The 57,671-nt window shown below is 70.5% G+C and carries 47 protein-coding genes, 1 tRNA gene, 2 pseudogenes and 1 riboswitch (1 of these 51 running past the window's edge); of the genes and pseudogenes, 21 read left to right on the top strand and 29 right to left on the bottom strand.

All coding sequences use genetic code 11. The features are described 5' to 3' along the window. Window positions 1-19: 19 nt before the first annotated feature. Window positions 20-114: riboswitch (TPP riboswitch) on the top strand. The 3 genes from thiM (at window position 105) to IGS67_RS10500 (ending at window position 3,072) form a co-directional block, all read left to right on the top strand. Then, the gene (gene thiM / locus IGS67_RS10510; RefSeq protein WP_192280584.1) at window positions 105-914 is read left to right on the top strand and encodes a hydroxyethylthiazole kinase; all 810 of its coding nucleotides are present in this window, start codon (window positions 105-107) and stop codon (window positions 912-914) included. (Overlaps the previous riboswitch by 10 nt.) Further along, window positions 911-1,573 carry a thiamine phosphate synthase gene (thiE, locus tag IGS67_RS14000; RefSeq protein WP_192280582.1) on the top strand — a complete coding sequence of 221 codons (663 nt, stop codon included), beginning with the start codon at window positions 911-913 and terminating at the stop codon, window positions 1,571-1,573. The genes thiM and thiE overlap by 4 nt, the downstream gene beginning before the upstream one ends. Next, a complete protein-coding gene (locus IGS67_RS10500; protein WP_192280580.1) occupies window positions 1,570-3,072 on the top strand; it encodes a bifunctional hydroxymethylpyrimidine kinase/phosphomethylpyrimidine kinase in 1,503 nt (500 codons plus the stop codon). Before thiE ends, IGS67_RS10500 begins: the two co-directional genes overlap by 4 nt. A 349-nt stretch (window positions 3,073-3,421) precedes the next feature. Here IGS67_RS10500 and IGS67_RS10495 read toward each other — a convergent pair whose 3' ends face one another. Then, the gene (locus IGS67_RS10495) at window positions 3,422-4,645 is read right to left on the bottom strand and encodes an RtcB family protein (protein ID WP_192280578.1); all 1,224 of its coding nucleotides are present in this window, start codon (window positions 4,643-4,645) and stop codon (window positions 3,422-3,424) included. 354 nt (window positions 4,646-4,999) lie between these two features. On the opposite strand from IGS67_RS10495, the gene IGS67_RS10490 reads away from it, so the two are divergent. The 3 genes from IGS67_RS10490 (at window position 5,000) to IGS67_RS10480 (ending at window position 8,328) form a co-directional block, all read left to right on the top strand. Next, on the top strand, window positions 5,000-7,123 hold the full coding sequence (locus tag IGS67_RS10490; protein ID WP_192280576.1) for a heavy metal translocating P-type ATPase: 2,124 nt from the start codon (window positions 5,000-5,002) through the stop codon (window positions 7,121-7,123). A 300-nt stretch (window positions 7,124-7,423) separates the two neighbouring features. Then, window positions 7,424-7,606: a hypothetical protein gene (locus tag IGS67_RS10485; RefSeq protein WP_192280573.1), complete on the top strand. Its 183-nt coding sequence runs from the start codon at window positions 7,424-7,426 to the stop codon at window positions 7,604-7,606. Continuing rightward, the gene (locus tag IGS67_RS10480; RefSeq protein WP_328742394.1) at window positions 7,603-8,328 is read left to right on the top strand and encodes a formylglycine-generating enzyme family protein; all 726 of its coding nucleotides are present in this window, start codon (window positions 7,603-7,605) and stop codon (window positions 8,326-8,328) included. Before IGS67_RS10485 ends, IGS67_RS10480 begins: the two co-directional genes overlap by 4 nt. A 3-nt stretch (window positions 8,329-8,331) precedes the next feature. Here IGS67_RS10480 and IGS67_RS10475 read toward each other — a convergent pair whose 3' ends face one another. Continuing rightward, window positions 8,332-9,243, bottom strand: a complete 912-nt coding sequence (locus IGS67_RS10475; RefSeq protein WP_192280567.1) for an alpha/beta hydrolase — start codon at window positions 9,241-9,243, stop codon at window positions 8,332-8,334. Window positions 9,244-9,714: 471 nt separating this feature from the next. On the opposite strand from IGS67_RS10475, the gene IGS67_RS10470 reads away from it, so the two are divergent. From IGS67_RS10470 to IGS67_RS10460, 3 genes and pseudogenes are all read left to right on the top strand, one after another. After that, window positions 9,715-10,545: a TetR/AcrR family transcriptional regulator gene (locus IGS67_RS10470; RefSeq protein WP_192280564.1), complete on the top strand. Its 831-nt coding sequence runs from the start codon at window positions 9,715-9,717 to the stop codon at window positions 10,543-10,545. 138 nt (window positions 10,546-10,683) lie between these two features. Then, window positions 10,684-10,848 (top strand): annotated as a pseudogene (locus tag IGS67_RS10465) (helix-turn-helix domain-containing protein); the annotation flags it as partial. 29 nt (window positions 10,849-10,877) lie between these two features. Continuing rightward, window positions 10,878-11,219 (top strand): annotated as a pseudogene (locus IGS67_RS10460) (integrase core domain-containing protein); the annotation flags it as partial. 134 nt (window positions 11,220-11,353) lie between these two features. Here IGS67_RS10460 and IGS67_RS10455 read toward each other — a convergent pair. Beyond that, entirely contained in the window at window positions 11,354-11,821 is a 468-nt protein-coding gene (locus tag IGS67_RS10455; RefSeq protein WP_192280558.1) for a VOC family protein, read from the bottom strand. 107 nt (window positions 11,822-11,928) lie between these two features. Between IGS67_RS10455 and IGS67_RS10450 the strand changes: the two genes are divergently transcribed. From IGS67_RS10450 to IGS67_RS10440, 3 genes are all read left to right on the top strand, one after another. Next, window positions 11,929-12,918 carry a helix-turn-helix transcriptional regulator gene (locus IGS67_RS10450; protein ID WP_192280555.1) on the top strand — a complete coding sequence of 330 codons (990 nt, stop codon included), beginning with the start codon at window positions 11,929-11,931 and terminating at the stop codon, window positions 12,916-12,918. Then, window positions 12,905-13,489: a YdeI/OmpD-associated family protein gene (locus IGS67_RS10445; RefSeq protein WP_192280552.1), complete on the top strand. Its 585-nt coding sequence runs from the start codon at window positions 12,905-12,907 to the stop codon at window positions 13,487-13,489. Before IGS67_RS10450 ends, IGS67_RS10445 begins: the two co-directional genes overlap by 14 nt. 140 nt (window positions 13,490-13,629) lie before the next feature. Next, a protein-coding gene (locus IGS67_RS10440) for an IS3 family transposase (protein ID WP_192280549.1) occupies window positions 13,630-14,885 on the top strand; the annotation gives its coding sequence in 2 pieces (ribosomal slippage) (window positions 13,630-13,942 and window positions 13,942-14,885; 1,257 coding nt in all). A gap of 204 nt (window positions 14,886-15,089) precedes the next feature. Here the strand turns inward: IGS67_RS10440 and IGS67_RS10435 are convergent. Continuing rightward, window positions 15,090-15,163: transfer RNA gene (locus IGS67_RS10435), tRNA-Pro, on the bottom strand. Between the two features lie 88 nt (window positions 15,164-15,251). After that, entirely contained in the window at window positions 15,252-16,592 is a 1,341-nt protein-coding gene (locus IGS67_RS10430) for an MFS transporter (protein ID WP_192280546.1), read from the bottom strand. Between the two features lie 124 nt (window positions 16,593-16,716). Between IGS67_RS10430 and IGS67_RS10425 the strand changes: the two genes are divergently transcribed. After that, the gene (locus IGS67_RS10425) at window positions 16,717-17,943 is read left to right on the top strand and encodes an NAD(P)/FAD-dependent oxidoreductase (protein WP_192280543.1); all 1,227 of its coding nucleotides are present in this window, start codon (window positions 16,717-16,719) and stop codon (window positions 17,941-17,943) included. Between the two features lie 102 nt (window positions 17,944-18,045). On the opposite strand, the gene der is transcribed toward IGS67_RS10425, so the two are convergent. From der to IGS67_RS10380, 9 genes are all read right to left on the bottom strand, one after another. Next, the gene (gene der, locus IGS67_RS10420; protein WP_192280540.1) at window positions 18,046-19,563 is read right to left on the bottom strand and encodes a ribosome biogenesis GTPase Der; all 1,518 of its coding nucleotides are present in this window, start codon (window positions 19,561-19,563) and stop codon (window positions 18,046-18,048) included. Window positions 19,564-19,711: 148 nt separating this feature from the next. Beyond that, a complete protein-coding gene (locus tag IGS67_RS10415) occupies window positions 19,712-20,341 on the bottom strand; it encodes a lysophospholipid acyltransferase family protein (protein WP_328742385.1) in 630 nt (209 codons plus the stop codon). A 71-nt stretch (window positions 20,342-20,412) separates the two neighbouring features. Then, window positions 20,413-21,129: a (d)CMP kinase gene (gene cmk, locus IGS67_RS10410; RefSeq protein ID WP_192280534.1), complete on the bottom strand. Its 717-nt coding sequence runs from the start codon at window positions 21,127-21,129 to the stop codon at window positions 20,413-20,415. 59 nt (window positions 21,130-21,188) lie between these two features. Then, on the bottom strand, window positions 21,189-22,301 hold the full coding sequence (locus tag IGS67_RS10405) for a pseudouridine synthase (RefSeq protein ID WP_192280531.1): 1,113 nt from the start codon (window positions 22,299-22,301) through the stop codon (window positions 21,189-21,191). Continuing rightward, on the bottom strand, window positions 22,298-22,987 hold the full coding sequence (gene scpB / locus IGS67_RS10400) for an SMC-Scp complex subunit ScpB (protein WP_192280527.1): 690 nt from the start codon (window positions 22,985-22,987) through the stop codon (window positions 22,298-22,300). Before scpB ends, IGS67_RS10405 begins: the two co-directional genes overlap by 4 nt. Then, complete coding sequence (locus tag IGS67_RS10395) at window positions 22,984-23,958, bottom strand: segregation and condensation protein A (RefSeq protein ID WP_407925820.1); 975 nt, start codon at window positions 23,956-23,958, stop codon at window positions 22,984-22,986. The genes scpB and IGS67_RS10395 overlap by 4 nt, the downstream gene beginning before the upstream one ends. A 5-nt stretch (window positions 23,959-23,963) precedes the next feature. Then, window positions 23,964-24,818, bottom strand: coding sequence for a ParA family protein (locus tag IGS67_RS10390; RefSeq protein ID WP_192280704.1), 855 nt, complete (start codon window positions 24,816-24,818; stop codon window positions 23,964-23,966). 96 nt (window positions 24,819-24,914) lie between these two features. Next, window positions 24,915-25,898, bottom strand: a complete 984-nt coding sequence (locus IGS67_RS10385; RefSeq protein ID WP_192280523.1) for a site-specific tyrosine recombinase XerD — start codon at window positions 25,896-25,898, stop codon at window positions 24,915-24,917. Between the two features lie 35 nt (window positions 25,899-25,933). Further along, window positions 25,934-26,869, bottom strand: coding sequence for a heme o synthase (locus IGS67_RS10380; RefSeq protein WP_192280518.1), 936 nt, complete (start codon window positions 26,867-26,869; stop codon window positions 25,934-25,936). A gap of 314 nt (window positions 26,870-27,183) precedes the next feature. Here IGS67_RS10380 and tkt point away from each other — a divergent pair, with 314 nt between their 5' ends. The 5 genes from tkt to pgl all read left to right on the top strand — a co-directional run bounded on the left by tkt (window position 27,184) and on the right by pgl (window position 33,864). Further along, window positions 27,184-29,298, top strand: a complete 2,115-nt coding sequence (gene tkt / locus IGS67_RS10375; RefSeq protein ID WP_192280515.1) for a transketolase — start codon at window positions 27,184-27,186, stop codon at window positions 29,296-29,298. 148 nt (window positions 29,299-29,446) lie between these two features. Further along, entirely contained in the window at window positions 29,447-30,583 is a 1,137-nt protein-coding gene (gene tal, locus IGS67_RS10370; RefSeq protein ID WP_192280512.1) for a transaldolase, read from the top strand. After that, a complete protein-coding gene (gene zwf / locus IGS67_RS10365) occupies window positions 30,580-32,136 on the top strand; it encodes a glucose-6-phosphate dehydrogenase (RefSeq protein ID WP_192280509.1) in 1,557 nt (518 codons plus the stop codon). The genes tal and zwf overlap by 4 nt, the downstream gene beginning before the upstream one ends. A 61-nt stretch (window positions 32,137-32,197) precedes the next feature. Further along, on the top strand, window positions 32,198-33,109 hold the full coding sequence (locus tag IGS67_RS10360; RefSeq protein ID WP_192280506.1) for a glucose-6-phosphate dehydrogenase assembly protein OpcA: 912 nt from the start codon (window positions 32,198-32,200) through the stop codon (window positions 33,107-33,109). Continuing rightward, window positions 33,106-33,864: a 6-phosphogluconolactonase gene (gene pgl, locus IGS67_RS10355; RefSeq protein WP_192280503.1), complete on the top strand. Its 759-nt coding sequence runs from the start codon at window positions 33,106-33,108 to the stop codon at window positions 33,862-33,864. The genes IGS67_RS10360 and pgl overlap by 4 nt, the downstream gene beginning before the upstream one ends. Window positions 33,865-34,016: 152 nt before the next feature. Here pgl and IGS67_RS10350 read toward each other — a convergent pair whose 3' ends face one another. The 10 genes from IGS67_RS10350 to uvrA all read right to left on the bottom strand — a co-directional run bounded on the left by IGS67_RS10350 (window position 34,017) and on the right by uvrA (window position 46,158). Next, window positions 34,017-34,364, bottom strand: a complete 348-nt coding sequence (locus tag IGS67_RS10350; protein ID WP_192280500.1) for an RNA polymerase-binding protein RbpA — start codon at window positions 34,362-34,364, stop codon at window positions 34,017-34,019. A gap of 54 nt (window positions 34,365-34,418) precedes the next feature. Continuing rightward, window positions 34,419-34,658: a preprotein translocase subunit SecG gene (gene secG, locus IGS67_RS13995; RefSeq protein WP_192280497.1), complete on the bottom strand. Its 240-nt coding sequence runs from the start codon at window positions 34,656-34,658 to the stop codon at window positions 34,419-34,421. A gap of 130 nt (window positions 34,659-34,788) precedes the next feature. After that, complete coding sequence (gene tpiA / locus IGS67_RS10340; protein WP_192280494.1) at window positions 34,789-35,571, bottom strand: triose-phosphate isomerase; 783 nt, start codon at window positions 35,569-35,571, stop codon at window positions 34,789-34,791. 18 nt (window positions 35,572-35,589) lie between these two features. Next, window positions 35,590-36,789, bottom strand: a complete 1,200-nt coding sequence (locus IGS67_RS10335) for a phosphoglycerate kinase (protein ID WP_102508782.1) — start codon at window positions 36,787-36,789, stop codon at window positions 35,590-35,592. Window positions 36,790-36,925: 136 nt separating this feature from the next. Next, window positions 36,926-37,930 (bottom strand): type I glyceraldehyde-3-phosphate dehydrogenase, encoded by a 1,005-nt coding sequence (gap, locus tag IGS67_RS10330; RefSeq protein ID WP_192280488.1) that lies wholly within the window; start codon window positions 37,928-37,930, stop codon window positions 36,926-36,928. A 197-nt stretch (window positions 37,931-38,127) separates the two neighbouring features. Continuing rightward, a complete protein-coding gene (gene whiA / locus IGS67_RS10325) occupies window positions 38,128-39,108 on the bottom strand; it encodes a DNA-binding protein WhiA (RefSeq protein ID WP_192280485.1) in 981 nt (326 codons plus the stop codon). Between the two features lie 70 nt (window positions 39,109-39,178). Next, entirely contained in the window at window positions 39,179-40,180 is a 1,002-nt protein-coding gene (locus IGS67_RS10320) for a gluconeogenesis factor YvcK family protein (RefSeq protein WP_328742374.1), read from the bottom strand. After that, on the bottom strand, window positions 40,161-41,123 hold the full coding sequence (rapZ, locus tag IGS67_RS10315) for an RNase adapter RapZ (RefSeq protein ID WP_192280480.1): 963 nt from the start codon (window positions 41,121-41,123) through the stop codon (window positions 40,161-40,163). Before rapZ ends, IGS67_RS10320 begins: the two co-directional genes overlap by 20 nt. A gap of 34 nt (window positions 41,124-41,157) precedes the next feature. Beyond that, the gene (uvrC, locus tag IGS67_RS10310; RefSeq protein WP_192280476.1) at window positions 41,158-43,140 is read right to left on the bottom strand and encodes an excinuclease ABC subunit UvrC; all 1,983 of its coding nucleotides are present in this window, start codon (window positions 43,138-43,140) and stop codon (window positions 41,158-41,160) included. A 6-nt stretch (window positions 43,141-43,146) separates the two neighbouring features. Continuing rightward, entirely contained in the window at window positions 43,147-46,158 is a 3,012-nt protein-coding gene (gene uvrA, locus IGS67_RS10305) for an excinuclease ABC subunit UvrA (RefSeq protein ID WP_192280473.1), read from the bottom strand. Window positions 46,159-46,264: 106 nt separating this feature from the next. Here uvrA and IGS67_RS10300 point away from each other — a divergent pair, with 106 nt between their 5' ends. Further along, on the top strand, window positions 46,265-46,549 hold the full coding sequence (locus tag IGS67_RS10300) for a YciI family protein (RefSeq protein ID WP_192280470.1): 285 nt from the start codon (window positions 46,265-46,267) through the stop codon (window positions 46,547-46,549). Window positions 46,550-46,645: 96 nt separating this feature from the next. On the opposite strand, the gene IGS67_RS10295 is transcribed toward IGS67_RS10300, so the two are convergent. Next, on the bottom strand, window positions 46,646-47,752 hold the full coding sequence (locus tag IGS67_RS10295; protein ID WP_328742371.1) for a TerC family protein: 1,107 nt from the start codon (window positions 47,750-47,752) through the stop codon (window positions 46,646-46,648). A gap of 214 nt (window positions 47,753-47,966) precedes the next feature. After that, complete coding sequence (gene uvrB, locus IGS67_RS10290) at window positions 47,967-50,048, bottom strand: excinuclease ABC subunit UvrB (protein ID WP_192280467.1); 2,082 nt, start codon at window positions 50,046-50,048, stop codon at window positions 47,967-47,969. Between the two features lie 317 nt (window positions 50,049-50,365). On the opposite strand from uvrB, the gene IGS67_RS10285 reads away from it, so the two are divergent. Further along, a complete protein-coding gene (locus IGS67_RS10285) occupies window positions 50,366-52,432 on the top strand; it encodes a choice-of-anchor A family protein (RefSeq protein WP_192280464.1) in 2,067 nt (688 codons plus the stop codon). A gap of 76 nt (window positions 52,433-52,508) precedes the next feature. Here the strand turns inward: IGS67_RS10285 and coaE are convergent, their stop codons facing one another. Further along, window positions 52,509-53,129 (bottom strand): dephospho-CoA kinase, encoded by a 621-nt coding sequence (coaE, locus tag IGS67_RS10280; RefSeq protein WP_192280461.1) that lies wholly within the window; start codon window positions 53,127-53,129, stop codon window positions 52,509-52,511. 118 nt (window positions 53,130-53,247) lie between these two features. Between coaE and IGS67_RS10275 the strand changes: the two genes are divergently transcribed. Then, window positions 53,248-55,149, top strand: coding sequence for an ABC transporter ATP-binding protein (locus IGS67_RS10275; RefSeq protein ID WP_235978073.1), 1,902 nt, complete (start codon window positions 53,248-53,250; stop codon window positions 55,147-55,149). A gap of 357 nt (window positions 55,150-55,506) precedes the next feature. On the opposite strand, the gene rpsA is transcribed toward IGS67_RS10275, so the two are convergent. Both rpsA and IGS67_RS10265 read right to left on the bottom strand, forming a co-directional pair. Then, on the bottom strand, window positions 55,507-56,970 hold the full coding sequence (gene rpsA / locus IGS67_RS10270) for a 30S ribosomal protein S1 (RefSeq protein WP_102508793.1): 1,464 nt from the start codon (window positions 56,968-56,970) through the stop codon (window positions 55,507-55,509). 180 nt (window positions 56,971-57,150) lie between these two features. Beyond that, a protein-coding gene (locus IGS67_RS10265) for a 6-phosphofructokinase (RefSeq protein ID WP_102510500.1) crosses the window boundary here: on the bottom strand, window positions 57,151-57,671 show its 3' portion. 505 nt of this gene lie beyond the right edge of the window; only the last 521 of its 1,026 coding nucleotides appear in the window; its start codon lies beyond the right edge, outside the window; it ends in the stop codon at window positions 57,151-57,153.

Below are 57,671 nucleotides of genomic sequence, written 5' to 3'. Positions count from 1 at the left end.
CACCGCTGCTACTCTCGGACGCACTGACACGGGGTGCCCCATCGCGGGGCTGAGATCACACCCGTTGAACCTGATCTAGCTCGTACTAGCGAAGGGATGTCACGATGCTTCGTGCGCCGTCGACCCTGCTCACAGCCGTCCCACGTGCACTCGAGGAGGTCCGCGCCGCCGGACCCCTCGTCCAGTGCCTCACCAACACGGTCACCGTCAACCTCGTCGCCAACACGCTCCTCGCCCTCGGTGCCGCGCCCGCGATGGCGGACCTGCCGGGCGAGGCCGGGACTCTCGCGGGCGTCGCCGACGCCGTCTACGTCAACCTCGGAACGCCCGGTGCCGAGCAGCGGGCCGGCATGCTCGAGGCGGCCCGCGCGTGCGACACGCTCGGGCGCCCCTGGGTGCTCGACCCTGTCGCCGTCGGTCCGCTCGCCCTCCGCACCGCCCTCGCCGCGCAGCTCCTCGAGCTGCGTCCGACGGTCGTCCGCGGCAACGCCTCCGAGATCCGTGCGCTCGCCGGGACGGACGGCGGTGGCCGTGGTGTCGACGCGACGCACGGCGTCGAGGAGAGCCTCGACGCAGCCTGCGCCGTCGCGGTGCGCACGGGCGGCGTCGTCACGGTGTCCGGACCGGTCGACCTCGTCACCGACGGCACGACGGTGGTGCGGGTCGCGAACGGCCACCCGCTCCTCACCCGCATGACGGGCGGCGGCTGCGCCCTCGGCGGCATCGTCGCCGCGTTCGTCGGCGTCCACGACGACGCGCTCGAGGCGACGGTCGCCGCGTGCGGCGCCTACACGGTCGCGGCCGAGCGTGCCGCCCAGGCTGCGACGGGTCCCGGGTCGTTCGCGGTGCGTCTGCTCGACGAGCTCGCGCTGCTCGACGCGCCGACGCTCGCCGAGGCGGTGAGGTTCGCGTGAGGCCCCTCGACCTGTCGGTCTACCTCGTCACCGACGCCGACGCGGCGGGCCGCGCCGGGCGTGACCTCGTCGCGACGGTCCACGCGGCTGCCGCGGGCGGCATCACGGCTGTCCAGGTGCGGGACAAGCGGGCTTCTGCGCGCGAGCTGCTCGAGCTCACGCTCGCCCTTGCGCGCGTCGTCCCGCCGCACGTCGCGCTCCTCATCAACGACCGCGTCGACGTGTTCTGTGCCGCGAGGCGCCGCGTCCCGTCGCTCGCCGGCGTCCACATCGGGCAGTCCGACCTGCCGCTCGTCGACGTGCGCGCGCTCGTCGGAGCCGACGCCGTCGTCGGCGTCACGGCCTCGACCGACGAGCACCTCATGGCTGCCGCGGCGTCCGCCGCGCGCGTCGACTACGTCGGCATCGGCACCGTGCGGGCGACCGCGACGAAGCCCGACGCCCCCGCGCCGCTCGGCATCGACGGCATCGTCCGCCAGGCTGCGTCCGTCGGCGTGCCGACGGTCGCGATCGGTGGCATCCGTCTCGACGACGTCGCGCCGCTGCGGGCGGGCGGGCTCGCGGGCGTCGCGGTTGCGTCGGCGATCTGCGCAGCAGCCGATCCCGCCGCGACCGCGCAGGCGTTCGCTGCGGCCGCGCGGACGGGGGCGGCCGCGTGACCGCGCCCGGGCGCGGTACCGTGCCACGCGTCCTCACGATCGCCGGCACCGACCCGACCGGAGGTGCCGGCCTCCAGGCCGACCTCAAGTCGATCGCCGCGCACGGTGGCTACGGGATGGGCGTCGTCACGGCCCTCGTCGCTCAGAACACGCAGGGAGTCCGCGGGGTCCACACCCCTCCGGTGGGGTTCCTCACGACGCAGCTCGACGCCGTGAGCGACGATGTGGCGATCGACGCCGTGAAGATCGGCATGCTGGGATCCGTCACGGCCGCGGCCGAGGTCACCGCGTGGATCGCGCGCGTCCGCCCGCCGGTCGTCGTCCTCGACCCCGTCATGGTCGCGACGAGCGGCGACCGGCTGCTCGAGCCCGATGCTGAGGACGCCGTGCGGGAGCTTCTCGCGCACGTCGACCTCGTGACGCCCAACCGGCCCGAGCTCGCGGTGATCCTCGGCGAGCCCGTCGCTGCGACGTGGGAGGAGGCGCTCGACCAGGGCCGCCGGCTCAGCGTGCGCAGCGGGGTGACGGTGCTCGTCAAGGGCGGGCACTTCCCGGGCGACGTCGTGCGCGACGCGCTCGTCGACGCGACGGGCGTCGTCGACGTCGTCGAGGGACCACGCGTACGCACGCGGTGCACGCACGGCACCGGGTGCTCGTTGTCGGCCGCTCTTGCGACCCTGCACGCGCACCATGGCGCGTGGGTGCCCGCGCTCGCCGAGGCGCGCGCGTGGCTCACGGAGTCGCTCGAAGCAGCAGACCTGCTCGACGTCGGTCGGGGCCACGGGCCCGTCTCCCACCTCGCATCCCTGTGGCGCACGGCGGCTCCTCGGACGACGCCGGGCCGTGTTGCCGCCGAGTGGTGGGACGAGATCGCGGTGGTGCGCGCCGAGACCGACACGTTGCCGTTCGTCTCCGCGCTCGCCGACGGTTCCCTCCACGAGGACGCGTTCTCCTGGTACCTCGCGCAGGACGCGTTGTACCTGCGTGACTACGCGCGTGTGCTCGCGCACGCGAGCGCCCTCGCGCCGACGCCCGACGAGCAGGCGTTCTGGGCGAGCTCGGCGCACGGCGCGATCGCGGCCGAGGTCGAGCTGCACGCCTCTTGGCTCGGTGACGGGCAGCTCTTCGACGCCCGGCCGGCCCCGACGACGATCGCGTACGTCGACCATCTGCTCGGGCTCGCCGCGCGAGGCGGCTACGGACCGCTCGTCGCAGGGCTGCTGCCGTGCTTCTGGATGTATGTCGACCTGGGCGAACGGCTGCTCGCCGGGCTCGGCCCGTCGCACCCGTACGCGCGGTGGATCGAGACGTACGGGGACCCGGCGTTCCGGGCGTCGACGGACCGGGCGATCGAGATCGTCACGACGCTCGCCGCCTCGGCGGGGCCGGCGGAGCGCGAGGCCATGCTCGAGGCGTTCCGCAGGTCCGCGCAGCACGAGCGGGACTTCTTCGCGGCGCCCGTCCTCGCGCGCCCGGCGCCGGAACGCGTGCGCGTCTGACGGCCCCGGTGCCGTCACCCTCGACGCCTGCGGGCGTCGAGGGTGACGGTGGTCGCGTCGCGCGGGCTGCCGCGCGCACGTCGACGTCACCGAGAGGCAGCTCGATGCTGTCTATGCGTACGTCGACGCGTTCCTGCTCGGTCGCCGGGCGTACAACGTCTTCGCGGGCCACTGGCCGCACCTGTCGCACGACGATCTCGACGGGACGATCGCCGAGCTCTTCAACCGCGTGCCGAAGTAGTTGCCTCCCGGGGCCGGCCACTCCTCGAGTGGGAACCGACGACCGGGGACATGACGGTGCGGGGCTGACACCGGCCGCCGACCCGTGCGGGGTCGGCGGCCGACGGGGTCAGCCCTTGACGCACAGGAGCGTCGTGAGGCGGGCGACGATCTCGACGAGGTCGGACTGAGCCGCGACGACCGCGTCGAGGTCCTTGTACGCGCCGGGGATCTCGTCGACGACCCCCTCGTCCTTGCGACACTCGACGCCCGCCGTCTGCGCCGCGAGGTCGGCAGCCGTGAACCGCTTGCGCGCGGCCGTCCGCGACATGCGGCGCCCCGCGCCGTGGGACGCCGACCAGTACGAGGCGGGGTTGCCGAGACCGCGGACGACGTACGAGCCGGTGCCCATCGACCCCGGGATGAGACCGAGCTCGCCCGTGCCGGCGCGGATCGCCCCCTTGCGGGTGACGACGAGCTCGGTGCCGTCGACGGTCTCGGTCGCGACGTAGTTTTGGTGGACGTTGACGGCCTCGTCGAACGTCGGCGCGGCAGCAGCGAGGTGCGTGCGGACGACGTCGACGACGAGCGCCATCATGACGGCGCGCGAGCGCGCCGCGTACTCCTGGGCCCAGCGCAGGTCGGTGAGGTACGCGTCCATCTCGGGTGTGCCGCCGAGGAAGACGGCGAGGTCGCGGTCGACGAGCCCGTCGTTGTGCGGCAATCGCTTGGCGATCGCGACGTGCTGCTCGGCGAGGGTCTTGCCGATGTTCCGTGACCCGGAGTGGAGCTGGAGCCACACCTGTCCGGTCTCGTCGACGCACAGCTCGATGAAGTGGTTGCCGCCGCCGAGGGTCCCGAGCTGGCGGCGCACACGTCCCTCGAGGTCGCTCACACGGCCGTGGAGACCGGTGAAGCGGTCCCAGAACGCGTCGGCGCCGCGGAGCGTCTCGGAGGTGTGCGCCCGGTCGGAGACGGGGCGCAGGCGCGCCAGGTCGACGGGCTCCGCGTGCCCCTTCCAACCGACGGGCACCGCGGCCTCGATCGCGGAGCGCAGGGGCCCGAGGTCGTCGGGCAGGTCGTCGGCAGTGAGCGACGTGCGAACGCCGATCATGCCGCAGCCGATGTCGACGCCGACGGCGTTGGGCGAGACGGCGTCGCGCATCGCGATGACGGAGCCGACGGTCGCGCCCTTGCCGAGGTGGACGTCGGGCATGACGCGCAGACCCTCGACCCATGGCAGGGCGGCGATGTTGCGGAGCTGCTGGAGGGCAGCGGGCTCGACGTCGTGCTCGTGGGCCCACATGAGGGTGGGGGCGCGCGCTCCGGGGAGCGTCACGGGGAACTCGTTCATGGGTCGATCCTTCCGGTGATCGGGTGGTGCGAGGGGGTGGAACGCCGAGAGCCGCCGCGGAGCGGGTGCTCCGAGGCGGCTCTCGACGGTGACGACGGGGTCGTCAGGCAGGTCTGCGAGCGTGGCGGAACGGGGGCGCGTCGTTCGGGGACGACGGTCGCTTCACATACGTGGGCACGACGAGGTCGCGGCTCTCGAGCCGTTCGGTCGTCGTCGTGCGGGTCACGTGCGGTCCTTCGCGTCAGGGCGCCGTGGTGCGCCGCGGTCGACCGTAGCGGAGCATCCGGAGAGAGCGCGAGGTCTTTTCGGCGGGGACCCCTTGCTCGGTACCCCTAGGGGGTATATGTTCGGGACATGAGCAGCCACGACCACACCCACGAGACCCACCACGCGGGACACGGTACGGTCGAGCACGCAGGCCACGCCACCGCGCACGGCGAGCACGCGGGCCACGACGTGTCCAACCACGGCGGGCATGACGCGGCCGGGCACGCGGGCCACGGCGACCACGCAGGCCAGTTCCGTCGGCTCTTCTGGATCATGCTCGTCCTCGCCGTCCCCACGGTCACGCTCAGTGGCATGTTCGCGGACCTCGTCGGCTACGACCTGCCACATTCGGACCCGCTCACCTGGGCTTCCCCCGTCCTCGGCACCGTCATGTACCTGTGGGGCGGCCAGCCCTTCCTCACCGGTGCGGCCGACGAGGTCCGCCGTCGCAGCCCCGGCATGATGCTCCTCGTCGGGCTCGCGCTCACGGTCGCGTTCCTGGCGTCGTGGGGCGCGACCCTCGGCATCCTCGACCACAGCCTCGACTTCTGGTGGGAGCTCGCGCTCCTCGTCGTCATCATGCTGCTTGGCCACTGGATCGAGATGCGTTCGCTCGCGCAGACGACATCCGCCCTCGACTCGCTCGCGGCACTCCTGCCCGACGCTGCCGAACGCATCGAGGGCGACGACGTCGTGCAGGTCTCCCCCACCGACCTGCAGGTCGGCGACGTCGTCCTCGTCCGTCCCGGCGCCTCGGTCCCGGCCGACGGCCGCGTCGTCGACGGGACGGCCCACGTCGACGAGTCGATGATCACGGGCGAGTCCCGCGCCGTGAGGCGCGAGATCGGCGACCACGTCACCGCCGGGACGGTCGCGACCGACTCCGGTCTGCGCGTCGAGGTCACCGCGACGGGCGACGACACCGCGCTCGCAGGCATCGGTCGCCTCGTCGCCGACGCCCAAGCCTCCTCCTCCCACGCGCAGCGCCTCGCCGACAGGGCGGCCGGCTGGCTCTTCTGGTTCGCGCTCGGCTCCGCCGCGCTCACGGCGCTCGTCTGGTCGCTCGTCGGCCTGCCCGACGACGCCGTCGTCCGCACCATCACCGTCCTCGTCATCGCATGCCCCCACGCGCTCGGCCTCGCCATCCCGCTCGTCGTGTCGATCGCGACCGAGCGCGCAGCCCGCGGCGGCGTCCTCGTCACGGACCGCCTCGCGCTCGAGCGCATGCGCACCGTCGACACCGTGCTGCTCGACAAGACGGGCACCCTCACCAAGGGCGAGCCGACCGTCACAGCCGTCGCCCCCGCAGGCGGCCACGACGAGGCGCACGTCCTCGCGCTCGCGGCCGCGGCCGAGACGGACAGCGAGCACCCGCTCGCGACCGCGATCGTCGGCGCAGCCCGCGCGCGCGGGCTCGACATCCCTACGGCCACGGACTTCACGTCGTCACCCGCCGTCGGCGTCCGCGCAACCGTCGACGGCCGGGTCGTCGAGGTCGGCGGACCGCACCTCCTCGAGCAGTCAGGGCTCGACGAGCTTGCAGTCGTCGCGCCCTGGCACGCCGAGGGCGCGATCATCCTCCACGTGCTGCTCGACGGCGCCGTCATCGGCGCGCTACGGCTCGCGGACGAGGTCCGGGAGACCTCCCGCGAGGCGATCGACGCGCTGCACGCCGCCGGCGCCGAGGTCGTCATGGTGACGGGCGACGCCCGCGCGGTCGCCGACCACGTCGCAGCCTCGCTCGGCATCGACCGGGTCCACGCCGGCGTCCGCCCCGAGGACAAGGCCGCGCTCGCCACCGACCTCCGCGCCGAGGGCAGGACGGTCGCGATGGTCGGCGACGGCGTCAACGACGCCCCAGCGCTCGCAGCCGCCGACGTCGGCATCGCGATCGGCGCCGGGACGGACGTCGCCATCGGCTCCGCGGGCGTCGTGCTCGCGGGCTCCGACCCGCGCTCCATCCTCTCCGTCGTCGCCCTCTCACGGGCGTCGTACCGCAAGATGCAGCAGAACCTCTGGTGGGCCGCCGGCTACAACCTTCTCGCGGTGCCGCTCGCCGCGGGCGTGCTCGCGCCGCTCGGGTTCGTCCTGCCGATGAGCGTCGGCGCGATCCTCATGTCCGCCTCGACCGTCGTCGTCGCGCTCAACGCGCAGCTGCTGCGTCGCCTCGACCTCACACCTGGGACGAGCACGCGAGACCTCCTCGGGTGAGGTCGACTCGCGCGCCCCTGTCCGCCGGGGGCGCGCGGGTGTGTGATGAGGGCATGAGGACACGACGTCGAACAGGACGAACGCTGCGGGCCGTGGGCTCGGCGCTCTGCACGGCCTCGCTCGCCCTCGCCGTCGCGTGCTCGGGACCCGGCGTGCCGGGAGCCCCGACGGCGGACGCCCCGACGACGACCTCCGGCGCGCCCGCGCAGAACCGGTAGCGACGTCGGTCCCGTGCGTCACGGCGCTCGGAGGCCCGCGGTGGGAGAATGGAGAAGGACCGGACGTCGAGAGGGGTCGACCATGACGACGCAGCAGCCCACTCCCGGGTCGACCGACCCGCGCGAGCAGATCGCGGTCGGCGTGCTCATGACGAACGGACGCCTCGCGCCACGCGCGTTCCGTGACCGCGCCGAGGCTGAGGCCTGGGCGCAGCCCGACGAGCAGGTCGTCGAGTGGAACCTCGTCTGCGAGTGCGACCGGTGATCGACGTCGACTGGGTCGAGATCCCCGCCGGGGTCCTGCACCGCGGGACCCCCATCGAGGAGATCGACGAGGTCGTCGCACGTCACGACGATCTTGGCCTGCCGCTGTCGTACTTCCTCAAGGAGGTGCCCCGGCACACGGTGGAGGTCCCGGCGTTCGCGATCTCGCGCACACCAGTGACGCGGGCGCAGTGGAACGTCATCGCTGCCGCTGCGGGCCTGCCGCTCGCCCCGTCCGACGGCCCGGACCTCCCCGTCGACGGCGTGGCGTGGGACGACGCGCAGGCCTTCTGCGCCACCCTGCGGGACGTGACCGGCCTGCCCGTCCACCTGCCGTCGGAGACTCAGTGGGAGCGTGCGGCGCGCGGCGACGAGACTCGCGAGTACCCCTGGGGTGATGAGTGGGACCCGCACGCCGGGAACACCGCCGCGCACGGCGTCGGCGCGCCGTTGCCCGTCGGCAGCCTGCCGGGCGGAGCGAGCCCGTTCGGTGTGCTCGACCTCGCGGGCAACGTCGACGAATGGACCCGCGACCTCTTCGCGCCCTACCCCGGTGCGCCGTCCGGCGTTCCCGACGACGAACCGTGGGCGAACGACCGGCACGTCACGCGCGGGGGCCGCTTCACGCAGGACCGCGACCTTGCACGCTGCGCCCGCAGGCACTCGCTCTACGACGACCAGACAGGCGCGGGTGTGAGGCTCGTCCTCGACGCCGACGCCTGACAGCTACGCGCCTGCCCGCCCGGCCTCGTCGGCCAGCAGGCACACCGTCGCGAGGAGGTCCCCAAGACCCGGCTGCTCAACCGGAAAGTGCCCGCACTCCCGGAGCATGACGATCTTCACGGGCGCCGCCGTCCGTCGCGCGACGGCGAGGCTGAGGCTGGGCGGCGTCCACGTGTCCATCGCGGGGTGGACGAGCGCGACGGGGGTCGTCATCGACCCTGGCTCGACATGCCGGTAGCGCATGTACGTCGCGAGGAAGCCGAGCGGCACCGAGGCTCCGCCACCCCGCGGATCGCTCCCGCACAAGGCCGCCAGCTCCGGGTCTCGGCTCAGCCGCGAGACGTCGGCAACGCGGCGCATCGGCACCATCGCCGTCGCGACCCTGCCGCGGACGAGCGGCGCGAGCAGACCGCCGAGCGTGCTCATGACGCCGAACCGCGTGAGGCTCCTGCGCGCCCGCAGCCCGTTCGGGTCGAGCAGGCAGGTCGCGGCGACCGCCGCGACCGAGCCCGAGCGCGCAGCAACCTCGTAGGCGAGCATGCCGCCCATGCTCGTGCCGAAGAGGACGAGGGGACGTCCGTCGTCCTCGACGGCGACGAGGTCGAGCACGAGTGCCACCCAGTCGTCATAGGTGACTGACCGTGGCGCGGGCGACCGCGTGAGGCCGTAGAGCGGCAGGTCGACCGCGGCGACGTCGAGCCCCCGCTCGGCGAGGAGCGCCGCGAGCGGCCAGACCGCCTCGCTGTGGCCGCCAGCGCCGTGCAGGAGGAGCACACGCGCGGCGGCCTCCGGACGACGGGCACGGGCGACGTGGACGTCGTGCCCCCGCCAGCCCCACCAGGTCGTCTCGGGGTTCGTCGCGGCAGCCGCGCGATGCTCGGGAGGCAGGAACTTCACGTAGGGGTTGACGGCCACCGGCCCAAACTAGCAGCGACCCAGCAGCGCGTGCGCTCCCCTGCACGCCTCGCGCGTGCAGGGGAGCTCGCGTCACCCACAGGAGCAGCGGCGCGGCTCCGTCCCCAGGCGCTCACGGACGTGGGGCTGTGCGCATCAGGTCCCTGAACGGGGTCGGTCGACCCTCCTGATGCGGCTGCCTCGCCATCCTGCCGTTGCGCCGCGAAGACCCCCGCGATGCCTGCCGATACGACCGGTAGGTGCATGCGCCGGAGCAAGGTTCGTCCGGGTGCGGGCCGCCCTGCCAACCCGCACCCGGACGATCCCAGCTTCCGGCACGTTCCGAGGCTAGCCGATTGAAACATCGTGTCGCAAGATGCGACACGATGTTGCACCTAGGATGTTCTTCGGTGCAACATCCCCACGACCCGGGTGAGACCACGGGGACAGGGTGCGACACGAGCGGACGCCCGGACGACGAGGAGAACCGGCATGTCATCGGAAGACCCGCGCGAGAACGACGCGTCGGACATCCCACGCCGCGCGCCGAGGCTGAGCAGCGACCAGTCCCGCGCCCGCGTTCTGGCGAGCGCGTTGTCGATGCTCGAGACCACCGGCCTCACCGTGAGCCTCGAGCACTTGAGCATCGAGGACCTCATCCGCGCCGCCGACGTGCCACGGAGCGCGTTCTACCGCCTCTGGCCGTCGAAGGACCTCTTCTACGCCGACCTGCTCGAGCACATCACGATCGAGTCGGAGCCCTCCGAGACGCCGTTCGACCCGACGACCCTCGACGTCGCGGCACAGACGCTCCAGAGCAACATCCACCGCCTCGGAACTCCCGACGGCCGCCGGGCCGTCACCGAGGAGATGCTCCGCCTCGCCGGGCGCCGCAACATTGACGCACTCACCGCGTCCGCCTCGTGGCGGGACGCGTTCGCGCTCGTCGCGACCATCAACGGCGTCGCCGACCCGACGCAGCGCGAGAACCTCGTCCGCGCCCTCAAGGCCGGCGACGAGCGTCGGACGCAGATCATGGCCGCGCAGTACACCCAGCTGCTGGCGCTCCTCGGGTGCGGGCTGCAGCCCGGGGTCACCGCCGAGACCCTGGCGCGGGTCGGCGCGCGGATCATCGAGGGGTTCGCCCAGGGGCAGATGCGACGCCCGGACCTCGACTCCACGATGATCATGCGCCCCGGCCTCGACGGCGAGCCCGTCGCCTGGCACCCGGCCGCGCTCGCCCTCTGGGGCGCGTTCCAGCTCCTCATCGACTTCGACGGACCCGCGAGGGCGACAGCTCCGGGGACGACGAAGCCCTGGTGAGAGACCGACTCTCACCAGGGCTTTTACGTCGGGCTGACAGTGTGATGGCTCAGCACATCCGCGACAGGTGTCTCACGACATCCGCGACGCCATGTCTCACGACATCCACGACACCGCCCCGGCGGCGGATGCTCAGCCATGTTCAAGGCCAAGCTCGTCCTCACCGCACTTGCCACCGTACAGCTCACCGTCACCGAGATCGCCGCCCGCTACGGCGTGCACCGCTGCTGGGTCTACCGGCTCAAAGCACGCTACGAAGCCGAAGGCGACGCCACCCTCGAACCTCGCTCCCGGCGGCCCCACCACGTCCCCACCGCCACGGAGACCTCGACGGGCTCGTCCATCACGCCGACCATGGATCGAACTACCTCGCCGTCGTCTACACCGATCGGATCGAGGAACTCGGCGCAACACCGTCGACAGGAACCGTGGGCGATTCGTTCGACAACGCGATGGCTGAGGCGATCAACGGGCTCTACAAGACCGAACTCATCCGTCGCCGCGGCCCGTGGCGCACGGTCGAGAAGGTCGAGCTCGCGACGCTCGAGTACGTGTGGTGGTGGAACAGCCAACGCCTCCACGGAGAGCTCGACATGCCCCCCGCCGAGGTCGAAGCCGACTACTACGCTGGCCTCGACACACCGTTGGGAACACCCGGGACCCAAACCGCCTGATAGGAACGAAACCAAGGGCGAATCAGCCCGGACCATCTGAGATTCACCTGGCTGCGGTGGTGGCTTCAGACTCCTGTGGTGCGTGTCGGTTCCGGTCGGCCCTCGTTCCTAGCGGGGGCCGACCGGGATGCGGATCAGGCGTTGTGCGCGGGCTGGACGTCGATGACCCAGGTCACGCCGAAGCGGTCGGTGAGCATGCCGAAGCCGGGGCTCCAGGGGGATGCGGCGAGCGGGTCGATGACATCGGCACCGTCCGCGAGTGCGTCCCAGATCGTGGTGACCTCGTCGAGGGTCTCGCCGCGCACGGACTGGAAGAAGGAGCGGTCGGTGATCGTGGTTCCGTTCTCCCGGCGTGTGTGGCCGGCCAGCGTGGAGGTGTTGGTGGTGTCCTGGCCGGGGATGTCGTAGGCCATGACCCGGAACCCGTTGTCGTTCTCGACCTGGCCGAAGACGATCTTGTCCGCTCCGGGTGCGTCTGCGGGCATGCCGAGGTCGCCGTAGGTTGCCGCGGTGACGGTGCCGCCGAAGACGGACTGGTAGAAGTCCAGCGCTTGCCGGGCCGTGCCGGGGAAGTTGAGGTGGGTGGTCGTGGTGATGCTCATGCGGCTTGGTCCTTGTCTTATTGCGATGGTGACGGCGATGTGCCGTGATTCCACAGTGCACCCCGTAGAGGACAGGATGAGTCCGCTACTGATGGGATAGTTGAGTCATGTCCGGAACGTTGTCTCGCATGCTCGCGCTGCTGTCGTTGCTGCAGTCACGTCGGGACTGGCCCGGGCAGGTGCTCGCCGATCGACTGCAGGTCACGACCCGCACCGTCCGCCGCGATGTCGATCGGCTCCGGGAACTCGGGTACTCGATCACAGCGACCAAAGGCCCGGACGGCGGCTACCGGCTCGCGGCAGGTTCAGAGCTGCCGCCCTTGCTCTTCGATGACGAACAAGCGGTGGCGATCGCGGTCGCCTTGCAAAGCAGTTCTTCGACCGGCGTGGATCTCGACGACGCCGCAGCCCGGGCGCTGGCGACGGTGCGGCAGGTGATGCCGTCGAGGCTTCGACACCGCGTCGACGGCATCCGTTTCACCGATACCGGACCAGCCCTGCGGGTGGACCCGAAGGTGCTGGAGGCGATCAGCGCTGCCGTCCGCGATCGCCGGACGTTCCGCTTCGACTACGGCGAGGACACCGATCGTCCCCCACGCACAGTGGAGCCGCATGCCGTCGTGGCACGCAACGGTCGCTGGTACCTCATCGCCTGGAACCTCGATGCTTCCGACTGGCGCATCTACCGGCTCGACAAGATCATCCCGAACTTTGCCGGCGGCGCGGTCTTCACTCCCCGCCCGATTCCGACTGGTGACGCGCGCACCTTCTTCTCGGCGCGGTCCAAGGGCTCACACACCGCGGATGTGTGGCCGTGCTACGGAGAGTTCCTCCTGGACCTTCCCGCCCGCGACATCGCCCCGTGGCTCGGCGACAGGGACATGGAACAGGTATCCGATTCCCGTTGCCGCATCCGAGCCGGCTCCTGGTCCTGGACGGGACTGCTGGCCTGGATCATCCGATTCGACGCGCCCTTCACCATCCTCGGCCCCGACGCCCTCATCGATGCCGCCACCGGACTCAGCACGCGCGTTGCAGAAGCCACACGCAGCCTCGCGCCCGCACCGACAGGAGGACACCACGATGACAACAGCTAGCACCCCACCGACCCTCACGGTGCCCGATGCTGCGGCCTGGCGAGCCTGGCTCGATCGACACGAAGACAGCAGTCACGGCGTGTGGCTGACACTGGCGAAGAAGGGCACCACCACCCCGACGTCGCTGACGTATGCCGAAGCACTCGACGAGGCACTTTGCAGCGGCTGGATCGATGGCCGCAAACACGCCGTCGACACGGCCACCTATCGTCAGCACTTCACACCTCGACGGGCACGATCGATGTGGTCCAAACGCAATGTCGACCATGTGACTCGGCTGATCGAGACCGGGCGGATGCGTGAGCGAGGCATCGCCGAGATCGAACGAGCCAAAGCGGACGGACGCTGGGACCGCGCCTACGAGGGTGCGGCCACGATCGCGGTGCCCGCTGAGCTCCAAAATGCCCTCGATGCAGAGCCCCGCGCAGCGGCCGCCTTTCACGCGCTCGGAAAGACCGCGAGATACCCGATCTTGCTCGACATCGCGACCGCCCCGAACGACACCGCACGCACAGCACGCATCATCCGACACGTGCAACGCCTCCAGACACCGAAACGTCCTGAGCGATGATCCACGGCGAATCCGATCGGGTGCACAAGAAGCGAACCCGAGGTCCAGGCCCGGTCGAACCAAAGTGTCTGGTCGGGGCTTGACCCCGGATCCCGGACACGCTGAATCCGTCACTCGACGGGGAGAGCGAGAATCAGTCCATGGCAGGAAAGTTCTATGACGCGGAGTTCAAGCGTCGCGCGGTCGAGCTCTACGAGCAGACTCCAGGGGCCACGATCCAGCAGATCGCGATGGACCTGGGTGTCTCACGAGAGACGATGCGCGTGTGGGTGAGGGACTTGGGGTCGGGGCTCCGAACGGCATCAGGGGGGCCGGTTCCGGTCGGTGAGCCGGAGTCGGATGCTGCAAGGATCCGACGCTTGGAGGCCGAGCTGGCCTCAGAACGTGCCGAGGTCAAGAAGCTCTCCGTCGAGCGGGACATCCTTCGATCGGCGGCGAAGTATTTCGCCGGGGAGACGCGCTGGTGAACCGCTTCCAGTTCGTTGCCGACCACTCCGAGGCCTTCGAGGTCAAGCGGTTGTGCCAGGTCGTGGGCGTTGCACGATCCTCGTACTACGACTGGCTCGCGGCTGCGCCCCGGCGTGCGGTCAGAGCCGCCCAGGACGCTGTGCTGGCCGCTGCGATCCGCGACGTCCAGGACCCCGCACGGGGTGGAGACCGCGCCCTGGGAGCCCCACGGGTCACTGCCGAGCTCAACGAGGGCCGCAAGCCTGCCGAGCGGGTCAACCGCAAGCGGGTTGCTCGTGTCATGCGCGAGCACGGAATCGCCGGGATCCGGCTGCGTCGACGGGTGAGGACCACGACGCCGGACCCCTCGGGCCGCAAGCACCCCGACCTTCTCCAGCGGAACTTCACCGCGCCCGAGATCAACTCCCGCTACGTCGGGGACATCACCTACGTGCCGATCGCTGACGGCACGAACTGGTACCTGGCTACCGTCATCGACCTGCACTCTCGCAAGCTCGTGGGATGGGCGCTGGCCGACCACATGCGCACCGAGCTCGTCACTGACGCGCTGAGGATGGCGCACCAGGTGCGCGGAAGCATGCGAGGGGCGATCTTCCACTCCGACCACGGGTCGGTCTACTGCTCCAAGGCCTACGCCAAGGTGTGTGAGAGCTTCGGAGTGCTGCAGTCGATGGGAGCGGTCGGCTCCAGTGCGGACAACGCGTTGGCAGAGTCGTTCAACGCCTCCTATAAGCGCGAGACCCTTGCCGGTGCGGCAGCGTTTCCCGACGAGGCCGCAGCGCGGCGGGAGACGTTCCGGTGGGTCAACCGCTACAACACGCGCCGGCGCCACTCAGCGATCGGCTACCTCGCGCCCGACGCCTTCGAGAGAAGCCTCGAGGCTCACGGCGCTGAGCAGTTCTCAACTACGATCACCACGGCGGCTTAGCCGCATGACCCGTGTCCGGAGAACGGGGTCAAGCCCCGTCCCCTTTTGGTCCCCTTATCCACAGGCAGTCGGGGCGACATGGCCCAGCCGTCCACAGCCGACCGCCCGGCGCCACCCCGGGGGACCAGAGGGGGGACCACCGAAAACCACCCTCGGACATGACGAAGCCCTGGTGAGAAACCGTCTCTCACCAGGGCTTTTACGTCGGGCTGACAGGATTTGAACCTGCGACCCCTTGACCCCCAGTCAAGTGCGCTACCAAGCTGCGCCACAGCCCGTAGGCCCGCGAGCGGACCTTCGCAGCCCTTGCGGGCCGTCAGAAATACTACCCCAGTTTCGAGGTGCCGCTGACCACGTCGGCGCTCGTCACGGCCGTGCGTCGTCGGGCTCGTCCGGACCAGTGCCGGGGGCCTCGTCGGGCTCGTCGTCGAGCGCCGTCACCTGGCGGTTGCCGGGCAGCACGCGCATGGTGCGGAAGGGCGAGAGCATGAGCGGCAGCGCCGCGAGGATCTCCCCCACGACGACGACCCAGAGCATCGCGACGACGCCGAAGTGGTTGGCGATGAGCCCGCCGACGACGCCCGCGATCGGCATGCCGCCCCAGACGATGAACCGGAACGACGCGTTCATGCGACCGAGCAGGTACGGCGGGCACAGCCGCTGCCGGAAGCTCACCTGGGAGACGTTGAACCACGTCTGCGTGACCTGCATGAGGAAGCCGCCGACGATGAGGGGGATGCGTGCGTCGACGCCCAGGTCCTTGAACGTCGACGCGAGCGGGATCGCCGCGAAGAGGAACGGCGTGAGGAATGCTGAGAACGCGATGATGCGGCCCTCACCGATGACGTCGGTCGCACGGCGCGCGGTCACCGCGCCGAGGATCCCGCCGACAGCGCTCGCCGACATGACGACGCCGATCGCGTCGGCGCCGAGCCCGAGGGTCGTGACGACGTAGTAGATGATCATCGACCAGCCCATGGTCGAGAACAGTGCGCTCACGCCCGTCGAGTAGACGAGCCGGTTGAGCATCGGGGTGCGCGTGATGAAGCGCAGCCCCTCGGCGATCGCGGGTCCGAGCGGCAGGTGGGAGTCCTTGGGCGGCAGGGTCTCGACCTTGCGGATGCGGGCGAGGAACCCGACGGACGCGATGTACGTGACGACGTTGACGCCGATGAGCACGGGCGCTGCGAGCACCTTGAGGAGCGACCCACCGACGGCCGGCACGGCGACCGCCGCGACCGAGTACGTCGCCTGGAGCTTCGTGTTGCCCTCGGAGACCTTCGAGAGCCCGACGAGCCCGGGGACGTAGGAGAGGTGCGCGACGTCAAAGAAGACGGTCGCGACCGAGATGACGAGACCTGCGGCGTAGAGCATCGGCATGGAGCCGAGGCCGACGCTCGCGAGGACGACGACGGCGGCGAGGACGAGGCCGCGGATGACGTCGGCCCAGATGAGCACGGAGCGCTTGCGCATGCGGTCGACCCACGCGCCGGCGGGTAGGCCGACGACGAGGAACGCCGCCGTCTGCGCGGAGGTGAGGTAGCCCATCTGGAGGGCGGTCGCGCCGAGCGTCGTCACGGCGTAGACGGGCAGCGCGAGCGCCGTCAGCTGGGCGCCGACCTGCGCGAGGGCGTCGGCGACCCACAGACGTCGAAAGTCGGGGTGGTGGACGAGGCTTCGCTCTGGGGTGCTGGCCACGTGCTCCATGGTCCCACCCGCCCCGGGCGCACAGCGACGGCGAGGGCCCCGAGTGGGGCACGTCACCGTGACGGGCGGCAGACACAGGTCAGGCGTACCGTGACGAGCAGTGACGAACCTGCGGAGGTGCACGATGGAGAGCTTCGACCACGTCGTCGTGGGGGCGGGTGTCGCGGCGGACGCCGCCGCGCGCGGGGTCCGCGAGGTCGATCCGGACGCGACGATCCTCGTTGTCGGCCCGGAGCCCGACCCGCCGTACGACCGCCCTCCTCTCACGAAGGACCTCTGGCGACCCGACCCGCCCGCCTCGATCGACCTCGGCACGGCGGCCGCGACGGGCGCGACCGTCCGGACGGGACGTTCCGTCACGGCGCTCGACACCGCTTCCCGCACCGTGACGACCGACGACGGCGCGCAGGTGCGCTACGACCGGCTCGTCCTCGCGACGGGTGGCGCCCCACGCACGCTCACGTCCGAGCCCGTGCCGGGGGTCCTCACGTTCCGGTCGCTCGGCGACTACCGCCGGGTGCGCGAGCTCGCGGACGCGGGCCGGCACGTCGTTGTCGTGGGAGGCGGCTACATCGGCATCGAGCTTGCGTGCGGCCTCGCGCTCTCGGCGGCGCGCGTCACGCTCGTCGTCACGCAGGACCGTCCGGCCGCGCATCTCGTGCCGCCCATGCTCGTCGACCGGCTCGAGGAGGGCCTGCGCTCCCGCGGCGTCGAGATCCTCACGCACCGACGCGCGGTGACGGCTGAACGAGGGGCACCGGGCGCAGGTCCCGTGCTCGTGCTCGACGACGCGACGTGGGTCGAGTCGGACGCGATCGTCGTCGGGCTCGGCATCACACCTGCTGACGACCTCGCCCGCAGTGCCGGGCTCGACGTCGACGACGGCGTCGTCGTCGACGCGACGCTCCTCACGTCGGACCCGTACGTCCGTGCAGCGGGCGACGTCGCACGCTACCCCGACCCGGTGCTCGGGCGCGTGCGTGTCGAGCACGTCGACAACGCGCACGCGACGGGGCGCAGCGCGGGGCGCGCGAACGCGGCCGAGCGGCTCGGGCACGCGGCCGAGCCGCACACGCACACGCCGTTCTTCTACTCAGACTGGTTCGACGACGGCTGGGAGGCGGTCGGCACGCTCGACGCGCGGCTCACGCTCGTCGAGGACTGGGCCCCCGGGCCCCTGGGCGACGCGGGCGTGATCTACCACGTCTCCGACGACGGTGCGCTGCGCGGCGTCATGCTGTGGAACGTCTGGGACAGCGCGGCCCGCGCGACCGAGCTCCTCGCGGAGCTCGGCGACCCGGGCAGCGTGCCGGACCCGTCCACGCTCCGGGGCCGCATCCCCCTCGCCTAGCCCCGCCCCCACATTGCAGGAATCCGCGCAGATGGTCGCTGGGAGCAACCATCTGCGCGGATTCCTGGGGCTGACCGCGTCGGGATCAGCAGGGACAGTCGGTCAGTGCTTGCGCTTCTCCCGGACACGCACCGAGATCTCGATGGGAGTGCCCTCGAAACTGAAGGTCTCGCGGAGCTTCCTCTCGATGAAGCGGCGGTAGCCGGCCTCGATGAAGCCCGACGCGAAAATGACGAAGCGCGGCGGACGCGTCGAGACCTGCGTCGCGAAGAGCACACGCGGCTGCTTGCCGCCGCGCAGCGGGTGCGGGTGCGCCGCGACGAGCTCGCCGAGGAATGCGTTGAGACGGCCCGTCGGGATCCGACGGTCCCAGCTTTCGAGCGCAGTCTCAAGCGCGGGCACGAGCTTCTCGGCGTGCCAGCCGGTCCGCGCGGAGATGTTGACGCGCGGCGCCCACGGCACCTGGACGAGCTCGCGCTCGATCTCACGCTCGAGATACCTGCGCCGTTCGTCATCCATGAGGTCCCACTTGTTGTAGGCGACGACGAGCGCACGGCCGGCGTCGATGACCTGCTGGACGACGCGAATGTCCTGCTCGCTCATCTCGACGGACGCGTCGATGAGGACGACCGCGACCTCGGCCTTCTCGATCGCGGCCTGCGTGCGGAGGGACGCGTAGAAGTCGGCGCCGGACGTCTGGTGGACCCGGCGGCGGATGCCCGCGGTGTCGACGAACCACCAGGTGCGTCCCTTGAGCTCGATGAGCTCGTCGACCGGGTCGCGCGTCGTACCGGCGGTGTCGTCGACGACGACGCGCTGGCTCCCCGCCACCTTGTTGAGGAGCGACGACTTGCCGACGTTGGGACGACCGACGAGCGCGACACGACGCGGCCCGTCGGGCCGGGCGACGCCGTGCTGCGTCTCGAGCGGAAGCTTGCGCATCGCAGCGTCGAGAAGGTCGCCCGTGCCGCGCCCGTGGAGCGCGGAGACAGGGTGCGGCTCCCCGAGCCCGAGGCTCCACAGCGCGGCCGCGTCGGCCTCGCCGCGCGGACCGTCGACCTTGTTGGCCGCCAGGACGACCGGCTTGCCAGCCCGGCGCAGGAGACGCACGACGTGCTCGTCGGTCGCGGTCGCGCCGACGGACGCGTCGACGACGAAGACGACGGCGTCGGCGAGCTCGACCGCGACCTCGGCCTGGCGCGCGACGGCCGCGTCGATCCCCGCGACGTCCGTCTCCCAGCCGCCGGTGTCGACGAGCATGAAGTGCCGCCCGGACCACTCCGCCTCATAGCTCACGCGGTCACGTGTCACGCCGGGCTTGTCCTCGACGACGGCCTCACGGCGGCCCAGGATGCGGTTGACGAGGGTCGACTTTCCGACGTTCGGACGCCCGACGACCGCGAGGACCGGAAGCGCCTGCGCGGCTTCGACCGCGACGAGGTCGTCGTCGTCGAGCCCGAGGAGCGCGAGGTCCTCATCGGCGAGGTCGTAGTCCACGAGCCCGGCGCGCAACGCGTCGGCACGTTGGTCGTCGGCGTCGACGTCACCCTGGTCGTCCGCGAGGAACGCGTCCTGCGGGGTCTCGTCGGGCTCGGGCAGCGTGTGCTCGGGAGTGGTCATGGGCACTATTCTCCCAGGCTCGCGGACCTAGCACGACCGTGAGTGGCGTCGGGCTCGCCACACGTCCCTGCAGCACGTCCATCGGGACCACGTCTCTCCCGGACGCTCCGGCAGCGGCTCGACGCGACGAGCCTGGTGGGGAGTGCGGTCAGGGGTTCGCGCGGCGGGGTGCCCGGGCCGGCACGGCCGCGTCGTCGGGCAGGGTGATGCCCGTGCGTGCGACCGCCCTGGCGACCGTGGCGCGCAACGCGTCCGCGACGGCTCTCGTGCCGTCGTCGAGGGCTTCACGTCCGCTGCGGCCTGGCACCCTCGCGACGACGACGGGCTCCCCCATCTCGACGACGAGACGCGCCCGCGGGCGCGGCAGCGACCCCGCGCCCCGTCCTGTCCGCCGTGTCCCGAGGATCGCGACCGGGACGACGGGAGCCCCCGACGTGAGCGCGAGCCACACCGCACCGCCGCGGAGCGCACGGGCGTCGCCACGCCCGCGGTGCCCCTCGGGGAAGATGCCGAGGACGTCGCCGCGGCGGAGCACCTCAAGGCCGAGCGCGAGCGCCGCCCGCCCCCCGCCCTCGGCGTCGACGGGGATCTGCCCCGACCAGCGCAGCAGCGTGCCGACAGGCCCGCGGAACGCCGACTGCTTGACGAGCAGGTGCGCGGGGCGTGGCGAGACGCCGTAGAGCAGCGGCCCGTCGAGGAGGCCGATGTGGTTGGCCGCGAGGATGACGGGGCCCTCGGCCGGGACGTGCTCGACGCCGACGACGGTCGTCGCCCACACGCCGTGAGCGAGGAACCGTCCGATCGGTCGTCCGCGACGCGCGGCCGCGGGCGCCGGGGCGCCTTCCCGCGTCATGCCCGGGGGCGTGCGCCCGTGAGCCGGGCGACGACGTCGAGGACCGCGTCGACGGTCTGCTCGAGGTCGAGGTCGGACGAGTCGACCGTCACGACACCGTCGGCAGCGACCTGGAACTCGACGACGGTCGAGTCGTCACGGTCGCGGCGCAGCACCTGGTCGCGCGTCGCGTCGACCGCGGCCGCGTCGGCCGCACCATGGAGTTCCCTTGCGCGGCGGGCGAGCCGCGCCTCCTCACTCGCGGTGAGGAGCACGCGCACGTCCGCGTCCGGGGCGACGACCGTCGTGATGTCGCGACCCTCCGCGACGATGCCCCGCCCCTCGGAGAACGAGTCCGGGACCGTCTGACCCGCGATGGCCTCGCGCTGCAGGCGCCGCAGCTCGGCGCGGACGTCAAGGTTCGTCGCGACCGCGCTCACCTTCTCGGAGATCCACGTCTCACGAATGTCGGCGCGCACGTCGGCGCCGTCGACCTCGAGCTTCTCGACGCTGGGGTCGACCCCCTGGTCGAGGGGCATCGCACGCACGGCGGCCGCAACCGCGGCCGTGTCCGCGAGGTCAATCTCCGAACGCAGGCACCACCACGTCGCGGCCCGGTACATCGCCCCGGTGTCGAGGTACGCGAGTCCGAGGCGGCGGGCCACCTCACGCGAGACGCTCGACTTGCCGGACCCGGAGGGTCCGTCGATCGCGACGACGACGGGCTGGGACATGGTGGTCTCCACGAGAGTGCGAGGCGCGTGCCGGGCACGCAGCGGAACGGGACGGGTTGTCAGAGCCCGACGGACTTCATGAGGGTGCCGAGCTCGACCTGGCCGAGGACGCGGTGACGCCCCGGCGGTAGGTCCGCCAGACGGATGGGACCCATCTGCGTGCGGACGAGGCGCACGACCGGGTGGCCGACCGCGTCGAACATGCGGCGCACGATGCGGTTACGACCCTCGTGGAGCACGACCTCGACGAGGCTCGCCTGAGGCGTGACGTCGAGGATCTGGAACCGGTCGATCCGCGCGAACCCGTCGTCGAGGTCGACGCCGTGGACGAGCTGCTCCCCCACCTTGGGCGTCACGCGCCCCTGGACCTCGACGACGTACGTCTTGTCGACGCCGTAGCGCGGGTGCGTGAGGCGGTTGGCGAGCTCGCCGTCGTTCGTGAGGAGCAGCAGCCCCTCGGAGTCGTAGTCGAGGCGCCCGACGTGGAAGAGGCGCTCGGAACGGTTGGCGAAGAACTCGGCGAGGCTGCGTCGTCCCTCCGGGTCGTCCATCGACGAGACGACATGCTTGGGCTTGTTGAAGACGATCGTCACCTTGGCGGCGTCGAGCTCGAGGCGGAGACCGTCGACGTGCACGCTCTGCCGCGCCGGGTCGATGCGCACGCCGAGCTCCATGACGATCTGGCCGTCGACCTCGACGCGTCCCTCCTCGATGAGTCGCTCGCACGCGCGGCGCGAGCCGAGCCCCGCATCGGCAAGGACCTTCTGGAGACGGACGCCGTCGGCGACGTGGACGTCGCTCACGGGCGCCGGGCGCTCACGCTCGACGGGGGCACGCCGCTGCCCGACGGGCGCACCAAGACGCTGCCCGCGCGCGGGAGCCGTCTGGCCGGGACGCCCGCCGCGCTGGGCGGGACGACCGCCCTGCGAACTGGGGCGACCGCCTTGCTGGGTGGGGCGACCACCTTGCTGACCGTCGCGGCCGCCGGAGCGCCCAGGCTGTGCTGCACCGCGGCCGCCGGCGCCACCGCTGCGACCGCCCTGCGCGCCGCCGCGTCCCTGCTGGCCACCGCCCTGACGACCCGTGCCGCCCTGGCCACGACCGGCGCCGCGGCCGGCCCCGGCCCCGCCGGTGCTGCCGCGTCCGCCGCGACCCGTGCTGCTGCTGCTCACTGCTGCTCCTCGTTCTGGGTGGCCGGCACGGTGCCGGCCGGTGCCGCCGGTGCGCCCGTGCCGTCGACGTCGTCGAGGACGTCGAGATCTGGCAGGTAGGGCGCGAGCGGCGGAAGATCATCGAGCGAGGTCATCCCCATGCGCTCCAGGAAGGAGCCGGTCGTCCCGTAGAGATGGGCGCCCGTCGTGGGGTCGGTGCCGACCTCGTCAACGAGACCTCGCGCTACCAGGGTACGCATGACACCGTCGACGTTCACACCACGGACCGCCGAGACCTGCCCGCGTGTCACCGGCTGTCGGTACGCGACGATCGCGAGCGTCTCGAGCGCGGCCTGCGTGAGGCGCGCCGTCTGACCCTCGAGGACGAACCTCCCCACGACGTCCGCGAACACGGGCGAGGAGAACAGCCGCCAGCCTCCCGCGACCTCGCGCAGCACGAAGCCGCGCGGCGCAGCAGGGTCGCGGTACTCGGCCGCGAGGTCGTCGAGGATCTCGGCGGTCTCGTCGACCGGCAGGCCCGTCGCCGTGGCGAGCCTCACTGTGCTCACAGGCTCGTCGACGACCATGAGTACAGCCTCGAGCGCCGCGCGCGCCCCTCCGGGCAGGTCGCGGACGTCGGTCTCTCGGCCGTCCCCCGCGTCCCGCCCGTCGGCGGCGTCCGGGTCCGTCGTCGGTGCCGTCGTCATCCGTGCTCCTCCGTCGTCCTGCTGCCGTCAGTCCCCGCGGCGATGTCGGGCGTGGGAACGTCGCCGTCGCGTCCGCCGTCGAACTCGTCGATCGTCATGGCTGCGACGAGTTCGTCAGCCGCGGGGCCGTCGGCCCCGCCGAGCCACCGCACCGTGAGCTCGCCGAGCGCCCCGGCCTGGTCGAGCGCGACCGCCCCGTCGCGGAAGAGCTCGAGAAGCGCAAGGAACCGCACGACAACGACGAGCGTGCCGTCCGCGTCCTGCGTGAGCGTCCGGAACGACAGCGTGCCCGTGCGGCGCAGCCTCTCGACGAGGATCGCCGCCTGCTCACGCACCGTGACGACCGAGCCGTGCAGGTGCGAGACGTCGACGCCGGGCGGTGGGGCCTTGGGTGCGAGCGCACGCGCCGCGAGCAGCGCCAGCCCCTCGGGACCGAGGGTCCACACGAGCTCGGGCAGGAGCGCCGCGTGCTCGGGCTCGAGGCCGACCGAGCGCGGCACGCTGCGCCCCTCGCGGGCGAACCGCTCAGCAAACGCGCGCGAGACGTCCTTGTACGCGCGGTACTGGAGCAGCCGGGCGAAGAGGAGGTCGCGTGCCTCGAGAAGCTCGAGGTCCTCGGCGTCCTCGACCTCGCCCGACGGCAGGAGGCGCGCGGCCTTGAGGTCGAGCAGGGTCGCGGCGACGACGAGGAACTCCGATGCCGTCGACAGGTCCCAGCCGCGCAGCGTGCGGCCCGCAGCCTCGGCCTCGCGCGCGGCCACGTCCTGCGCCCGGATGTACGCGATGAACTCGTCCGTCACGCGAGCGAGGGCAATCTCGGTGATGTCGAGACGATGCTTGGAGATGAGCGACAGCAGCAGGTCGAACGGACCCTCGAAGTTGTCGAGCCGCACATGGAACGCGCGGTCCTCGGGCGCGCCGTCGGCGACGCCCACCGCGACACCCGTGACGGCCTCCGCGCCAGCCGTCACGAGGCTCAGGCGGCGTCGCCGCGCGCGATGAGCTCGCGCGCGAGCTGACGGTAGGCGTGCGCCCCGGCGTGCGACGGCGCATACGTCGTGATGGGCTCGGCCGCGACCGACGCGTCCGGGAACTTCACGGTCCGCGAGATCACCGTGTGGAGCAGGTTGTCACCGAACGCCTCGTGGACCCGCTCGACGACCTCGCGCGCGTGCAGCGTACGGGCGTCGTACATCGTCGCGACGATGCCGTCGATCTCGAGACGCGGGTTGAGCCGGTCGCGGACCTTCTCGATCGTCTCGATGAGGAGCGCGACGCCGCGCAGCGCGAAGAACTCGCACTCGAGCGGGATGAGCACGCCGTGCGCGGCCGTGAGCGCGTTGACTGTGAGGAGGCCGAGCGACGGCTGGCAGTCGACGAGGACGACGTCGTAGTCGTCGAGCACGGGCCGCAGCACACGGGCGAGGACGGACTCGCGGGCGACCTCGCCGACGAGCTGAACCTCCGCCGCGGAGAGATCGATGTTCGCGGGCAGGACGTCGAGGTTTTCGATCGCAGTAGGCCGGATGATCTCCGTGATGTCCGCCGAGCGGTCCATGAGGAGGTTGTAGATCGTGAGGTCAAGCTCGTTGGCGTTGACCCCGAGGCCGACCGACGCCGCGCCCTGCGGGTCGAAGTCGACGATGAGCACGCGACGCCCGAGCTCCGCGAGGCACGCGCCGAGGTTGATCGTCGTCGTCGTCTTGCCGACGCCGCCCTTCTGATTGCACATCGCGATGATGCGCGCCGGCCCGTGGCCGAAGAGGACGGCCGGCTCCGGGAACTGCGGCATGGGACGTCCGACGGCGTCCGTCTCGTCGGTCGACGTCATGCTGGTCCCGGGCTCCTGGCTGCTCACGGTCCCACGGTAACGCAGCGGGACGCGCGACCCGCGGTGCCACGCGGCCCGACGGGACGACGACGGCGCTCAGCCGAGCGCGCGAGGGTGCGACGTGAGGTACATCTCACGCAGAGCGTCGGGGGTGACGAGCGTGTAGATCTGCGTCGTCGTCACCGAGGCGTGCCCGAGCAGCTCCTGGACCACGCGCACGTCGGCTCCGCCCTGGAGCAGGTGCGTCGCGAACGAGTGTCGCAGCGTGTGCGGCGAGACGTCGTCGGCGTGCGCGATCCCCGCGCGCTGCGCAGCGTCGCGCAGCACCGCCCACGCGCTCTGCCGCGAGAGGCGGCGTCCGCGCGTGTTGAGGAAGAGCGCAGGGATCCCGGTGCCACGCGCCGCGAGAACGGGCCGCGCCCGGACGACGTACGCCTCGACGGCGTCGCGTGCGTACGACCCGAGCGGGACGACGCGCTCCTTGCGCCCCTTGCCGAAGAGGCGCACCGCGGAGCCGCGCGGGTCGAGCTCGACGTCGTCGAGGTCGAGCCCGACGGCTTCCGAGATGCGGGCGCCCGTCGCGTAGACGAGCTCGAGGAGCGCGCGGTCGCGCAGCGGACGCTCGCCGTCGCCCGCTCCTGCCGCCTCGAGGATCGCGAGCACGTCGTCGACGGGGATCGCGCGTGGCAGCCGACGCGGCCGCGCAGGAGGCTTGAGGCGCGAGCCGGGGTCGGCGTCCGCGAGGCCCTCGCTCGCGCAGAAGCGAGTCCAGCCGCGCACCGACGCGACCGCTCGCGCCGTTGACGACGGCGCGAGCACCGGTCGGCCGTCGGCCCCCGTCCGCAGCACCTCGACGTACCCCTCGACAAGCTCGCGGGTGAGGTCGGTCGGGGTCACGGCCCCCTGGGTCGCGACGTGCGCGACGAAACGCTCGAGGTCACGACGGTAGGCACCGAGCGTGTTGTCCGAGAGCCCTCGTTCGACCCGCAGGTGCGCGAGGTAGCCCGCGAGCGGGGCAGCAAGTCCTCGCGGCACCTCGACCGCCGCGGTGGCGGCGTCGGTGCCGGGCGTCGTCTGCATGCGCACAGGCTACGCGGGTCGCGGCGCGCCTCGCGTCAGAACGGCAGGAGGACGTCGACGACGATCGCGACGGACAGGAGCGTGAGGTACGTGATCGACGCGTGGAAGACGCGCATCGCACGCGGCTTGCCGAGCGCGGGGTCCTTGAGGCGACGCAGCAGCGTCACGCACTCGAGGAGGAACCAGCCACCGAGGAGGACCGTCGCGACGCCGTAGACCGCGGTGAGGCTCGCGACGGGCCACAGCGCGATCGAGCACGCGATCATCGCGAGCGTGTAGAGAACCATCTCGACGGCGACGCGTCGGTCGCTCGCGACGACCGGGAGCATGGGCACCCCTGCGTTGGCATAGTCCTTGCGGAACTTCATCGACAGCGGCCAGTAGTGCGGCGGTGTCCAGAAGAAGACGACGCCGAAGAGGAGGAACGGCGCCCAGTCGAGGCTGTTCGTCACCGCGGACCAGCCGATGAGCACGGGCATGCAGCCCGCGACCCCGCCCCACACGATGTTCTGCGACGTCCGGCGCTTGAGGATGAGTGTGTAGAAGACGACGTAGAGGAGGATCGCCGCGACGCCGAGCACGCCGGAGAGCAGGTTGACGAAGCGCGCGAGCCACACGAACGACATCACGCCGAGGACGCTCGCGAAGATCCACGCGCCACGGACCGAGACGTCGCCCGTGACGAGCGGACGCTTCTTCGTGCGGTTCATCACCGCGTCGATGTCGCGGTCGATGATGCAGTTGAAGACGTTGGCGCTCGCCGCGGCGAGGGTACCCCCGAAGAGCGTGTTGAACGCGAGCAGCAGCGGCGGCACGCCACCCTGCGCGAGGAACAGCGTGGGGATCGTCGTCACGAGGAGGAGCTCGATGATCCGCGGCTTCGTGAGGGCGACGTAGGCACCCACCGTCGTGCGCCAGGCGGCCGTGCCGGTCGCGGGGGCGGCGCTCGTGGCCGAGGTCGTGGAAGGCACGCGGGATCGGGTCCGTTCGTCGTGGTCCGCACCGGACGGCTCGTGCGGGGGCGCAGGCCGATGGTCCCGGTGTCAGGGATGAGGCCCATGCTAGTCCCGTGCTGCTCCGCGGGGTGCTGCCGCTCACGTCAGATGCGCCACAGCACACCCCGGGACGACGCGCGAGGACGTCCGGCCCTGGTGCAGCCGGTGCCCACCGTTCGGATCCCGCCCGCCGCCGGGCCCGGGGGGAACTAGGCTGGGACCGTCGAGCCCCAGACCACCACCGTCACGATGATGTGGCGCGCTCACGCGCGCCGCAGGAAAGAGGTCCGGTGAACGCGTTCACCCCCGCCCACCCCTTCGCGTGGAACGACCTTGACCGACGCGCCGTCGACACGGCGCGCGTCCTCGCTGCCGACGCCGTCGAGAAGGTCGGCAACGGGCACCCCGGCACCGCCATCTCGCTCGCCCCGGTCGCCTACCTGCTCTACCAGAACTGGCTCCGGCACGACCCGTCGGACACGGGCTGGCTCGGTCGCGACCGCTTCGTGCTCTCCGCGGGACACTCGAGCCTCACGCAGTACATCCAGCTCTACCTCGGCGGCTTCGGCCTCGAGCTCGAGGACCTCGAGCAGCTGCGTACGTGGGGTTCTCTCACGCCCGGCCACCCCGAGGTCGGCCACACGCAGGGTGTCGAGATCACGACCGGACCGCTCGGCCAGGGCCTCGCGTCCGCGGTCGGCATGGCGATGGCGCAGCGCCGCGTGCGCGGCCTCCTCGATCCCGACGCAGCCCCCGGTGAGAGCCTCTTCGACCAGCGCGTGTTCGTCATCGCGTCGGACGGCGACCTCCAGGAGGGTGTGACGAGCGAGGCCGGCTCGATCGCCGGCACGCAGGAGCTCGGCAACCTCGTCGTCCTCTGGGACGACAACCGCATCTCGATCGAGGGCGACACGTCGATCGCGTTCACCGAGGACGTCACGGCGCGCTACGCGGCCTACGGCTGGCACGTGCAGGACGTCGACTGGACGGCCGGGGGCGAGTACCACGAGGACGTCGCAGCGCTCGACGCCGCGATCGCCGCGGCCGTCGCGGAGACGTCGAAGCCGTCGTTCATCCGACTGCGCACGATCATCGCCTGGCCGTCGCCCACGAAGCAGGGCGACCACTCGTCGCACGGCTCGAAGCTCGGCGGCGCCGAGGTCGCGTCGCTCAAGGAGCTGCTCGGCTTCCCGACGGATGTCGCGTTCAACGTCGAGGACGAGGTCGTCGCACACGCCCGCGGCCTGCGCGCACGTGGCGCCGAGGCCCACGCGGCCTGGGACGTCCGCCTCGCCGAGTGGCGTGCCGCGCACCCCGAACGTGCTGCGCTCCTCGACCGGCTCTCGTCACGCGAGCTCCCCGAGGGATGGGCCGACGCCCTCCCCGTCTTCGAGGCCGGCACGTCGGTCGCGACGCGCGCCGCGTCGGGCAAGGTCCTCACGGCTCTCGCGAGCGTGCTGCCCGAGCTCTGGGGCGGCTCGGCCGACCTCGCGGGGTCGAACAACACGACGATGTCCGGCGAGCCGTCGTTCCTCCCGGCCCATCGCTCGAGCCACGAGTTCGCGGGCGACTCCTACGGCCGCACGCTGCACTTCGGCATCCGCGAGCACGGTATGGGCGCGATCCTCTCAGGCATCGCCCTCTACGGGCTCACACGGCCCTACGGCGGCACGTTCTTCCAGTTCTCGGACTACATGCGCGGCGCGGTCCGTCTCGCCTCGCTCATGGGCACGATGGCCCAGTGCTCCCCCACATACGTGTGGACGCACGACTCGGTCGGTCTCGGCGAGGACGGCCCGACGCACCAGCCGGTCGAGCACCTCGCCGCGACCCGCGCGATCCCCGGCCTCTCGATCGTCCGCCCCGCGGACGCCAACGAGACCGCGGCAGCGTGGCAGGCGATCCTCGAGCGCGACAACGGGCCCGTCGGGCTCATCCTCACCCGCCAGAACGTCCCGACGTTCCCGCGCGGCGTCGAGGGCTACGCCCCCGCCGAGGGCCTCGCCCGCGGCGCGTACACGCTGCTCGACGCAACGGGCGGCGACCCCAAGGTCGTGCTCCTCGCGACCGGCTCCGAGGTGCACGTGGCGGTCGCCGCGCGCGAGATCCTCGAGGCCGAGGGCACCCCGACGCGCGTCGTCTCGGCGCCCTGCCTCGAGTGGTTCGAGGAGCAGGACGAGGCGTACCGCGAGTCGGTGCTCCCCTCGGCAGTCCGCGCACGGGTCTCCGTCGAAGCGGGCCTCGCGCTCAGCTGGTACCGCTACCTGGGCGACACCGGCCGTGCCGTCTCGCTCGAGCACTACGGTGCGTCGGCCTCCGCCGAGAAGCTCTTCGAGGAGTACGGCTTCACCGCCGAGAACGTCGCCGCGAAGGCTCGCGAGTCGCTCGCGGCCGCCGCTCGCTGACGCAGCACCACCTCGCCCGGTGCGCGGCCCTCCCGGCCGCGCACCGGGTCACCGCACCCCCGCCCCGCGGGAGGTGCCACGCAGCCCCGGCCGCTGGGACCAGGCCGACCCGCGACGTCGGGTACACGTCGCAACCCGAGGAGCAGCCATGAGCTCAACCCCTCTCACCCATCTGTCCGCGTCCGGCGTCGCCGTCTGGCTCGACGACCTCTCCCGTCCGCTCCTCACGAGCGGCGGCCTCGCTGACCTCGTCCGCGAGCGGTCCGTCGTGGGTGTGACGACGAACCCCACGATCTTCGCCGGGGCGATCTCCGGCTCGGACGCGTATGACGCCGACCTGCGCGCGCTCGCGCGCGAGGGCGTGAGCGTCGACGCCGCGATCACGCGGCTCACGACCGACGACGTCCGCGCCGCGCTCGACGTCCTCGCACCCGTCCTCGAGGCGACCGGAGGGCAGGACGGCCGCGTCTCGATCGAGGTCGACCCGCGTCTCGCGCACGACACCGAGGGCACCGTCGCTCAGGCGGCGGAGCTCGCCCGGACGATCGACCGTCCTGGTCTGCTCGTGAAGATCCCCGCGACCGTCGAAGGTCTTGACGCGATCACGCGCACGATCGCCGCCGGCATCTCCGTCAACGTCACGCTGATCTTCTCGATCGAGCGCTACCGGGCCGTCATCGACGCCTATCTCACGGGCCTCGAGCGGGCGCACGCCGCGGGTCACGATCTCGCGAACCTCCGCTCCGTCGCGTCGTTCTTCGTCTCGCGGGTCGACACGGCGGTCGACCCTCTGATCGACGCGAGCGACGACCCGCGCGCCGCGGGCCTCCGAGGCACGATCGCGCTCGCCAACGCCCGACGCGCCTACCAGGTGCACCTCGAGACCCTCGCCTCGGAGCGCTGGACCGCCCTCGCGGCGCTCGGGGCCCACCCGCAGCGACCGCTCTGGGCGTCGACGGGCGTCAAGGACCCTGCCCTGCCCGACACTCTCTACGTCGACGCCCTCGTCGCCGACGGCACCGTCAACACCATGCCCCGCGCCACGCTCGAGGCCGTCGCCGACCACGGCACGACGCACGACGACGCGACCGACACGATCACCCCGGCGATCGAGGATGCCCTCGACCGCCTCGCCCTGCTCCGCGACATCGGCGTCGACCTCGACGCCGTCACGGACACGCTCGAGCGTGAGGGCGTTGCCAAGTTCGCCGCCAGCTGGGAGGACCTGCTCGCGACCGTCGCGACGAGCCTCTCCCCGACCGCTTCCCAGGAGGACACCCCGTGAGCCCGACCGAGGTCACCGCCGAGCACAACCCGCTGCGGGACAGCCGCGACCTGCGGCTGCCGCACATCGCCGGTCCCTGCAGCCTCGTGATCTTCGGTGTGACGGGAGACCTCGCGCGCAAGAAGCTCATGCCCGCGGTGTACGACCTCTCCAACCGTGGCCTCCTGCCCCCCGGCTTCGCGCTCACGGGCTTCGCCCGGCGCGACTGGGACGACCAGGACTTCACGCAGGTCGTCCACGACGCCGTCAAGCAGTACGCGCGCACGCCCTTCCGCGAGGAGGCGTGGCAGCAGCTCGCCGAGGGTATCCGCTTCGTCCAGGGTTCCTTCGACGACGAGGCCGCGTTCGAGGAGCTCGCCCGAACGGTCCACGAGCTCGATGAGCAGCGCGGCACGCGCGGGAACCACGCGTTCTACCTCTCGGTGCCCCCGAGCGCGTTCCCGACGGTCTGCCGGCAGCTCGCGAGGTCGGGCCTCTCGAAGCCCCAGCACGCGACGGACGAGACTCAGCCGTGGCGTCGCGTCGTCATCGAGAAGCCCTTCGGGCACGACCTCGCGTCGGCCCGTGAGCTCAACGACGTCGTCTCCGAGGTGTTCGACCAGCCGTCGGTGTTCCGCATCGACCACTACCTCGGCAAGGAGACGGTCCTCAACCTCCTCGCACTGCGGTTCGCGAACCAGATGTACGAGCCGATCTGGAACAACCACTACGTCGACCACGTGCAGATCACCATGGCCGAGGACATCGGGATCGGCGGCCGGGCCGGCTACTACGACGGCATCGGCGCCGCCCGCGACGTCATCCAGAACCACCTCCTGCAGCTCCTCGCGCTCACCGCGATGGAGGAGCCTGCCTCGTTCGCAGCCGACGACCTCGTCGCGGAGAAGATCAAGGTGCTCTCCGCGTGCCGGCTCCCCGAGGACCTCGCGGCGCATACCGCTCGCGGCCAGTACGCCGCCGGCTCGCAGGCCGGCGAGCAGGTCAAGGGGTACCTCGACGAAGACGGGACAGCCCCGGACTCGACCACCGAGACGTACGCAGCAATCCGTGTCGACATCGACAACCGTCGCTGGGCGGGCGTGCCGTTCTACCTGCGTGCCGGCAAGCGGCTCGGGCGACGCGTCACCGAGATCGCCGTCGTCTTCAAGTCGGCGCCGCACCTCCCGTTCGACTCGAGCGAGACGAGCGACCTCGGCAACAACGCGATCGTCATCCGCGTCCAGCCCGACGAGGGCGTGACGATCCGCTTCGGCGCCAAGGTTCCGGGCACCGCGATGGAGGTCCGTGACGTGACCATGGACTTCGGCTACGGCCACGCGTTCACGCAGTCGTCGCCCGAGGCCTACGAGCGGCTCATCCTCTCCGTGCTGCTCGGCGAGCCCCCGCTCTTCCCGCGGCACGAGGAGGTCGAGCTCTCGTGGCGGATCCTCGATCCCATCACCGCGCACTGGGCGGCCGAGGGCCAACCTGAGCCGTACCGTGCGGGCACGTGGGGCCCTGGTTCGGCCGACGAGATGCTGGCACGTGACGGACGTGTCTGGCGGCGCCCATGAGCACTCTCCTGCCCACCGTGACCACGGGCGCCGGACGCGTCCTGACCGAGGAGCACACCGCGTGATCATCGACCTGCCGGCGACGACGACGACCGCCGTCGCCAAGAAGCTCATCAAACTGCGTCAGGAGGGCGGCGCGGTCACGCTCGGCCGGGTCCTCACGCTCGTCATCGTCACGGACACGAGCTCGACGACAGAGGCCATCGACGCCGCGAACGTCGCCTCGCGCGAGCACCCGTGCCGCATCATCGTCCTCGCGACGGGCTCGACCGAGAAGGGCATCGATGCCGAGATCCGCATCGGCGGGGACGCGGGCGCGAGCGAGGTCATCATCCTCACGGCTCCCGCCGAGGCGCTCGTGCACGCGGACACGCTCGTCATGCCGCTCCTTCTGCCCGACGCCCCCATCGTCGCCTGGTGGCCCCGCGAGGCCCCCGCGAATCCGGGTGCGGACGTCATCGGCGCCATGGCGCACCGTCGCATCACCGATTCCTACCGGTCCGCGGACCCGCGCGCGTCGATCCGTCGGCTCGCCGAGGCCTACCGCCCCGGTGACACGGATCTCGCGTGGACCCGGACCACGATCTGGCGCGGCCTCCTCGCGTCGACGCTCGACCAGCCTCCGTTCGAGCCGGTCCTCCGCGCGACCGTCGCGGGCCAGGACGACCACTCCTCGCTCGACCTCCTCGCCGCCTGGCTCGGCGAGGAGCTCGACTGCGAGGTCGACGTCGTCCGCACGCCGGGCGCACAGGCCGTGACGTCCGTGACGCTCACCCGGGCCTCGGGCGACATCACGCTCGCGCGGCCGTCCGGCAAGGTCGCGATCCTCTCGCAGCCGCAGCAGCCCGACCATCGGATCGCGCTGCCCGTGCGCCAGCTGCACGAGTGCATCGCCGAGGAGCTACGGCGCCTCGACGAGGACGAGATGTACGGCGAAGTTCTCACCCAGGGACTCCGGAGGGTCGCCTCATGACCGCTGCACGCACCGTCGTCGTCCACCCTGACGCCGAAGGCCTCGCCGTGACGACCGGAGCGCGTCTGCTGCTCCACGTCCTCGACGCCCAGGCTGTCCGCTCCCCCGTCCACGTCGTCCTCACGGGTGGCACCGTCGGTATCCGCCTGCTCACGGAGGCGTCGCAGAACCCGTTGCGCGACCTCGTCGACTGGTCCGACGTCCACGTGTGGTGGAGCGACGAACGGTTCGTCACGGCCGACGACGGCGAACGCAACGCGCTCCAGGCGCGTGAGGCGCTGCTCGACGCGCTCCCGCTGCCGCCCGGCAACGTCCACGAGATGCCGGCCGCCCGGCCCGAGGACCCGTCGTTCGGCCCGGACGAGGCCGCGGCAGAGCACGCCGCCGAGCTCGCGCGCTATGCCCCTGCGGGCGCGGCGGCGCCGGTGTTCGACGTGGTTCTCCTCGGCATGGGACCGGACATGCATGTCGCGTCGCTCTTCCCGGGGCACCCGGCCCGGGACGCTGCAGGTTCTCCGACCGTCGGCGTGCACAACTCTCCCAAGCCGCCGCCGTCGCGCGTCTCTCTGACGTTCGAGGCGATCAACGGGGCTCGTGAGGTGTGGGTCGTCGCGGCAGGTGCCGAGAAGGCGGAGGCCGTCGCCGCGGCCCTTGCAGGCGATCCGGTCTCGTCCGCCGCCCATGTCCACGGAACCGAGCGCACGCTCTGGCTCATCGACGCGGCTGCGGCAGGCCGCGCCGCGGCAGACGGCTGAGACTCCCGGCCTCCTCAACGGCCCGGCCACGTCAACAACGTCGAAGGGCGGCACCCCACCGGGGTGCCGCCCTTCGACGTTGTCATGCCGTGTCTCGTCGCGCACGCACGGGATCCCCTGAGCGCACGCGTCGGGGCTGGGCTGCTGGTCGCTCAGCCGCCGCGGCGTGCACGGAGCGCGGCGAGCGCCTCGTCGAGCAGTGCGCTGCCGTCCTCGTCGGACCGGCGCTCCTTGACGTACGCAAGATGCGTCTTGTAAGGCTCGTTACGCACGGGCGACGGTGGCGCGTCAGCGTCGAGACCCGCAGGGTAGCCGCACCGCGTGCAGTCCCACTGCTCGGGGATCTCGGTCGACGGCCCGATCGCAAAGGTCGCGCGCGTCTGGTGGCCGTTGGCGCACCAGTACACGACGGAATGCCGCTCGGCGAGATCCCCTCGCTCGGCCTCGCCCATCGGTCCAGCGCCGACGCGCGAACCGCGAATCGCGTTTCCACCTGCCACGTGTGACTCCCCTGTCGTCGTGGTACTGCTGGCCGCCCGAACCGGCGGCCCGGCTCAGATCGTGGCCAGAAGGCCGAGAGCGACGATCGTCAGGACCCAGACGAGGACGAAGCCGACCGTGATGCGGTTGAGGTTGCGCTCGGCGACGCCGGAGCTGCCGACCGTCGCGCTCATGCCGCCTCCGAACATGTCGGAGAGGCCGCCGCCCTTGCCCTTGTGCATGAGGACGAGCATGACGTTCGCGAGGCTCGTGATGACCAGGACGACCTGGAGGATGATCTTGAGAGTGTCCACGAGCGGAAGGGTCCTGTTCGTCGAAGCGTGGTGCGGTGGCGTGTGCCACCGGGGACAAGAGTAGGCCAGCGGGTCCCGGGGAGGCCAACGCCCCGCCGACAGGCGGGACATTGGCCTCCCCGGGAGACCGTCAGGCCTGCTGGAAGCGCGCGATCTTCGCGAACTCCTCAGGGTCGAGCGAGGCTCCGCCGACGAGCGCGCCGTCGACGTCCTTCTCAGCCATGAGCTCGACGATCGAGCTCGACTTCACCGAGCCGCCGTAGAGAACACGGACCGCGTCCGCGACCTCGGCCGAGTAGAGCTCGGCGAGGCGGGCACGGATCGCGCCGTTGACCTCCTGAGCGTCGGACGGGGTCGCGACCTCGCCCGTGCCGATGGCCCACACGGGCTCGTACGCGACGACGACCTTGGCCGCGTCCTCGGCCGAGAGGCCCTCGAACGCGCCGTCGACCTGCGCGAGCGTGTACGAGACCTGCTCGCCGGCCTTGCGGACGTCGAGGCCCTCGCCGACGCAGACGATCGGCACGAGGCCGTGCGCGAGCGCGTTCTTCGTCTTGGCGTTGACGAGCGCGTCGTCCTCGCCGTGGTACTGGCGACGCTCGGAGTGGCCGATCGCGACGTACGTGACACCGAGACGCGCGAGGAACACGGGCGAGATCTCCCCCGTGTAGGCGCCCGAGACGTGCGCGGAGACGTCCTGCGCGCCGTACGACAGGCCGGACTTCTCGGCGTCGACGAAGGTCTGCACCGAGCGCAGGTCCGTGAACGGGACGAGCACGGTGACCTCGGCGGTGGCGAAGTCGTGCTTGCCGTCCTTGAGGTGCCAGTCGAGCTTCTGGACCAGGTCGATAGCCTCGAGGTGGTCCTTGTTCATCTTCCAGTTGCCCGCGATGAGCGGGGTACGCGTTGCCACGAAGGGTCTCCTAGGGATTCAGGCGTCGAGGACGGCGATGCCGGGGAGCGACTTGCCCTCGAGGAACTCGAGGCTCGCGCCGCCACCGGTCGAGATGTGGGAGAAGCCGGCCTCGTCGAAGCCGAGGATTCGGACGGCCGCGGCGGAGTCGCCGCCGCCGACGATCGAGAACGCGCCGTCGGCGGTCGCATCGACCATCGCCTGGGCGACGGCACGAGTGCCGCCCGCGAACGCGTCGAACTCGAAGACGCCCATCGGGCCGTTCCAGACGATCGTCTTCGCGTCGGCGAGCTTCGCCGCGAAGAGCTTCTGCGACTCGGGGCCGATGTCGAGGCCCATGCGCTCGGCGGGGATCGCGTCGACCGCGACCACGTCGTGCGGCGCGTCGGCGGCGAAGCCGTCGGCCGCGACGATGTCGACCGGGAGGACGATCTCGACGCCACGCTCAGCAGCCGTCGCGAGGTAGCCCTTGACGGTGTCGATCTGGTCCGTCTCGAGGAGCGACTTGCCGACCGCGTGGCCCTGGGCCGCGAGGAACGTGAAGACCATGCCGCCACCGATGAGCAGGCGGTCGGCCTTCTCGAGGAGGTTCGCGATGACACCGAGCTTGTCGGAGACCTTCGAACCGCCGAGGACGACCGCGTACGGGCGGGCCGGGTCCTCGGTCGCCTTCTTGAGGGAGTCGACCTCCTTGAGGACGAGCTCGCCGACGGCGGCCGGCAGCACCTTCGCGATGTCGTAGACGGACGCCTGCTTGCGGTGGACGACGCCGAAGCCGTCGGACACGTACGCGTCCGCAAGCTCCGCGAGGTCGGCGGCGAGCGACTGGCGCTCCTCGTCGACCTTCGAGGTCTCGCGGGCGTCGAAGCGGATGTTCTCGAGAAGGACGACCTCGCCCTCGCCGAGCGCGGCGACAGCGGCCTTCGCGCCCTCGCCGACGGTGTCGGCCGCGAGGGTGACCTTGGCGCCGAGCAGCTCGCCGAGGCGGGCCGCGACGGGCGCGAGCGAGTACTTGTCCTCGGGTGCGCCCTTGGGGCGACCGAGGTGCGCGGTGACGACGACCTTCGCGCCCGCGTCGACGAGGCGCTTGAGCGTCGGCAGCGCGGCACGGATGCGGCCGTCGTCGGTGATGGTCGTGCCGTCGAGCGGCACATTGAAGTCGGAACGGACGAGGACGCGCTTGCCGCGCAGGTCGCCGAGGTCAGCGATGGTCTTCACCAGGTGCTCCTGATTCGTGCTGGAGGGGAGGGGGTCAGGCATGCACGGTGCCGCAACGAGAGACGTCCGCGTGCGCGCCCCGGTGCCGGGGCGCGCACGCGGACGTCAGGCGCTCATCGTGCGTGCGCAGCGAACGTCAGAGACGCGCGCCCACGTACTGCGTGAGGGAGACGAGCGAGGACGAGTAGCCCCACTCGTTGTCGTACCAGGCGACGACCTTGACGAGGTCGCCCGACACCTTGGTGAGCTTCGAGTCGAAGATCGAGGTGTGCGGGTCCGTGACGATGTCCGAGGAGACGATCTCGTCCTCGACGAACTTCAGGACACCCTTGAGCGGGCCCTCGGCGGCAGCCTTGACCGCGGCGTTGACCTCGTCGACCGTGACCTCGCGCGAGGCCGTGAAGGTGAGGTCCGTGGCCGAACCCGTGATCGTCGGGACGCGCATGGCGAAGCCGTCGAGCTTGCCCTTGAGCTCCGGGAGGACGAGAGCGACAGCCTTGGCCGCACCGGTCGACGTCGGAACGATGTTCTGCGCGGCGGCGCGGGCGCGACGGAGGTCCCTGTGCGGGCCGTCCTGGAGGTTCTGGTCACCCGTGTACGCGTGGATCGTGGTCATGAGGCCACGCTCGATGCCGATCGCGTCGTTGAGCGCCTTGGCCATGGGGGCGAGGCAGTTCGTCGTGCACGAGGCGTTCGAGATGATGTTGTGCTTCGCGGGGTCGTAGTCCTCGTGGTTGACACCCACGACGAAGGTCGCGTCCTCGTTCTTCGCCGGGGCGGAGATGATGACCTTCTTGGCGCCGGCCTCGATGTGCGCGGAGGCCTTCGTGGCGTCGGTGAAGAAGCCAGTCGACTCGATGACGATGTCCGCACCGAGCTCTCCCCACGGGAGGTTCTTCGGGTCGCGCTCGGCGAGAGCGCGGATCGACTTGCCGTCGACGATGATCGCATCGTCGTTGTAGTCGACCGAGAGCGGGAAACGGCCCAGCACGGTGTCGTACTTGAGCAGGTGCGCCAGGGTGTGGTTGTCGGTCAGGTCGTTGACACCGACGATCTCGATGTCAGCGCCGGACTCGACGATGGCGCGGAAGAAGTTGCGGCCGATGCGGCCGAAGCCGTTAATGCCGACGCGGATGGTCACGTTGCCCTCCTCGGGGCGCGTCGGCTGACACCGACGCACACGGTTGTTGACGAACTGTACGTACGTCGATGTACGCGATGAGATGCGGACCCCGCGTCCCGTCACCGAGTCATGTGGTCCGCATCACCGAACGACACAAGCCTATACCGTCCGGCGGTCAAGCGATGGGACAAACGTCCGAGCGGACGCGCGACTTCTCACGGATCGAGCAGCTCGGGGGCAAGTCCTGCCTCCGTGTCCGGGATGCCCAGGTCCTGGGCGCGCTTGTCGGCCGTCGCAAGCAACCGTCGGATCCGCCCGGCGACCGCATCCTTCGTGAGAGGCGGATCGGCGAGCTGGCCGAGCTCCTCGAGCGACGCCTGCTTGTGCGCGAGCCGCAGCTCCCCTGCCTCGCGCAGGTGCTCCGGAAGGTCCTCACCGAGAATCTCGAACGCCCGCTCGACGCGAGCCCCGGCAGCGACGGCAGCGCGTGCGGACCTCCTGAGGTTCGCGTCGTCGAAGTTCGCGAGCCGGTTCGCGGTCCCCCGGACCTCGCGCCGCGCACGGCGCTCGTCCCAGACCGTCGCCACCTCGGGCGCCCCCATCTGCACGAGCATCTGCGAGATCGCCTCGCCGTCACGCACGACGACGCGATCGACCCCGCGCACCTCGCGCGCCTTCGACTGGACGCCGAGGCGTCGGGCTGCTCCGACGAGTGCGAGCGCCGCCTCGGGACCCGGGCAGGTGATCTCGAGGGACGACGAGCGTCCCGGCTCGGTGAGGGAGCCGTGGGCAAGGAACGCGCCGCGCCACGCGGCCGCGGACTCCTCGGTGCCGCCGGCGACGACCTGGGGCGGAAGGCCACGCACCGGCCGGCCCCGGTTATCGAGGAGGCCCGTCTGCCGCGCGAGCGACTCCCCCTCGCGCACGACGCGGACGACGTAACGCTGGCTGCGACGCAACCCGCCGGGGGCGATGACGACGACCTCGCTCTGGTGGCCGTACACCTCGGCGATCGACGTCTTGAGCCGCCTCGCGACGACCCCCGTGTCGATCTCGGCCTCGACGACGATGCGCCCCGAGACAATGTGCAGCCCTCCCGCAAACCTCAGCAGCGACGAGACCTCAGCCTTGCGGCAGCTCGTCCTGTCGACCCGGAGCCGCGCGAGCTCGTCCTTCACCTGTGCGGTCAGTGCCATGCGGACCATCCTGCCATCTGCCGGGCGATGCCCAGCCCGCGACCGGGACGGCCCGGGCACGGGGGCGGAGTCAGCCCCGGGCTGGCACATCCCCGAGCACGTCGTCGAACACGTCGCGGTACGCCGCCGCGAGCCGCAGCGTGTCATGCCGCGGGCTGCCGTCGCCGACCCGCACCTGACGCATGACGGTGCGTGCCCCCATGGCACCCGCGACCCGCGTGAGCTGTTCGACGTCCTCGACCGACGACGGGTCGGCGAGGACGACATCGACGCGCAGCTGCGGCGCGTGCTGGTGGAGCACCGTGAGGTGGTCCGTCGCGGTGAGCCCCTCGGTCTCCCCTGCCTCGGCCGCCAGGTTGAGCGTCACGCACCGGCGCGCACGGGTCGTGTGGAGCGCCATGGCAAGCTCCGGGACGAGAAGGTGCGGCATGACAGAGGTGAACCACGATCCCGGGCCGAGAACGACCCAGTCCGCCTCCTCGACCGCAGCGACCGAGTCCGGGCACGCCGGAGGGTCTGCCGGGACGAGCCGCACCTGCTCGATCCGACCGGGGGCGACGGCGACGTGCGACTGCCCGGTGACGATCCCCACGCCCCCTCCCTCCTCGCGGACGTCGGCCTCGATCGTCAACGGCACCGAGGCCATCGGCAGGACCCGGCCGCGGGCGCCGAGGAGCCGGCCCACCCAGTCGAGCCCGTCGACGGTGTCCCCGAGGATGTCCCACACGGCGGCGATGAGGAGGTTACCGACGGCGTGCCTGTCCAGGTCGCCGTCAGAGACGAAGCGGTGCTGGAGCACGTCCCGCCACGTCCGGCCCCACTCGTTCTCCTCGCACAGTGCGGCGAGCGCCATCCGCAGGTCACCCGGCGGCAGCACCCCGAGCTCGTCGCGCAGCCGGCCCGAGGAACCGCCGTCGTCAGCGACGGTGACGATCGCGGTGAGCCGCTCCGACATGAGGCGCAGAGCGCCGAGGTTCGCGGACAGCCCATGCCCGCCGCCGAGCGCGACGATCCGCGGGCCGTGAGGGGTCCGCGCGGGCCGCACGTCCGGGTTACTCCTTGCCGAGGTCACGCGCAGTCACCACCACCCGGTACCCGGCCTGCCGCAGCCGGCGGCCCAGCTCCTCCGACACCGCGACCGACCTGTGCTTGCCACCCGTGCAGCCGACGGCGATCGTCGCGTACGTCTTCTCCTCCCCGAGGTAGCCCTCGAGAACCGGCTCGAGGGCCTCGACGTAGCGGTCGAGAAACACCTGGGCGGGTTGCTGGCCGAGAACGTAGTCCCGAACGGGCGCGTCGCGCCCGTTGAGCGCGCGCAGCTCGGTCACCCAGTACGGGTTGGGCAGGAAGCGCATGTCGACGACCTGATCCGCGTCGAGCGGGAGCCCGTACTTGAACCCGAACGACACGATGTGGACGCGCAGGTGGTGGTCGAGACCAGCGTGGACGGACTGGCGGACCTCGCGCCCGAGGTCGTGCACCGAGAGGTCGCTCGTGTCGATGACGATGTCGGCGGACGTCCGCAGCGCCTTGAGCATCTCGCGTTCCTGAGCGATCCCGTCGGTGAGCCGGCCGTCGCCCTGGACGGGGTGCGGGCGTCGCACGGACTCATAGCGCCGCACGAGCACCTCGTCGGACGCGTCGAGGAACATCACGCGGTAGTCGACGTCAAGCTTCTTCACCTGGGCGAGGACCGACTCGAGATCGTCGAAGAACTGCCGCCCGCGGACGTCGACGACGGCGGCGAAGCGCGAGAGCGTGTCACCCGCGTGGGCAGACATCTCGATGAGCGGCAGCAGCATCTGGGGCGGAAGGTTGTCGACGACGTACCACCCGAGGTCCTCGAGCTCGGCGGCCGCACGCGACCGACCGGCGCCCGACATGCCCGTGATGATGACGACCTGGGTCTGCTCGAGCCGCGGCGCGTGGGCCGACGCCTCGAGGGCAGGGATGCCGTCAGGAAGCGTGTGCGGGGCGTGGGGGTCGGCGGGCGCGGGCTGTCCGTCGGTGCTCATGGTTCCAGCATGCCAGCCCCGGATCACGACGACGTCACGACGTGGGAGCGTTTCCCTCCGGTGTGGCGCCCGGAGATGCGAGCGCCGCGACCACGGCCGCCGCCGTCTGCGGCCCCATTCCGGGGACGGTCGCAATTTCCTCGACGCTTGCCGCGCGGAGCCGCTTGACGGAACCGAAGTGCGTGAGGAGCTTCTTCGCGCGAGCAGGTCCGACGCCGGGAACGCCGTCGAGGACCGACGACGTCATCGCGCGGCCACGCCGCTTGCGATGGGCAGTGATCGCGAAGCGGTGAGCCTCGTCACGGACGCGCTGCAGCAGGTAGAGCCCCTCGGAGGTGCGCTCCATGATGACCGGGTAGTCGTCATCCGGCAGCCAGACTTCCTCGAGCCGCTTGGCGAGGCCGCACAGCGCGACATCGGTGACGCCGAGCTCGTCGAGCGCACGCCGCGCCGCGGCGACCTGCGGCTGCCCCCCGTCGACGACGACGAGGTTCGGCGGGTACGCGAACCGCTTGCGCTCCTCGGCTGGCAGCGCGTCGTCCTCGTCGAGCGCGCCCGTCGCAAGCTCGGGTTCGCCCGCGCTCGCGCGGTCCGCGAGGTAGCGACGGAACCGGCGGGTGATGGCCTCGTGCATCGCGGCCGTGTCATCGGGCACGCCGTCGCCGTCGGGGCCCTTGATCGCGAACGTCCGGTACTCGCTCTTGCGCGCGAGACCATCCTCGAACACGACCATCGACGCGACCTGGTGAGTGCCCTGGGTCGTCGAGATGTCGAAGCACTCGATGCGCAGCGGCGCAGAGTCGAGCTCGAGCGCGTCCTGGATCTCCCGGAGCGCCTGCGACCGTGTCGTGAGGTCGCCGGTACGCCGGGTGCGGTGGAGCGCGAGCGCATGCTCGGCGTTCTTGTGGACCGTCTCGGCGAGGGTCGCCTTGGTGCCGCGCTGCGGGACCCTGATCTCAACCTTCGACCCCCGGATGCCCGTGAGCCACGTGGTGAGCCCGTCGGCGTCGTCCGGCAGGAACGGGACCAGCACCTCCCGCGGCACGCCCTCGCGCCGTGCGTCACGGTCGTCGGACTCGGCGGCCTCACCGTAGACCTGCGCGAGGAGTTGCGCGACGAGCCCTGCGTCGGTGATCTCCTCGACCTTCTCAACGACCCATCCCCGTTGGCCGCGGATGCGACCGCCGCGCACGTGGAACACCTGGACGGCAGCCTCAAGCTCGTCGCCGGCAAGCGCGAAGATGTCAGCGTCCGTGCCGTCGTCGAGCACGACGGCGTTGCGCTCGACGACCTTCTCGAGCGCAGCGATGTCGTCACGCAGTCGCGCTGCGCGCTCGAACTCGAGGTCCGCCGACGCCTCACGCATCTGAGCCGTCAGAGGGCCGAGGAAGCGAGCGGCGTCGCCCGCCATGAATGCGCAGAGATCCTCGGCGAGCGCGTGGTGGTCGGCCTGGCTGATGCGGCCGACGCACGGCGCCGAGCACTTATCGATGTAGCCGAGGAGGCAGGGACGCCCAGTCTGCTCGGCCCGGCGGTAGACGCCCGCCGAGCAGGTGCGCACGGGGAAGACCCGGAGGAGAAGGTCGAGCGTCTCGCGGATGGCCCAGGCGTGGCCGAACGGGCCGAAGTACCGCGTGCCTGGTCGCTTGGCGCCGCGCAGCACCTGCGCGCGCGGGATCGCCTCGCCGAGCGTCACCGCGAGGTAGGGGTAGGACTTGTCGTCGCGGTACTTGACGTTGAACCGCGGGTCGAACTCCTTGATCCACGAGTACTCGAGGGCGAGCGCCTCGACCTCCGTGCGCACGACGGTCCACTGAACGCTCGCCGCGGTCGTCACCATCTGCTGCGTGCGCGGGTGGAGAGACGCGAGCGGCTGGAAGTAGTTGGCGAGCCGCTGTCGGAGGTTCTTCGCCTTGCCGACGTAGATGACACGCCCGTGCTCGTCACGGAACCGATAGACGCCCGGGTCGGTGGGGATCTCCCCCGGCCGCGGCCGGTAGCTCGAGGGGTCGGCCATGGCGGGTCAGGACTCGGACGACGGTGCGGCGGCCTTCGTCGCTCGGCTCCGCGCGGCGGCGGCGGTGCGTGCCGTGCTGCTCGTCGTGCGCTTCGTCGTGGCCGTCGTCTTCGGAGCGGCTTTCGTCTTCGGAGCAGCCTTCGATGTCTTCGACGCGGGCGGGTCCGAGACGGGCACACCCTCGCCGAGGACCTCGGCGAGGAAACGTCCGGTGTGGCTCTCCGGGACGCGCGCGACGTGCTCGGGCGTGCCCTCCGCGACGACGGTTCCACCTCCTGAACCGCCCTCAGGACCCATGTCGATGACCCAGTCGGCGTTCTTGATGACGTCGAGGTTGTGCTCGATGACGAGCACCGTGTTGCCCTTGTCGACGAGCGACTGGAGAACCGCGAGCAGGCGACGGATGTCCTCGAAGTGGAGGCCTGTCGTGGGCTCGTCGAGGACGTAGATCGTGCGTCCTGTCGAACGCCGCTGGAGCTCCGTCGCGAGCTTGACGCGCTGCGCCTCGCCTCCTGAGAGAGTTGTCGCGGGCTGGCCGAGACGGACGTAGCCGAGGCCGACAGAGACGAGGGTCGTGAGGTGGCGGGAGATCGCGGGGACGGCCGCGAAGAACTCGGCGGCCTCCTCGATCGGCATGTCGAGCACCTCGGCGACCGTGCGGTTCTTGTAGCGCACCTCGAGCGTCTCGCGGTTGTAGCGCGAGCCGCCGCAGACCTCGCAGGGCACGTAGACGTCCGGCAGGAAGTTCATCTCGATCTTCAGCGTGCCGTCGCCCGAGCACGCCTCGCAGCGACCGCCCTTGACGTTGAACGAGAAGCGGCCGGGACCGTAGCCGCGGACCTTGGCCTCGGTCGTCTGCGCGAAGAGCTTACGCACGTGGTCCCACACGCCCGTGTATGTCGCTGGGTTGGAACGGGGCGTACGGCCGATGGGTGCCTGGTCGACGTGGACGACCTTGTCGAGGTGCTCGAGCCCGGTGACGCGTGTGTGGTACCCCGCGACGCGTCGCGCACCGTTGAGCTCGTTGGCGAGCACGGTGTGGAGGATCGAGTTGACGAGCGTCGACTTGCCCGAGCCGGAGACGCCCGTGACGGCCGTGAGCACGCCGAGCGGGAAGTCGACGTCGATGTTGCGCAGGTTGTTCTCGCGTGCTCCGACGACGGTAAGCTGACGGTCGACCTCGGTCCGGCGCCGCGTCGCAGGCATGGGGATGCTCCGTCGTCCTGCGAGGTAGGCACCCGTGACGGACTCCTTCGACGCGAGCAGGCCGGCGTAGTCGCCCGAGTGGACGACACGACCGCCGTGCTCGCCCGCACCTGGACCGATGTCGACGATCCAGTCGGCCATGCGGATCGTGTCCTCGTCGTGCTCGACGACGATGAGCGTGTTGCCGAGGTCGCGCAGGCGTGTGAGCGTCTCGATGAGCCGACGGTTGTCGCGCTGGTGGAGACCGATGCTCGGCTCGTCGAGGACGTAGAGCACGCCGACGAGGCCCGAGCCGATCTGGGTCGCGAGGCGGATGCGCTGGGCCTCCCCTCCCGAGAGGGACCCGGCCGCGCGCGCGAGCGTGAGGTAGTCGAGCCCGACGTCGAGAAGAAACCCGAGGCGAGCGTCGATCTCCTTGAGGACCTGGCCGGCGATGACCTTCTCGCGGTGGCCGAGCTCGAGCTGTCCGAGGAAGCCGTGGGCCTCGCGCAGCGACATCCCGCAGACCTCGGCGATCGAACGGCCTGACACCTTGACCGCGAGGACCTCGGGCTTGAGGCGGGTGCCGTGACACGTCGGGCACGGGACCTCGCGCATGAAGGCCTCGTACTTCTCCTTCGACCATTCGGACTCGGTCTCGGAGTGCCGCCGCTCGAGGAACGTCATGACGCCCTCGAACCCCGTCGAGTACTGCCGCTCGCGGCCCCAGCGGTTCTTGTAACGGACGTGCACCTTGTGGTCGCGACCGTGGAGGATCGCCTCACGCGCGCGCTCGGGCAGGGCCCGCCACGGGACGTCCATCGAGAAGCCCAGCTCGTCGGCAAGCGCCGTGAGCACGCGCTCGAAGTACTCCGAGGACGTCTGCGCCCACGGGGCGATGGCCCCTTCACGGAGCGTGCGCTCCTCGTCGGGAACGATGAGCTCAGGGTCGACCTCGAGCCGGACGCCGATGCCCGTGCACTCGGGGCACGCGCCGTAGGGCGCGTTGAAGGAGAAGGTACGGGGCTCGATCTCGTCGAGGGTGAGCTCGTGGTCGTTAGGGCACGCCCGGTGCTCGGAGAAGCGACGCTCACGCTCGGGGTCGTCTGCGGGCAGGTCGACGAGCTCGATGAGGACGAGGCCGCCCGCGAGCCCGAGGGCGGTCTCGATCGAGTCGGTGAGACGACGCTGGACGCCCTCACGGGCGACGAGCCTGTCGACGACGACCTCGATCGAGTGCTTGAGCTTCTTCTCGAGCTGCGGCGGGTCGGCGAGCTGGACGACCTCCCCGTCGACGCGCGCGCGAGCGAAGCCCTTCGTCTGGAGCTCCTTGAAGAGCTCTGCGTACTCTCCCTTGCGCCCCCGGACAACAGGTGCGAGAACCTGGTACCGAGTGCCTTCGGGCAGCTCGAGCAGGCGGTCGACGATCTGCTGGGGCGTCTGCGACGCGACACGCTCGCCGCACACCGGGCAGTGCTGCGTGCCGGCACGCGCGAAGAGAAGACGGAGGTAGTCGTAGACCTCGGTGATCGTGCCGACGGTCGAGCGCGGGTTGCGGTTCGTCGACTTCTGGTCGATCGACACCGCGGGCGACAGGCCCTCGATGAAGTCGACGTCAGGCTTGTCCATCTGCCCGAGGAACTGGCGCGCGTACGCCGAGAGCGACTCGACGTAGCGACGCTGTCCCTCGGCGAAGATCGTGTCGAACGCGAGGGAGGATTTGCCCGACCCGGAAAGGCCGGTGAAGACGATGAGCCGGTCGCGGGGCAGGTCAAGGTCGACGCCCCGGAGATTGTGCTCACGGGCGCCCTGGACGACGAGACGATCACTCACCCGGTCATCGTAGTGCAGTCCACACCCATTTCGCACACGTGTTCGACGTCACGTCGTAGTACGGACGCACGCGGCGCCTACCGCCCTCGAGTGCCACGATAGGGACATGACCGTCTATGCCGTGCAGTACACCTACACCCAGGACACCGCGACGCTCGACGCCGTGCGACCGGAGCATCGCGCATACCTGCGCTCGTGCCTCGAGGCGGGGACGCTGCTCGCGTCGGGGCCGCTTGAGGGCGGCCGGGCGCTCCTCCTGCTCTCGGTCGCTGACCGTTCGGCGCTCGATGCGCTGCTCGCGGGCGATCCGTTCCGTGGCGCCGGGGTCCTCGGGTCCGTCGACGTCGCGGAGTGGAAGCCTGTCATCGGCCCGTGGGCCGAACTCGCCTGAGTTGCGCTCGGGACGCACGCGGTCCGACGCCGCCCCTGGGCACGACGGAGGGCGGTGGCTGCTGCCACCGCCCTCCGTCGTGCTGGTTGCGCGATGTCAGCTCTCGTGAGCCTGGGAGCTGCCACCCGGCTTCTCGGCGACGGCCGCGTCTGCGGCGGCCACCGCTGGCTCGTCCGCGCGGTCGGGCTCGGGAAGGTCGGGCCGACCGTCGGAGTCGAGGATGCCGCGCTCGGCGTCCCGGCGTGTCTTCCAGAGGCTTGCGACGGTGACGACGGCCAGCGTGCCGATGATGACCGTGAGCGACGTCGCGATGCCGATCTCGGGCGCCCACTCGATGTGCTTGCCGCCGTTGATGAACGACAGCTCGTTGACGTGCATCGCGTGGAAGATGAGCTTGAACCCGATGAACGCGAGGATGACCCCTAGGCCCTGCGCGAGGTAGACGAGCCTGTCGAGGAGCCCGCCGATGAGGAAGTAGAGCTGGCGCAGGCCGAGGAGTGCAAGAGCGTTCGCCATGAAGACGACGTAAGGCTCTTGCGTGAGTCCGTAGATCGCGGGGATCGAGTCGAGCGCGAAGAGCAGGTCGGTAAAGCCGATCGCGACCATCACGAGGAACATCGGCGTGAGGAAGCGCTTGCCGTTCTTCTTCACGGTGAGGCGGTCGCTGTTGTACTCGTCAACGGTCGGCACGACCTTCTTGAAGAGCGCGACGACGGCGCCGCCGGGAACCTTGTCCTCGTGCTCGGTCTCGGGCTTGACCTGCTTCCAGGCGGTCCACAGGAGGATCGCGCCGAAGAGGTAGAAGACCCACGACCAGGCGTTGAGCGCTGCAGCACCGAGGAGGATGAAGGCGGTGCGCATGACGAGAGCGAGCGCGACCCCGACGAGGAGGACCTTCTGCTGGTTCTCCCGCGGCACGCGGAACGACGTCATGATGAGGAGGAAGACGAAGAGGTTGTCGACCGAGAGGCTCTTCTCCGTGATGTAGCCCGCGAAGAACTCGCCGCCGTGCTCGGGTCCGACGACGATCAGGAAGACGATGCCGAAGATGATCGCGAGCGCGATGTAGACGGCCGACCAGATCGCCGATTCCTTGAACGTCGGCGCGTGGGGCGTCCGGACGTGTGCGTAGAAGTCGAAGATGACGAGGCCGAGGACCACGGCGGCTGAGATGAGCCACACGGACAGATGAATATCGAGCACCGAGCGTTCCTCCGGTACGTAGCACTGAGTACCGGAGGTCTCTCCCGCCCGGCGCTCGTGCACTGGTCCGGACCGATGGCACCGGGGAGGCTACGGAGCCTGCCGTGATGACGACGCCATCGTGATGGGGATACTCCCCTCCAACCGAGCCATCGTAACCGCAGACCTAGGTCCTCGCTCGACGAAACGGGTCACCGACGGTGTGTCGCGCGCCTCACTCCGTCGCGGCGCGCATCTGCCGCAGTTCCTTCTTGAGGCCGGAGATCTCGTCCCGCAGGCGTGCGGCGAGCTCGAACTGCAACTCGGCTGCGGCTGCGTGCATTTGGTCCGTGAGCTCTTGGACGAGGCTCGCCAGATCTCCTGCCGCCGAGACGGCGGGGCGTTCGGACGTCGTCGTCGCGGCGCGGGAGCGGCCCGTAGGTGCCTTGCGGTAGCCGCCGGCGAGGAGCTCGGCGGTATCGAGGTCCTCGCGCGCGAGCATGTCGGTGACGTCGGCGATCTTCTTCCGCAGGGGCTGGGGGTCGATGCCCCGCTCGGTGTTGTAGGCGATCTGCTTCTCGCGTCGGCGTTCGGTCTCCTCGAGGGCGGTCTGCATGGCGGCAGTGATCTTGTCCGCGTACATGTGGACCTGGCCGGAGACGTTGCGGGCGGCGCGTCCGATCGTCTGGATGAGTGACTTCGACGAGCGGAGGAAGCCTTCCTTGTCGGCGTCGAGGATCGCGACGAGCGAGACCTCGGGGAGGTCGAGCCCCTCGCGCAGGAGGTTGATGCCGACGAGGACGTCGTAGACGCCGAGGCGGAGGTCGCGGAGAAGCTCGACACGGGCGAGCGTGTCGACCTCGGAGTGGAGGTACCGGACCCGGACCCCCTTGTCGAGGAAGTAGTCGGTGAGATCCTCGGCCATCTTCTTCGTGAGCGTCGTGACGAGGACGCGTTCGTCCTTCTCGACACGGGTGCGGATCTCCTCGAGGAGGTCGTCGATCTGCCCCTTGGTGGGCTTGACGACGACCTCGGGGTCGATGAGGCCTGTCGGGCGGATGATCTGCTCGACAACACCGTCGGAGAGCCCGAGCTCGTAGTCGCCGGGCGTGGCGGAGAGGTAGACGGTCTGGCCGATGCGCTCGACGAACTCCTCCCACCGCAGCGGCCGGTTGTCCATGGCGCTCGGAAGGCGGAAGCCAAAGTCGACGAGGTTCCGCTTGCGCGACATGTCACCCTCGTACATCGCGCCAATCTGGGGCACCGTCACGTGGGACTCGTCGATGACGAGGAGGAAGTCGTCGGGGAAGTAGTCGAGCAGCGTGTGAGGCGGCGTCCCTGCTTCACGTCCGTCGATGTGGCGCGAGTAGTTCTCGATGCCGGAGCAGCTCCCGACCTGGCGCATCATCTCGATGTCGTACGTCGTGCGCATGCGCAGGCGCTGCGCCTCGAGGAGCTTGCCCTGCCGTTCGAGGTCGGCGAGCCGCGTCTCGAGCTCAGCCTCGATGCCGGCGATCGCGCGCTCCATGCGCTCGGGACCCGCGACGTAGTGAGTCGCGGGGAAGATGTGGATCGACGGGACGGTCGAGACGATGTCGCCGGTGAGCGGGTGGAGCGTATGGATCGCCTCGATCTCGTCACCGAAGAACTCGATGCGGATCGCGAGCTCCTCGTAGACGGGAATGATCTCGACGGTGTCACCGCGCACGCGGAACGTGCCGCGGGTGAAGGCGAGGTCGTTGCGTGTGTACTGCATCTCGACGAAGCGGCGCAGCAGACCGTCGCGATCGATCTGGTCGCCGACGTCGAGCCGCTGCATGCGGTCGACGTACTCCTGAGGGGTACCGAGGCCGTAGATGCAGGAGACAGACGCAACGACGACGACGTCGCGCCGCGTGAGCAGAGAGTTCGTCGCCGAGTGGCGAAGCCGCTCGACCTCGTCGTTGATCGCCGAGTCCTTCTCGATGTAGGTATCGGTCTGCGCGATGTACGCCTCGGGCTGGTAGTAGTCGTAGTACGAGACGAAGTACTCGACGGCGTTGTTGGGGAGCAGCTCGCGGAACTCCGTCGCAAGCTGCGCTGCAAGAGTCTTGTTGGGTGCCATAACGAGCGTCGGACGCTGCACCTGCTCGATGAGCCACGCTGTCGTCGCGCTCTTTCCGGTGCCCGTCGCGCCGAGCAGGACGATGTCCTTCTCCCCCGCGTTGAGCCGCTCGGTGAGCTCTGCGATCGCGGTCGGTTGGTCACCCGCAGGCGTGTACTCGGACACGACCTCGAAGGGGGCGACGGTCCGTTGCAGGTCGGTCTCGGGTCGCATGAGTCCACGGTACGCCGAGGCGCCGACATTGACGGGCCAGCGGTGCAATGTGGTCCAGGCCACGACTCCACTGCCCTCGAAAGGAAGGGAGCGCTCCCAGCCGAGAGTCCTCGTAGAAAATCACCCGGGGGCACCCCCACGCCTCTAGCAATCAGCGTGAGACGCTCCGTAACATAGTTTGTTAGTTCGCCTTCCTAACACCCGAGACGATCCGGAGCATCATGAGTCCCCAGTACGTTGGTTCGCGCCGCAGGCGCGAACGCCCGATCCGCAGACTGCTCGCAGCGCTTGGCGTAGGAGCGCTCGTCGGGGCTCTCGTGCCATCCGCACTGGTCGCGTCGGCCGCTACGCCGGCGGGGTTCCCAGACTTTGACGACGCGTGCACAGTCCTCGACACCACCGTGCCGACCGGCGTCGTCAACTCGAACGACCAGCTCGGGATCGACAACAACCTCAACACCTACGTGGGCGGTCACCTCACGATCGGCGCCGCTGCTTCGGAGATCGAGGGACTCAACGTCGTCGCCGGTGACATGACCGTCAACAAGGACGGCTGGTTCGGCGTCGGGGTCGTCGGCGCCGGGTCCCTCATCTCCCCCGGCGCAGGCAAGGACGTGCTCCTGGTCGGCGGCAACCTCATGGGCAAGCCGTCGGTCGACACCGGACAGCGACTCGCCCAGATCGGCGGAACGGTGACCGGCGGGTTCCCGGGCTGGGCATCCATGTACTACACGGACGGTATGGGCGCCGACGCGCTCATCACGAACAACTACGACCCGGCATACGACTTCAACAACTTCACACCCAGGATCCAGACGCTGGCGGACAACCTCGCGCAGAGCGGCACGCTCGGCAGCACGACAGTCTCCGGCGGCACGATTACCCTCGACGCTCAGAACCAGGTGGGCCAGATCCGCTTCGACGTTCCAGCCGCTGCGCTCGCTGGCATGACGGAGATCCAGCTCGTCAATATTGCTTCGACGCAGCCGCTCGTCATCAACCTCACGGGCACTTCCTCTGCCACGTCGCTGACGATCGGCAGCCTTGCCTTCGAAGTCACCTACAACGATGTTCCGGGCGATCACGTCGCGACCAGCGGGGTTCTGCCCGGGACGCCCACGACGACGTTCCCGTGGCTCCTCAATGACTTCGGTTTCGCGGGATACGCCTCGCGTGTCATGTGGAACTTCAACGACACCGGCAAGGTCGCCCTCACCTCCGGCAACCAGTGGGTCGGATCCATCCTGGCGCCCAGCGCAGATCTCACGGCCACCCAGTCGATCAACGGCCGCGTCTATGTCGGCGGCGACTTCACCTTCAACGGACAGGGCAACGAGGTTCATGCCTTTGCGTGGACCGGGTGCGGTTTGCCCACTGCCCTCGCACAGGGCACGTTCCAGATCAACAAGGTCGTCGACGGCTCGGCCGCCAGCTCGGTCCCCGGCACCACCGCCTTCACCGTCAACTACACCGTCAACGGCGTGGCTGCCACGACGCCGCTGACGGTCCTGGCCGACGGCACCGTCGTCAACGGACCCGTCCTTGAGGAAGGCGACGTCGTCGTCTTCACCGAGGCCACCCCGCCGACCATCGCCGGCATCGACTGGGGCACCCCCCTCATCACCGTCAACGGCACCGAGACCAACACCCTGACGATCACCGACGGCGGCAACGCCACGATCATCGTCACCAACACCGCCACGACCACCCCGGCCAAGACCGGCACGTTCCAGATCAACAAGGTCGTCGACGGCTCGGCCGCCAGCTCGGTCCCCGGCACCACCGCCTTCACCGTCAACTACACCGTCAACGGCGTGGCTGCCACGACGCCGCTGACGGTCCTGGCCGACGGCACCGTCGTCAACGGACCCGTCCTTGAGGAAGGCGACGTCGTCGTCTTCACCGAGGCCACCCCGCCGACCATCGCCGGCATCGACTGGGGCACCCCCCTCATCACCGTCAACGGCACCGAGACCAACACCCTGACGATCACCGACGGCGGCAACGCCACGATCATCGTCACCAACACCGCCACGACCACCCCGGGTACCGGCGCGCCCAGCACAGGCACCCCCGGCACGGGCGAGCCCAGCACCGGCACCCCCGGCACGGGCGAGCCCAGCACCGGCACCCCCGGCACCGACGAGCCCAGCACCGGCACCCCCGGCACCGACGAGCCCACCAACGGTGCGACGACGGACGACGACGGTGGCGTCGGCTCGGAGGAAGGCGAACCGACCGACGGCACGCCCACCGACGACGGTACGTCGCCCGACGACGGTCTTCCCGTCACCGGCGCCCAGGCGGCGATCGGCTCGGGCATCGCGCTCCTGCTCATCGTCGGCGGTACCGCCCTCCTCGCGGTCCGCCGTCGCGAGGCCTGACCGCACCGCTCGAGCACAACATGCCTAGGGGCACCGATCACCACGGTCGGTGCCCCTCAGGCGTCGTGCGTGACCGTCAGGCGTCCTGCTCCTGGGTCACCTGCTCGTGGAGTCGCCGCCAGAGCTCGTCCACCTGCTCCCGCAGGTGCTCGATGTCTCCCGTCCCGTCGAGAACGACGTCGGCCGCGGCGAGCCGTTCTTCGTCGCTCGCCTGCGCCGCGAGGCGCCGGCGCGCCTCCGGCAGGGTCGCCCCACGAGTTTCGACGAGTCGCGCGATGCGGAGATCGGCGGGTGCGTGGACGACGACGAGCACATGGAAGTCGTCGGACTGCCCCGTCTCGACGAGCAGCGGGACGTCGTGCACGATGACGGCCCTCGGATCGGCGGCGACCGCCCGCGCCTCCTCCTCGGCTGCGACGCGCGCGATCTGCGGGTGGAGGATCGCCTCAAGATCGGACCGAGCCTGCGGGTCGTTGAAGACGATGTGCCCGAGAGCCACACGGTCGAGCGCGCCGTCCTCGTCGAGCACGCCGTCGCCGAAGCGATCAATGACGGTGCCGAGCCCGACCGTGCCCGGGGCGACGACCTGACGCGCGATGACGTCATGGTCGACGACAACCGCACCCAGCTCGCGCAGGCGGGAGGCGACCACCGACTTGCCCGCGGCGATCCCACCCGTCAGTCCGATGCGAGTCATGTCCACATCCTGCCCCCGACGTCTCAGCACAGCAACAGGCCGGTGCACCTGAGCAGCGTCGCGCGGGGGCTAGGGTCTGAGGACGGGGGTGGTCGCCTCCTCGCGGAGTGGAGGAACGATGTCAGGGATGCACCCCGGGATGGGTGGCGGTCAGTTCAGGTCGTTCCGGCAGGACGCCTCGGTACGCGGCACGAGACTGCGCAGCGGCACGATCCGGCGCGTCCTCGAGTTCGCTCGTCCGTACCGCGGTCGGCTCTCCGCGTTCCTCGCGATCATCGCTGTCGACGCTGCACTCGGCGCGGTGACCCCTCTGCTGTACCGAGCGATCATCGACGACGGTATCTCCGCGGGTCGCCGTGACCTCGTCATCTGGTTCTCGGTTGCGGTCGGGGTGGTCTCCCTCACGTCCGGGGCTCTCGTGCTCGTGCAGCGGTGGCTGTCGGCGAGCATCGGCGAGGGTCTCATCCTCGACCTGCGCACCTCCGTCTTCGACCACGTCCAGTCGATGCCCCTCGCTTTCTTCTCCCGGGCACGGACCGGCGCGCTCGTGCAGCGGCTCAACGGTGACGTCCTCGGCGCCCAGCAGGCGTTCACGTCAACCCTCCAGAACGTCGTCTCGAACGTGCTCACCGTCGTGTTCGTCCTCGCCGCGATGTTCACCATGTCGTGGCAGCTGACCCTCGTGTCGCTCGCGCTCGTGCCTGCGTTCATCGTCCCGGCACGGTGGATCGGACCGCGCATCGCCCGGGTGACGCGCGAAGCGTACGGTCTGAACGCCGACGCCGCGCAGACCATGACGGAGCGGTTCAACGTCGCGGGCGCGCAGCTCGCGAAGATCTACGGCCGGCCCGAGGACGAGTCCCTGATGTACCGCACCCAGGCGGCACGCGTCCGGGACATCGGGGTCCGCCTCGCGATGTACAACACGGTCTTCCGCGTCTCCCTCGTCACGGTCGCGGCCGTCGCCGTCGCGGTCGTCTACGCGCTCGGCGGCCTCGCGACGATCAGCGGTTCGCTGACGATCGGTGTCCTCGTCGCGCTCACGAGCTACCTCACACGCCTCTACGGACCGCTCACGTCACTGTCCAACGTCCAGGTCGACGTCCTCACCGCGCTCGTGAGCTTCGAGCGGGTCCTCGAGGTCCTCGACCTCGAGCCGAGCGTCCGCGACGCCGACGAAGCCCGCGATCTCTCCCCCGCGATCATCGCCCGCGGTGCCTCGGTCGAACTCGACAAGGTGACGTTCCGCTACCCTGCGGCATCCGAGGTGTCGCTCGCGTCCCTCGAGTCGGTCGCGTCACTCACGAACGACCCGGAGGCAGACACGCTCACCGGCGTGACGTTCCGCGTCGAGCCCGGCCAGACGGTCGCGATCGTCGGGCCGTCCGGCGCAGGCAAGACGACGCTCACGCATCTCGTCACACGCATGTATGACCCGACGGACGGCACGGTGCGGATCGCCGGCGAGGACCTGCGCGACGTCTCCCTCGCCTCCCTGCGCGCAGCCGTCGGCACGGTCCCCCAGGACTCCCACATGTTCCACGACTCGATCGCCGGCAACCTCCGCTACGCCAAGCCCGGAGCGACTGACGACGAGATCCTCGAGGCGCTGCGGGCAGCGCACGTCCTCGATCTCGTCGAGTCCCTTCCCGACGGCATCGACACCGTCGTCGGTGATCGTGGTTACCGGCTCTCCGGTGGTGAGCGGCAGCGCCTCGCGATCGCCCGCCTGCTCCTCAAGGCACCGGCCGTCGTCATCCTCGACGAGGCGACCGCGCACCTCGACTCGGAGTCCGAGGCCGCCGTCCAGCGTGCGTTCGACCGGGCCCTCGAAGGCCGCACGGCGCTCGTCATCGCCCACCGGCTCTCGACGGTGCGTAACGCCGATGCGATCCTCGTCGTCGATTCCGGACGGATCGTCGCGCACGGCACCCACGCGGAGCTGCTCGCCCAGGGCGGCCTCTACGCGGACCTCTACGAGACCCAGCTCGCCACGGGTCTCGACGACGCGGACGCCTGAGCTCCAGCCTGCGCGCCAATTTCCTTGCGTCACAGCAACCCGCGAGGGTGCGTGCACGCAAGGGACCGCGCGCGGGCCGTCGCACGCGTCACGGTTCATGCGTGCCAGCACCGTCAACGAGTGCAGGCACGCAATCACCGCAGCATTGACGCCGCGAACCCCGGTTGAGTGCGTGGTCGCACCACACGCGCGCACCTGCGCGCACAGGGCCGCGCACCCCCGCATCTGCGGGCACCCACCGGGATCCGCCTGCGGAGCCTCGCGCGCGCTCGGCCCGGGCCGCCCCGGGAACGCCGGAGGCCGGCCACCGCATGAGCGGTGACCGGCCTCCTCAAGACCGTCAGGGACGGTGCTCGATCAGTTGCCCGTGAGCTTCTCGCGCAGAGCGGCGAGAGCCTCGTCGGACGCGAGCGTACCCGCAGTCTCCTCCTGGGCAGGAGCCGAGGAGTAGGTCGACGGAGCCGACTCGGACGAGCTGCTGCCACCGGCCGCAGCCTCGGCGTCCGCCGTGATGGCGTCCGCGACCTGCTTGCGGTGCGCCTCCCAGCGCTCGTGGGCCTGGGCGTACTGCGCCTCCCAGGTCTCACGCTGCGCCTCGAAGCCCTCGAGCCACTCCTGCGTCTCGGGGTCGAAGCCCTCGGGGAACTTGTAGTTGCCCTGCTCGTCGTACTCGGCAGCCATGCCGTAGAGCGCGGGGTCGAAGTCCTCGGACTCCGGGTCCACACCCTCGTTGGCCTGCTTGAGCGAGAGCGAGATGCGGCGGCGCTCGAGGTCGATGTCGATGACCTTGACGAACGCCGAGTCGCCGACCTGGACGACCTGCTCCGGCAGCTCGACGTGACGCTGCGCGAGCTCCGAGATGTGGACGAGGCCCTCGATGCCGTCCTCGACGCGCACGAACGCACCGAACGGGACGAGCTTGGTGACCTTACCCGGGACGACCTGGCCGATGGCGTGGGTCCGGGCGAACGCCTGCCACGGGTCCTCCTGCGTCGCCTTGAGCGACAGCGAGACACGCTCGCGGTCGAAGTCGACGTCGAGAACCTCGACGGTGACCTCCTGGCCGACCTCGACGACCTCGGACGGGTGGTCGATGTGCTTCCACGAGAGCTCGGAGACGTGGACGAGACCGTCGACGCCGCCGAGGTCCACGAACGCACCAAAGTTGACGATCGACGAGACCACACCGGGGCGGACCTGGCCCTTCTGCAGGGTCTGCAGGAAGGTCGAGCGCACCTCGGACTGCGTCTGCTCGAGCCACGCACGGCGCGAGAGGACGACGTTGTTGCGGTTCTTGTCGAGCTCGATGATCTTCGCCTCGATCTCCTTGCCGACGTACGGCTGGAGGTCGCGGACGCGACGCATCTCGACGAGCGACGCCGGGAGGAAGCCACGGAGGCCGATGTCGAGGATGAGGCCACCCTTGACGACCTCGATGACGGTGCCGGTGACGACGCCGTCCTCCTCCTTGACCTTCTCGATCGTGCCCCACGCGCGCTCGTACTGGGCGCGCTTCTTGGACAGGATGAGGCGACCCTCCTTGTCCTCCTTCTGGAGAACGAGCGCCTCGACTGCGTCACCCACCTGGACGACCTCGCCCGGGTCGACGTCGTGCTTGATGGAGAGCTCACGCGAGGGGATGACACCCTCGGTCTTGTAGCCGATGTCGAGAAGGACCTCGTCGCGGTCGACCTTGACGATGGTGCCCTCGACGATGTCGCCATCGTTGAAGTACTTGATGGTGGCGTCGACGGCAGCGAGGAAGTCCTCGGCAGAGCCGATGTCGTTGACAGCGATCTGCTTCGTGGTGGGGGTGGTCATTGAGTCAGGTGCTCCGATGCGGACAGGAAGTAGTACGGATGGATGTGTGCCTCCCGCGGACCCGTCGCTCCTCACGGAGGACATGGCTCACCCACGAGAGACCGCGTCAACACTACCACTTGTCCGCACACGCAACGACGCCCCTCCCGACGTACGTCGGGAGGGGCGTCGAGGTCGACCTCAGGCGAGGACCCGGGCGACGCGCAGGAGGTCGTCGGGAACCTGCTTGACGCGGCCCGCGATCTCGGGGAGCGGCACGAGGACGATGTCCTCGCCCTGGAGCGCCGTCATGACGTTGGTCTCCCCCGCCGTGATCGCGTCGACCGCGGCCACACCGAAGCGCGAACCGAGGATGCGGTCCGTCGGCGTCGGCGTCCCGCCGCGCTGGACATGCCCGAGCACCGTGAGGCGGGTGTCGAAGCCCGTCCGCGCCTGGATCTCCGCCGCGACCCGCTCGCCGATCGCGCCCGCGACGATCTCGCCGTACTTGCCGAGCTGGACCTCGTACTCCATCGACGAGCCCTGCCTCGCGTGGGCGCCCTCCGCGACGACGACGATCGAGAAGTTCGCGTGTGCCTTGTGGCGGTGCTGGAGGAACTTCACGACACGGTCCATGTCGAACGGCTCCTCGGGAGCCAGGACGATCTCGGCGCCACCGGCGATGCCGGAGTTCACCGCGATCCAGCCGGCGTGACGCCCCA

It is taken from the genome of Flavimobilis rhizosphaerae (assembly GCF_014852685.1).
Lineage (GTDB): Bacteria > Actinomycetota > Actinomycetes > Actinomycetales > Cellulomonadaceae > Flavimobilis > Flavimobilis rhizosphaerae.
Note: the sequence above shows the minus strand (reverse complement) of the source record. Positions and strands in the feature narration are given on the sequence as shown.

Excerpts from the sequence above, each read along its gene's own strand:
- thiM (WP_192280584.1), top strand. The coding sequence starts at position 105 with ATGCTTCGTGCGCCGTCGACCCTGCTCACAGCCGTCCCACGTGCACTC.
- IGS67_RS10495 (WP_192280578.1), bottom strand. The coding sequence starts at position 4,645 with ATGAACGAGTTCCCCGTGACGCTCCCCGGAGCGCGCGCCCCCACCCTC.
- cmk (WP_192280534.1), bottom strand. The coding sequence starts at position 21,129 with ATGTCCCAGCCCGTCGTCGTCGCGATCGACGGACCCTCCGGGTCCGGC.
- IGS67_RS10455 (WP_192280558.1), bottom strand. The coding sequence starts at position 11,821 with ATGAGCATCACCACGACCACCCACCTCAACTTCCCCGGCACGGCCCGG.
- IGS67_RS10445 (WP_192280552.1), top strand. The coding sequence starts at position 12,905 with ATGACAACAGCTAGCACCCCACCGACCCTCACGGTGCCCGATGCTGCG.
- uvrC (WP_192280476.1), bottom strand. The coding sequence starts at position 43,140 with ATGGCCGACCCCTCGAGCTACCGGCCGCGGCCGGGGGAGATCCCCACC.
- uvrB (WP_192280467.1), bottom strand. The coding sequence starts at position 50,048 with ATGCGACCCGAGACCGACCTGCAACGGACCGTCGCCCCCTTCGAGGTC.
- rpsA (WP_102508793.1), bottom strand. The coding sequence starts at position 56,970 with ATGACCACCCCCACCACGAAGCAGATCGCTGTCAACGACATCGGCTCT.
- der (WP_192280540.1), bottom strand. The coding sequence starts at position 19,563 with ATGACCACTCCCGAGCACACGCTGCCCGAGCCCGACGAGACCCCGCAG.
- IGS67_RS10275 (WP_235978073.1), top strand. The coding sequence starts at position 53,248 with ATGTCAGGGATGCACCCCGGGATGGGTGGCGGTCAGTTCAGGTCGTTC.
- IGS67_RS10430 (WP_192280546.1), bottom strand. The coding sequence starts at position 16,592 with ATGGAGCACGTGGCCAGCACCCCAGAGCGAAGCCTCGTCCACCACCCC.
- IGS67_RS10390 (WP_192280704.1), bottom strand. The coding sequence starts at position 24,818 with ATGACGTCGACCGACGAGACGGACGCCGTCGGACGTCCCATGCCGCAG.
- tal (WP_192280512.1), top strand. The coding sequence starts at position 29,447 with ATGAGCTCAACCCCTCTCACCCATCTGTCCGCGTCCGGCGTCGCCGTC.
- IGS67_RS10485 (WP_192280573.1), top strand. The coding sequence starts at position 7,424 with ATGACGACGCAGCAGCCCACTCCCGGGTCGACCGACCCGCGCGAGCAG.
- rapZ (WP_192280480.1), bottom strand. The coding sequence starts at position 41,123 with ATGAGCACCGACGGACAGCCCGCGCCCGCCGACCCCCACGCCCCGCAC.
- whiA (WP_192280485.1), bottom strand. The coding sequence starts at position 39,108 with ATGGCACTGACCGCACAGGTGAAGGACGAGCTCGCGCGGCTCCGGGTC.
- IGS67_RS10300 (WP_192280470.1), top strand. The coding sequence starts at position 46,265 with ATGACCGTCTATGCCGTGCAGTACACCTACACCCAGGACACCGCGACG.
- IGS67_RS10490 (WP_192280576.1), top strand. The coding sequence starts at position 5,000 with ATGAGCAGCCACGACCACACCCACGAGACCCACCACGCGGGACACGGT.
- scpB (WP_192280527.1), bottom strand. The coding sequence starts at position 22,987 with ATGACGACGGCACCGACGACGGACCCGGACGCCGCCGACGGGCGGGAC.
- IGS67_RS10385 (WP_192280523.1), bottom strand. The coding sequence starts at position 25,898 with ATGCAGACGACGCCCGGCACCGACGCCGCCACCGCGGCGGTCGAGGTG.
- coaE (WP_192280461.1), bottom strand. The coding sequence starts at position 53,129 with ATGACTCGCATCGGACTGACGGGTGGGATCGCCGCGGGCAAGTCGGTG.
- IGS67_RS10450 (WP_192280555.1), top strand. The coding sequence starts at position 11,929 with ATGTCCGGAACGTTGTCTCGCATGCTCGCGCTGCTGTCGTTGCTGCAG.
- IGS67_RS10425 (WP_192280543.1), top strand. The coding sequence starts at position 16,717 with ATGGAGAGCTTCGACCACGTCGTCGTGGGGGCGGGTGTCGCGGCGGAC.
- IGS67_RS10470 (WP_192280564.1), top strand. The coding sequence starts at position 9,715 with ATGTCATCGGAAGACCCGCGCGAGAACGACGCGTCGGACATCCCACGC.
- pgl (WP_192280503.1), top strand. The coding sequence starts at position 33,106 with ATGACCGCTGCACGCACCGTCGTCGTCCACCCTGACGCCGAAGGCCTC.